Source organism: Marinobacter flavimaris, assembly GCF_002933295.1.
GTDB lineage: Bacteria > Pseudomonadota > Gammaproteobacteria > Pseudomonadales > Oleiphilaceae > Marinobacter > Marinobacter flavimaris.
In genome coordinates, this window is record NZ_PSSW01000012.1 from 55,547 (window position 1) to 108,465 (window position 52,919).

47 protein-coding genes and 1 tRNA gene (1 of these 48 cut by a window edge) are annotated in these 52,919 nt (G+C 58.5%); 31 read left to right on the forward strand and 17 right to left on the reverse strand.

Annotation, left to right across the window (positions count from 1 at the left end; translation table 11 throughout):
- Window positions 1-1,149: the 5' portion of a dihydroxy-acid dehydratase gene (gene ilvD / locus MDHKLMBL_RS18255; protein WP_008176452.1), read on the reverse strand. It extends 687 nt beyond the left edge of the window; 1,149 of the gene's 1,836 nt are visible here — the first part of the coding sequence; its start codon is at window positions 1,147-1,149; the stop codon falls past the left edge of the window.
- Between the two features lie 160 nt (window positions 1,150-1,309).
- Between ilvD and MDHKLMBL_RS18260 the strand changes: the two genes are divergently transcribed.
- Both MDHKLMBL_RS18260 and MDHKLMBL_RS18265 read left to right on the forward strand, forming a co-directional pair.
- Window positions 1,310-2,566 carry an HDOD domain-containing protein gene (locus tag MDHKLMBL_RS18260; RefSeq protein ID WP_008176449.1) on the forward strand — a complete coding sequence of 419 codons (1,257 nt, stop codon included), beginning with the start codon at window positions 1,310-1,312 and terminating at the stop codon, window positions 2,564-2,566.
- 52 nt (window positions 2,567-2,618) lie between these two features.
- Entirely contained in the window at window positions 2,619-3,197 is a 579-nt protein-coding gene (locus tag MDHKLMBL_RS18265) for an LON peptidase substrate-binding domain-containing protein (RefSeq protein ID WP_039882136.1), read from the forward strand.
- On the opposite strand, the gene MDHKLMBL_RS18270 is transcribed toward MDHKLMBL_RS18265, so the two are convergent.
- From MDHKLMBL_RS18270 to MDHKLMBL_RS18280, 3 genes are read right to left on the reverse strand one after another with little or no spacing between them, the layout of a single operon-like run.
- Window positions 3,194-4,651, reverse strand: coding sequence for a bifunctional DedA family/phosphatase PAP2 family protein (locus tag MDHKLMBL_RS18270; RefSeq protein ID WP_104271835.1), 1,458 nt, complete (start codon window positions 4,649-4,651; stop codon window positions 3,194-3,196). The two genes, MDHKLMBL_RS18265 and MDHKLMBL_RS18270, sit on opposite strands and share 4 nt — an antisense overlap.
- Complete coding sequence (locus tag MDHKLMBL_RS18275) at window positions 4,648-5,646, reverse strand: GGDEF domain-containing protein (RefSeq protein WP_008176443.1); 999 nt, start codon at window positions 5,644-5,646, stop codon at window positions 4,648-4,650. Before MDHKLMBL_RS18275 ends, MDHKLMBL_RS18270 begins: the two co-directional genes overlap by 4 nt.
- Window positions 5,643-6,659, reverse strand: a complete 1,017-nt coding sequence (locus tag MDHKLMBL_RS18280) for a GGDEF domain-containing protein (protein ID WP_014576126.1) — start codon at window positions 6,657-6,659, stop codon at window positions 5,643-5,645. The genes MDHKLMBL_RS18275 and MDHKLMBL_RS18280 overlap by 4 nt, the downstream gene beginning before the upstream one ends.
- Before the next feature lie 173 nt (window positions 6,660-6,832).
- Between MDHKLMBL_RS18280 and MDHKLMBL_RS18285 the strand changes: the two genes are divergently transcribed.
- The 10 genes from MDHKLMBL_RS18285 (at window position 6,833) to lipB (ending at window position 15,864) form a co-directional block, all read left to right on the forward strand.
- Window positions 6,833-8,089 (forward strand): glutamate-5-semialdehyde dehydrogenase, encoded by a 1,257-nt coding sequence (locus MDHKLMBL_RS18285; RefSeq protein WP_104271838.1) that lies wholly within the window; start codon window positions 6,833-6,835, stop codon window positions 8,087-8,089.
- Between the two features lie 5 nt (window positions 8,090-8,094).
- Entirely contained in the window at window positions 8,095-8,745 is a 651-nt protein-coding gene (gene nadD, locus MDHKLMBL_RS18290) for a nicotinate-nucleotide adenylyltransferase (protein WP_014576127.1), read from the forward strand.
- A gap of 70 nt (window positions 8,746-8,815) precedes the next feature.
- Window positions 8,816-9,166, forward strand: coding sequence for a ribosome silencing factor (gene rsfS, locus MDHKLMBL_RS18295; protein ID WP_008176434.1), 351 nt, complete (start codon window positions 8,816-8,818; stop codon window positions 9,164-9,166).
- 2 nt (window positions 9,167-9,168) lie between these two features.
- A complete protein-coding gene (rlmH, locus tag MDHKLMBL_RS18300; protein ID WP_008176432.1) occupies window positions 9,169-9,639 on the forward strand; it encodes a 23S rRNA (pseudouridine(1915)-N(3))-methyltransferase RlmH in 471 nt (156 codons plus the stop codon).
- A gap of 9 nt (window positions 9,640-9,648) precedes the next feature.
- Complete coding sequence (mrdA, locus tag MDHKLMBL_RS18305) at window positions 9,649-11,538, forward strand: penicillin-binding protein 2 (RefSeq protein ID WP_014576128.1); 1,890 nt, start codon at window positions 9,649-9,651, stop codon at window positions 11,536-11,538.
- On the forward strand, window positions 11,538-12,680 hold the full coding sequence (gene rodA, locus MDHKLMBL_RS18310; protein ID WP_008176427.1) for a rod shape-determining protein RodA: 1,143 nt from the start codon (window positions 11,538-11,540) through the stop codon (window positions 12,678-12,680). The genes mrdA and rodA overlap by 1 nt, the downstream gene beginning before the upstream one ends.
- Before the next feature lie 123 nt (window positions 12,681-12,803).
- Window positions 12,804-13,697, forward strand: a complete 894-nt coding sequence (locus tag MDHKLMBL_RS18315; RefSeq protein ID WP_104271841.1) for a septal ring lytic transglycosylase RlpA family protein — start codon at window positions 12,804-12,806, stop codon at window positions 13,695-13,697.
- Between the two features lie 56 nt (window positions 13,698-13,753).
- Window positions 13,754-14,920 (forward strand): D-alanyl-D-alanine carboxypeptidase family protein, encoded by a 1,167-nt coding sequence (locus MDHKLMBL_RS18320; protein WP_041644971.1) that lies wholly within the window; start codon window positions 13,754-13,756, stop codon window positions 14,918-14,920.
- Window positions 14,921-14,950: 30 nt separating this feature from the next.
- Window positions 14,951-15,220, forward strand: coding sequence for an HP0495 family protein (locus tag MDHKLMBL_RS18325; RefSeq protein WP_008176421.1), 270 nt, complete (start codon window positions 14,951-14,953; stop codon window positions 15,218-15,220).
- 5 nt (window positions 15,221-15,225) lie between these two features.
- Window positions 15,226-15,864, forward strand: coding sequence for a lipoyl(octanoyl) transferase LipB (lipB, locus tag MDHKLMBL_RS18330; RefSeq protein ID WP_014576131.1), 639 nt, complete (start codon window positions 15,226-15,228; stop codon window positions 15,862-15,864).
- A 1-nt stretch (window position 15,865) separates the two neighbouring features.
- Here lipB and MDHKLMBL_RS18335 read toward each other — a convergent pair whose 3' ends face one another.
- The gene (locus tag MDHKLMBL_RS18335; RefSeq protein WP_104271845.1) at window positions 15,866-16,957 is read right to left on the reverse strand and encodes a GGDEF domain-containing protein; all 1,092 of its coding nucleotides are present in this window, start codon (window positions 16,955-16,957) and stop codon (window positions 15,866-15,868) included.
- 252 nt (window positions 16,958-17,209) lie between these two features.
- Here MDHKLMBL_RS18335 and MDHKLMBL_RS18340 point away from each other — a divergent pair, with 252 nt between their 5' ends.
- Window positions 17,210-18,655 carry an ABC1 kinase family protein gene (locus MDHKLMBL_RS18340; RefSeq protein ID WP_104271848.1) on the forward strand — a complete coding sequence of 482 codons (1,446 nt, stop codon included), beginning with the start codon at window positions 17,210-17,212 and terminating at the stop codon, window positions 18,653-18,655.
- Here the strand turns inward: MDHKLMBL_RS18340 and MDHKLMBL_RS18345 are convergent.
- On the reverse strand, window positions 18,595-19,038 hold the full coding sequence (locus MDHKLMBL_RS18345; protein ID WP_041644973.1) for a YqaA family protein: 444 nt from the start codon (window positions 19,036-19,038) through the stop codon (window positions 18,595-18,597). The genes MDHKLMBL_RS18340 and MDHKLMBL_RS18345 overlap by 61 nt on opposite strands.
- Before the next feature lie 60 nt (window positions 19,039-19,098).
- Between MDHKLMBL_RS18345 and MDHKLMBL_RS18350 the strand changes: the two genes are divergently transcribed.
- Window positions 19,099-21,225, forward strand: a complete 2,127-nt coding sequence (locus tag MDHKLMBL_RS18350; RefSeq protein ID WP_104271853.1) for a methyl-accepting chemotaxis protein — start codon at window positions 19,099-19,101, stop codon at window positions 21,223-21,225.
- Between the two features lie 120 nt (window positions 21,226-21,345).
- Complete coding sequence (locus MDHKLMBL_RS18355) at window positions 21,346-21,600, forward strand: GrxA family glutaredoxin (RefSeq protein ID WP_104271856.1); 255 nt, start codon at window positions 21,346-21,348, stop codon at window positions 21,598-21,600.
- Window positions 21,601-21,688: 88 nt separating this feature from the next.
- On the opposite strand, the gene MDHKLMBL_RS18360 is transcribed toward MDHKLMBL_RS18355, so the two are convergent.
- The gene (locus MDHKLMBL_RS18360) at window positions 21,689-22,951 is read right to left on the reverse strand and encodes a 6-phosphofructokinase (protein WP_104271859.1); all 1,263 of its coding nucleotides are present in this window, start codon (window positions 22,949-22,951) and stop codon (window positions 21,689-21,691) included.
- A 155-nt stretch (window positions 22,952-23,106) separates the two neighbouring features.
- Between MDHKLMBL_RS18360 and mpl the strand changes: the two genes are divergently transcribed.
- From mpl to MDHKLMBL_RS18385, 5 genes are all read left to right on the forward strand, one after another.
- The gene (gene mpl, locus MDHKLMBL_RS18365) at window positions 23,107-24,501 is read left to right on the forward strand and encodes a UDP-N-acetylmuramate:L-alanyl-gamma-D-glutamyl-meso-diaminopimelate ligase (protein WP_104271861.1); all 1,395 of its coding nucleotides are present in this window, start codon (window positions 23,107-23,109) and stop codon (window positions 24,499-24,501) included.
- Window positions 24,502-24,547: 46 nt separating this feature from the next.
- On the forward strand, window positions 24,548-25,195 hold the full coding sequence (locus MDHKLMBL_RS18370; RefSeq protein WP_014576138.1) for a flavin prenyltransferase UbiX: 648 nt from the start codon (window positions 24,548-24,550) through the stop codon (window positions 25,193-25,195).
- A 122-nt stretch (window positions 25,196-25,317) separates the two neighbouring features.
- Window positions 25,318-26,457: an acyl-CoA dehydrogenase family protein gene (locus tag MDHKLMBL_RS18375; protein WP_008176400.1), complete on the forward strand. Its 1,140-nt coding sequence runs from the start codon at window positions 25,318-25,320 to the stop codon at window positions 26,455-26,457.
- 82 nt (window positions 26,458-26,539) lie between these two features.
- The gene (locus tag MDHKLMBL_RS18380) at window positions 26,540-28,282 is read left to right on the forward strand and encodes a protein adenylyltransferase SelO (RefSeq protein ID WP_104271864.1); all 1,743 of its coding nucleotides are present in this window, start codon (window positions 26,540-26,542) and stop codon (window positions 28,280-28,282) included.
- A 115-nt stretch (window positions 28,283-28,397) separates the two neighbouring features.
- Window positions 28,398-30,281, forward strand: a complete 1,884-nt coding sequence (locus MDHKLMBL_RS18385) for a hypothetical protein (RefSeq protein ID WP_104271866.1) — start codon at window positions 28,398-28,400, stop codon at window positions 30,279-30,281.
- 128 nt (window positions 30,282-30,409) lie between these two features.
- Here the strand turns inward: MDHKLMBL_RS18385 and MDHKLMBL_RS18390 are convergent.
- Window positions 30,410-30,496: transfer RNA gene (locus MDHKLMBL_RS18390), tRNA-Leu, on the reverse strand.
- Window positions 30,497-30,747: 251 nt separating this feature from the next.
- Here MDHKLMBL_RS18390 and rnr point away from each other — a divergent pair.
- The 8 genes from rnr (at window position 30,748) to alr (ending at window position 39,067) form a co-directional block, all read left to right on the forward strand.
- Window positions 30,748-33,324, forward strand: a complete 2,577-nt coding sequence (gene rnr / locus MDHKLMBL_RS18395; protein WP_104271869.1) for a ribonuclease R — start codon at window positions 30,748-30,750, stop codon at window positions 33,322-33,324.
- A gap of 15 nt (window positions 33,325-33,339) precedes the next feature.
- On the forward strand, window positions 33,340-34,077 hold the full coding sequence (gene rlmB / locus MDHKLMBL_RS18400) for a 23S rRNA (guanosine(2251)-2'-O)-methyltransferase RlmB (RefSeq protein WP_053114591.1): 738 nt from the start codon (window positions 33,340-33,342) through the stop codon (window positions 34,075-34,077).
- Between the two features lie 243 nt (window positions 34,078-34,320).
- On the forward strand, window positions 34,321-34,737 hold the full coding sequence (gene rpsF, locus MDHKLMBL_RS18405) for a 30S ribosomal protein S6 (RefSeq protein ID WP_008176389.1): 417 nt from the start codon (window positions 34,321-34,323) through the stop codon (window positions 34,735-34,737).
- Window positions 34,738-34,762: 25 nt separating this feature from the next.
- Window positions 34,763-34,993, forward strand: coding sequence for a 30S ribosomal protein S18 (gene rpsR / locus MDHKLMBL_RS18410; RefSeq protein ID WP_007154918.1), 231 nt, complete (start codon window positions 34,763-34,765; stop codon window positions 34,991-34,993).
- Window positions 34,994-35,019: 26 nt separating this feature from the next.
- Window positions 35,020-35,886 (forward strand): hypothetical protein, encoded by an 867-nt coding sequence (locus MDHKLMBL_RS18415; RefSeq protein WP_008176381.1) that lies wholly within the window; start codon window positions 35,020-35,022, stop codon window positions 35,884-35,886.
- A 20-nt stretch (window positions 35,887-35,906) separates the two neighbouring features.
- Entirely contained in the window at window positions 35,907-36,353 is a 447-nt protein-coding gene (rplI, locus tag MDHKLMBL_RS18420; RefSeq protein WP_008176379.1) for a 50S ribosomal protein L9, read from the forward strand.
- A gap of 231 nt (window positions 36,354-36,584) precedes the next feature.
- The gene (gene dnaB, locus MDHKLMBL_RS18425; protein WP_041644976.1) at window positions 36,585-37,991 is read left to right on the forward strand and encodes a replicative DNA helicase; all 1,407 of its coding nucleotides are present in this window, start codon (window positions 36,585-36,587) and stop codon (window positions 37,989-37,991) included.
- On the forward strand, window positions 37,991-39,067 hold the full coding sequence (gene alr / locus MDHKLMBL_RS18430; RefSeq protein ID WP_104271871.1) for an alanine racemase: 1,077 nt from the start codon (window positions 37,991-37,993) through the stop codon (window positions 39,065-39,067). The genes dnaB and alr overlap by 1 nt, the downstream gene beginning before the upstream one ends.
- 17 nt (window positions 39,068-39,084) lie before the next feature.
- On the opposite strand, the gene MDHKLMBL_RS18435 is transcribed toward alr, so the two are convergent.
- Window positions 39,085-39,441, reverse strand: coding sequence for a hypothetical protein (locus MDHKLMBL_RS18435; RefSeq protein ID WP_053114594.1), 357 nt, complete (start codon window positions 39,439-39,441; stop codon window positions 39,085-39,087).
- 149 nt (window positions 39,442-39,590) lie between these two features.
- Between MDHKLMBL_RS18435 and MDHKLMBL_RS18440 the strand changes: the two genes are divergently transcribed.
- Entirely contained in the window at window positions 39,591-40,469 is an 879-nt protein-coding gene (locus MDHKLMBL_RS18440; RefSeq protein WP_008176370.1) for an SDR family oxidoreductase, read from the forward strand.
- A 27-nt stretch (window positions 40,470-40,496) separates the two neighbouring features.
- Here MDHKLMBL_RS18440 and fnr read toward each other — a convergent pair whose 3' ends face one another.
- From fnr to ylqF, 3 genes are all read right to left on the reverse strand, one after another.
- Window positions 40,497-41,246, reverse strand: coding sequence for a fumarate/nitrate reduction transcriptional regulator Fnr (fnr, locus tag MDHKLMBL_RS18445; protein ID WP_104271873.1), 750 nt, complete (start codon window positions 41,244-41,246; stop codon window positions 40,497-40,499).
- Window positions 41,247-41,385: 139 nt separating this feature from the next.
- Window positions 41,386-42,594 (reverse strand): beta-ketoacyl-ACP synthase I, encoded by a 1,209-nt coding sequence (gene fabB, locus MDHKLMBL_RS18450; RefSeq protein WP_041644978.1) that lies wholly within the window; start codon window positions 42,592-42,594, stop codon window positions 41,386-41,388.
- A gap of 136 nt (window positions 42,595-42,730) precedes the next feature.
- The gene (ylqF, locus tag MDHKLMBL_RS18455) at window positions 42,731-43,669 is read right to left on the reverse strand and encodes a ribosome biogenesis GTPase YlqF (RefSeq protein WP_104271875.1); all 939 of its coding nucleotides are present in this window, start codon (window positions 43,667-43,669) and stop codon (window positions 42,731-42,733) included.
- Window positions 43,670-43,911: 242 nt separating this feature from the next.
- On the opposite strand from ylqF, the gene MDHKLMBL_RS18460 reads away from it, so the two are divergent.
- Window positions 43,912-44,376 (forward strand): Spy/CpxP family protein refolding chaperone, encoded by a 465-nt coding sequence (locus MDHKLMBL_RS18460; RefSeq protein WP_241956267.1) that lies wholly within the window; start codon window positions 43,912-43,914, stop codon window positions 44,374-44,376.
- Window positions 44,377-44,811: 435 nt separating this feature from the next.
- Here the strand turns inward: MDHKLMBL_RS18460 and MDHKLMBL_RS18465 are convergent, their stop codons facing one another.
- The 5 genes from MDHKLMBL_RS18465 to MDHKLMBL_RS18490 form a co-directional block, all read right to left on the reverse strand.
- Window positions 44,812-47,298 (reverse strand): efflux RND transporter permease subunit, encoded by a 2,487-nt coding sequence (locus MDHKLMBL_RS18465; RefSeq protein WP_104271880.1) that lies wholly within the window; start codon window positions 47,296-47,298, stop codon window positions 44,812-44,814.
- A 48-nt stretch (window positions 47,299-47,346) separates the two neighbouring features.
- Complete coding sequence (locus MDHKLMBL_RS21305; RefSeq protein WP_104271884.1) at window positions 47,347-48,567, reverse strand: methyl-accepting chemotaxis protein; 1,221 nt, start codon at window positions 48,565-48,567, stop codon at window positions 47,347-47,349.
- An 8-nt stretch (window positions 48,568-48,575) separates the two neighbouring features.
- Window positions 48,576-49,628, reverse strand: coding sequence for a lipoyl synthase (gene lipA / locus MDHKLMBL_RS18475; RefSeq protein WP_014576159.1), 1,053 nt, complete (start codon window positions 49,626-49,628; stop codon window positions 48,576-48,578).
- Between the two features lie 129 nt (window positions 49,629-49,757).
- Window positions 49,758-51,035, reverse strand: a complete 1,278-nt coding sequence (locus tag MDHKLMBL_RS18480; protein ID WP_008176355.1) for an O-acetylhomoserine aminocarboxypropyltransferase/cysteine synthase family protein — start codon at window positions 51,033-51,035, stop codon at window positions 49,758-49,760.
- A gap of 342 nt (window positions 51,036-51,377) precedes the next feature.
- A complete protein-coding gene (locus MDHKLMBL_RS18490) occupies window positions 51,378-51,812 on the reverse strand; it encodes a PACE efflux transporter (RefSeq protein WP_104271887.1) in 435 nt (144 codons plus the stop codon).
- Between the two features lie 274 nt (window positions 51,813-52,086).
- Between MDHKLMBL_RS18490 and MDHKLMBL_RS18495 the strand changes: the two genes are divergently transcribed.
- Window positions 52,087-52,818, forward strand: coding sequence for a transporter substrate-binding domain-containing protein (locus MDHKLMBL_RS18495; RefSeq protein ID WP_104271891.1), 732 nt, complete (start codon window positions 52,087-52,089; stop codon window positions 52,816-52,818).
- The last annotated feature ends 101 nt before the right edge of the window (window positions 52,819-52,919 follow it).

The window sequence follows — 52,919 nt, forward strand, 5'->3', positions numbered from 1 at the left end:
AATGCCGGCAGGGCCGGCTTTGTAGAATTCGACCACTTCGGTAGGCGGTGACCTCATGATATCCCAGGTCTCGAGCGCTTCTCGCATGGTCTTGCTGTGCACGGTGGGAAGGTCGGTATTGATCAGACCGCCTCGTTCCAGCTCGCCGAGAATGCCCATGATACCGCCGGCCCGGTGCACATCTTCCATGTGATATTTGGGTGAGTTCGGAGCTACTTTGCAGAGTTGCGGAACACGACGTGACAGCTGGTCGATCTCGTTCAGGGTGAACGGAACACCGCCTTCCTGGGCAGCCGCCAGCAAGTGGAGGATGGTGTTCGTTGAGCCGCCCATGGCGATGTCCATGACCATGGCGTTTTCAAAAGCCGCCATTGAAGCAATGCTCAATGGCAGTACGCTGGCGTCATCCTCCTCGTAATAGCGCCGCGCATTCTCCACAATCTGTCGGCCGGCTTTGAGGAACAGCTGCTCCCGGTCGGCGTGCGTTGCCAGGAGCGAACCGTTGCCCGGCAGCGCCAGACCGATGGCTTCGGTGAGGCAGTTCATGGAGTTGGCTGTGAACATGCCGGAGCAGGAGCCACAGGTCGGACAGGCGCTGCGCTCATACTCTTCCACCTGTTCGTCGGAGGCATTGGGATCTGCAGCAATGACCATGGCGTCCACCAGGTCGAGCTTGTGCTCCGACAGTTTGGTCTTGCCTGCTTCCATGGGTCCCCCGGACACGAAAATCGTGGGGATGTTGAGGCGCATGGCAGCCATCAGCATGCCCGGGGTGATCTTGTCGCAGTTGGAAATACACACAAGCGCATCGGCACAGTGGGCATTGACCATGTACTCTACGGAATCGGCGATGATCTCCCGGGATGGCAGGGAGTACAGCATGCCGTCATGGCCCATGGCGATGCCATCATCGACCGCGATGGTGTTGAATTCCTTGGCAACACCCCCGGCGGACTCGATTTCGCGGCACACCAATTGCCCGAGGTCCTTAAGGTGCACGTGGCCGGGCACGAACTGGGTGAAAGAGTTGGCAACCGCGATGATCGGTTTGCCGAAGTCGCCGTCTTTCATGCCGGTGGCGCGCCAGAGGGCACGGGCGCCGGCCATGTTGCGGCCTGCGGTGGATGTCCGCGAACGATACTGAGGCATGGGGTTCTTTTCTCTCTGTTGTTACCTGATGACGTTGATCAAAAAAACAGAGGATACCAGATTAGACTCCAGGCGCATGGTTGTTTTCAGAGCCTCTGTTTACAATAGTTAACACAGTTGCCAACTTATTTTCCGGTTTGATCCGACAAGGAGTATGCCTATGGCCGGCCAGGAAAGCCTGCCGCTTCGTCGCCTTAAAGAGTTCCAGCCTTTGAACCGGCTGACCGATGACCAGTTGGTTTTGCTTGCCAGCCGGGCCGAGCGTCGTACCCATGGGCCCGGGCAGAGGGTTCTGGAACGTGGTGTCCGTGACGGTCTCGATTTTTTCCTGGTGGCAGGAAAGATTGAGCTTGAGTCCGTGGATGGCCGAAAAACGATCATCGAAGCCGAAACAGAGAAAGCTCAAAACCCGATTGCCAGACTCCAGCCACGGATGTACGACGTTACAGCCGTCAAACCCTCGGAATTCCTGGTCGTCGAGCAGGACATCCTTAACCAGTTGCTGCGTTCGGCGCCTGTCGAACAGGTTGAGATGGATTCAGGTGAAGGCAATGGAGGGCTCGAGAGCGAGGAACATCACCTGCTGATGGAATTCCTGTCGGAGCTGAGATCGAACCAGGTGAAGCTTCCCAGTGTGCCGGATGTGGCCTGGAAGGTCCGGCGGGCGGTAGATCGCGAGGAGTCGACGGCGGATCAGGTGGCCCTTGCCGTATCGGCCGACCCGGCGATGGCGGCCAAGCTCGTTCGCGCCTGTAACAGCCCGCTTTATCGCGGATTCAGTGATGTCCGGAATGTCCGGGAAGCAGTGGTCCGTCTGGGCATGCGCACCACCCGCCAGCTGGTGACGGTGTTTTCCATGCGTGAGGTGTTCAAGACCCGTCAGGCGTCGCTTCAGAAAGAGATGGAAAAGCTTTGGCGTCACTCTCGTGAAGTGGCTGCCCTTTGCTGGGTCCTGGCGGATCACGCCACCAAACTGAATCCGGAGGAGGCGTTGCTGGCGGGTCTGCTCCATGATATCGGCGTGGTACCGATCCTGGTCCAGGCGGAACATCATGTGAATCTCTTTGCCGATGAGGCCAACCTCAGCCATGCAATCCGCGAACTCAGGGCGGATGTGGGTACGGCGGTTCTGGAGAACTGGTCGTTCCCGCCGGCGTTCGTTGAGGCGGTCCGTCATGCCGAGGACTGGGGCTATGAATGCCGAGAGACATCACCCCAATTGGTGGATGTGGTTATCGTGGCGCAATTGCATTCGATGATCGGTTCCAGCCAGAATGCCGAGCTTCCCCCGTTCGACCAGGTGCCAGCGTATCGGCGTCTGGGCGAGCTTGAACTCAATGCTTCTCGCAGTTTGCAGCTTCTGACGGAGGCCAGGGCCCGGGTCGACGAAGTTCAGCAATTGCTGTCCATCCGGTGATTGTCCGGGCTGTGTAAACTGTGGAGTCTGCTTTCCGGTGACTGTTGCACTTATGAATGTACCTTTGTTCCCCCTGAATTCCATCGTCCTGCCCAGGGGGAGGATTCCCTTGCAGCTGTTCGAGCCGCGCTACATCGACATGCTGACCCGTTGTCTCAAGGAGGATCGTGGGTTCGTTGTGGTGCTGTTGCAGGAAGGCGGAGAGGCCGGGCGCACCGCCGCCTTCTACGATATCGGCACCTATGTACGTATTATTGATTTCCAGCAGCTGGAAAACGGCCTTCTGGGGATTACCGTTGAAGGCGAATCCAAGGTCTCCGTGGTCCGCAGCTGGCAGCAGGAAGATGGCCTGAATGTGGGTGACGTCGAGTGCCTGATTGAAGAGGCAGAGAGTGAGGTGCCGGAGCGTTTCAGCGAGTTGCCCTCGGTTCTGAAGGCGTTGTTTCGTCATCCGGTCATCCGGGACCTGAACATGGACATTGACTATGGTGATGCCCGGGATGTTGGCTGGCGGCTCACGGAGCTTCTGCCCCTCGACAAACAGGAGAAGCAGAAGCTGGTGGAATTGCAGGACCCTCTGGAGCGGCTCACCCGGCTACAGGGGCTCCTGGAAGCGCTGGAAGAAGGCTAGGTGCCAGCAACCGGCCTGAAGTTCAGAACCGCCTGATCCCAGGACAGCAGGATGTAGGCTCCCGTAAGGATTAACCAAACCACCGCTGCACCAACGATGGTGATATCCGGCGCCAACGGAACCTTGTCATAGCGGCTGTAACTGGCCCGCACCGCACCGGTAACGGCCAAGGCAAGCAGCAGTCCTCCAATCACATCGGTGAACCAGTGCACCCCAAGGTAGAGCCGGCTCAAAGCCACGGGCACCAGTGGCAGCGAGAGCAGCACGTAGTATTGCCAACGTCTCCGATGCCTGCTTTCGCCGGCGACGAAACTTGCCAGCAGCGTCACCAGCAGGGTGATGCCCGCCGTGTGACCACTGGGAAAAGCGCTGGAATTCGGCGGGCCCATGACTTCATCCGGCCGGGGCACGCCCAGCAGCGCCTTCAGGCCCCAGACCAGAACCACCGTCACTGCGATAGCCGCCAGAACATGGATGGCCGCGGCGTAATAGCCCCGGAATAGCAGTGCCGCGCAGGCGAGCACTCCGGCGGTCATTAACACCGGCGCGTCACCCAGCAGGGTAATGGCAATGAAGGGACCGTCCAGCAGAGGTTGCCGGAGTTGCTCAAACCAGAGAAGGGTGGCCTGATCGAACCCATCCAGGAGGCTGGTGGCGGTAGCCAACTGCCCCCAGATCAGAAGTAGTGCGGAGGCACCCAGCGCCAGCATGAATGAGGCCAGCGGGAATTCGCCCTCCCGGGCCGGCCGTTGATTCGTGTACAAGCGCCAGAAACGGTTCGTAGCCTCGTACTGCGCCATCCACTGCTTCAGCCAGCGGTAGAAACGGCTGTCCTCCCCGAGCCCCAGCTGAAACCTCAACAGCACGAAATAGACCACCGTCAGGGCCGCGAGGCTGATGCCGATGACCGCGTAAAAATGCGCCGGAGGCCTGATATCACTGGCCAGGGCACTGCCCACCAGAAACCCCGGGAAGATGTAGACTGGCGCCCAGGCAACAGCGGAGCCGATGTTGAAAGCCAGAAAGCGTCGCCAGGACATCATCAGGGCCCCGGCCACGAGCGGGATGATCGGTCTGACCGGGCCGACGAAGCGGCCGATGATCACACTCTTGCCGCCGTGACGCTTGAAGAAGCGCTCCCCGGTACCGATGATTTTTGGATAGCGGCTCAGTGGCCAGGCGGTTGTCAGGCGCCCCTGCAGCAGTCGCCCCAGGCCAAAACTTGCCGTGTCGCCGGCGATGGCCCCAAGGCCCGCCCAAAGCAGTGCTTCCGCAAGCGGCATGCCGGTCTCCCCCGCCAATACGGCGACGGCAAACAGGATGGCGACACCCGGGACAATAATGCCGGCTATAGCGAGTGATTCGATGAAGGCAGTCGTAAACAGGGCTGTTGCCAGCCAGCCGGGATGCAGGCTGAGCCATGCCGACAGATCGTTCAGCCAGGCACTGCTCATGTTTCGATGGTTTCTCCCGGGCTGAACCAGACCGAATCCGTACCGCGTCTGCGAGCTTCTTCCATGGCCTGGTGGGCCCGGTCCCTGAGTGTGTCGGTACGGGTGTCGCCACTGCCGCGGGTGGTGCAGCCGAGGCTTACTGTGGCTTTGCCAACCACCGGCCAGTGGTGTTCGGCAATGGTGCGGCGAATCCGCTCGGCAATCACTCGCACGCCTTCTTCCGGGGTAAACGGCAGGATCAGGAAAAACTCCGAGTCTTTCAGTGTGTACAGGGTATCGCCGGCCCGAATCACGCCGAAGAGGTGCTCGGTCATATCCCTGAACAGGCCCTGAACCTGGTCCCTGCCGTGAAGGTCGGCCACTTCGTCGGCGTAATCAATGCTCAGATCGATGACGGACAGGCAATGCCCCGTGGCGATGGCACGGCTGATCTCTTTCTGAAGGGTTTCATCCAGAAAGCGGGCATTATGGGCGCCAGTCACCGGATCGGTAATGGCGAGGTCCTCTGCCGACTGGGCCATGTGGTCATAGTGCCAGATGTACAGGGCTGCAACCGCCAGAAGGATGAACAGGCCCCCCGTGATGGCAATGGCGTCAGCCGGTGCCTTTTCGAGGAACAGGATGATCGACATGGGTACCAGCAGCAGAAGCGATAGCCCGACGCCCTGACGCAGGGGCAGGATAAGTAGATTCAGCACAAGCAGGGGCATGGCCCAGTGGCTGATGCCCGGGGCATCCATGGTCAGCAGCGCTGCCAGCATGCCACTGTTCAGGCCGGAGAGGATGACCAGGTGCCCGGGGGCCGACAGCTGGTGCCGGCGGCAAATGATGGTGTAAACGGCACCCGCGAGGGTCAAAACCGCCATCCCTGAGGCCAGGTAAAAGAGTTCGTAGAAACCATAGCGGAGGTTCTGCATCGCCAGGGTGAAAATGAACAGGCAGGCGATGCCGTAGCCAAAGGCATGTGTCCAGGTTCTCAGTCGGGTCTCTGTCATGCCACTGGCCCCTCTGCCCGAGGCTGGCTTGGTTGTGCCGGCTGCGACCATGAACTGTAGGCCTGGCTTCGGTTGCCTCCCTGCTGCTGGGCCCGGCGCAGGGCATTCGCAGCACTCTGCTGCAGACTGTTGGCATCGTCACCGATATTCAGGCCGGCGATCCCGGTGCTGACGGTCAGGTTCATGCCGTGGGATTCCAGAAGCGTTGCCAGGCCCTTGCGGATCGTCTCGGCGCGGGCGATTGCGTCGCTGGTGGAAATGCCCGGCAGGATCACCAGAAACTGCAGGTCCGCTACCCGGTAGTAGGTGTCGAAATCACGGATCTGGGAATGCAGGTAGCGACCAATGCGGGGAAGAATCGAGCGGATGTCCTCATCCGGTTCGTCATCGCTCAAATGGGTGTCCAGCCCGATCATGATAATCGACATATCGGTGCCCTCCCGCTCACTGCGCTGGATTTCCTTGTGCAGGTCGGCAGACAGGTATTCCCGGCTGGCTGCCTGGGTCAGCTCGTCGGTACGGCGCAACGGCGCGAGTTGACGGGTCTTGTAATCCCGCAGGAAGACCAGCAACGCCGAAAGCAGCAGGGTAAGAAGAAAGGCGCTGATCATCTGGTGGCGGTCGGCAAGGCCCACCGCCCATTGTGTCGCGATCATTGCCAGTACAGCGATGATCAGTGTTACCACGGCTGCGGCCGCTGGCGGAACCAGGGCGAAAGCAACCAGAGGCAGCGCGTAAAGCCAGTGGCTCAGGATCCATGGGCCGGTCCAGAAACTGGCCAGCAGTATCAGCAGAAGCACGACAAAGAACGCCTGCTGGATTCTCGGCCAGGGCTGGTGGACCCGGTTGGGGTGGAACGTCTTTCCGGCAATGACAATACCTGCCGCGGCAGCCGCGGCTGCGGCAACCATGGGTTCGCCCAGCACGGCGCAAAGGGTCGCAATGGCGATCAGGGCCACGAAGCCCGCTCGCGACAACTTGCTCAACAGGAATTTTTCGGCCATCTGGGCCATGGTGTCCTTCCTTTTCCCGAACTCCCTTGAAAAACCGTCCCCGGGGAACCTTTATAGGTCCGAGTATGGCATATCGCAGCGGTATAATATCTGTTTGGGATGCGTACTTGAAACGGGAAAGGTAAAGTTAGGCCCTGATTCCCGATTCCGCTTGAAAACAGAAAGGTATTTGAATGGATATTGCAGCGTACATGGCTGAGGTTGGGCAGCAGGCCCGTGCAGCGGCAACCGGAGTGGCTCGTTCGACCACCGCCGTGCGTAATAAGGCGCTCCTGGCGACGGCCGAGGCCCTGGATGCAGCCCGGGAAGAGCTGGCCCTCGCCAATGGCAAGGATCTGCAGATGGGCCGGGAAAATGGCCTGGATGCGGCGATGCTTGACCGGCTGGAGCTGACACCCCAGCGAATCGATACCATGATTGAGGGCCTGCGCCAGGTGGCCTCCCTGCCAGACCCGATCGGTGCCATCACCGACATGAACTACCGGCCCTCCGGTATCCAGGTGGGCAAGATGCGTGTTCCGTTAGGCGTCATCGGTATTATTTACGAGTCCCGTCCCAACGTGACGGTCGAGGCTGCGAGTCTGTGCCTCAAGTCGGGCAATGCGACCATTCTCCGGGGCGGCTCAGAGTCCATTCATTCCAACCAGGCCATTGCCCGCTGTCTTTCCGTGGGGCTCACGAAAGCGGGACTGCCCGAGAATGCGGTGCAGGTGATCAAGACAACGGACCGCGCTGCGGTCGGAGAGTTGATCACCATGCCGGGCTACGTTGATGTGATTGTGCCCAGGGGCGGCAAGGGTCTGATCGAGCGCATCAGCCGCGATGCCCGGGTGCCTGTCATCAAGCACCTTGATGGCGTCTGCCATGTCTACATCGATAGCCATGCCGATCCGGAAAAGGCGCTGAAGGTGGCGATCAACGCCAAAACCCACCGGTACGGAACCTGCAACACCATGGAAACCCTGTTGGTGGATGCAGAAATCGCCGAGGATATCCTGCCTCTGCTGGCCCAGGCTTTTGTTGAAAAAGGCGTGGAATTGCGGGGCTGCGAGCGGACACGGGCCATCGTCGAAGGCGTGGTAGAAGCTACCGAGGCAGACTGGGAAGCCGAATATCTGGCTCCGGTCCTGGCAGTGCGTGTGGTTGACGGCCTGGAAGGCGCCATTGCCCATATCAACCGCTACAGCTCCCAGCATACCGACAGCATCATTACTGAGAACTACACGCGGGCACGGCGCTTCATCACGGAGGTGGATTCCAGTTCGGTGATGGTCAATGCCTCCACGCGCTTCGCCGATGGGTTCGAGTATGGTCTGGGGGCCGAAATCGGCATCTCCACTGACAAGATCCACGCCCGGGGACCGGTGGGGCTGGAAGGCCTCACATCCCAGAAATACGTGGTCTTCGGTGACGGGCACATCCGGACCTGATGCCCATGCATGTCATTTATGGGGGGACCTTCGACCCGGTGCATCATGGCCATCTCAGGCTTGCGCTGGAAATCAGCGATCGTCTTGGCGTGGATTACGTCAGCCTGGTGCCCTGTCATATTCCGCCGCACCGGGGGCAAACCGGGGCGTCTTCCAGTCAGCGCCTGGAGTTGTTGAGGCTGGCAGTGGCCGGTGAGCCCCAGTTGCGGATTGACGACCGTGAGCTCTCACGGGAAGGAGCGTCCTACACCGCCGATACCCTTCGCCAACTCCGGGCCGAGCTTGGCCCGGATGAACCCCTGGTGATGGTGGTTGGCACGGACGCATTTGCTGGCTTCGATCGCTGGCGGGAATGGCAGCAGATTCCGGGTCTGGCGCATGTGGTTGTGGTCCGTCGGCCGGGCCCGGCATTGGACCCATCCTCCGAACCGGCCCGATTACTGGCAGAGCGTGGTGTGGAAAGCCCGGAGGCCCTGCATGACAGCCCCTGCGGCTGCGTTCTCGAGCTGGATCCACCCTTGCTGGATGTTTCCGCGACCGGTATTCGGGAGCGTATCGGTGACGGCCGTTCGCCACGCTATCTGGTGCCTGACTCGGTCTGGACAGAAATTCGCCGCCAGGGGCTCTATGGAGCATGCCCTGACGGGAACTTTTAGTGCTACAATCGCGTCTGAATATGACATTTCGGGCGGCCATACCGGCAAACGCCCGTCCAACAGGGTGATTATGCAGGCAGAGCAACTGAAAGATCTGGTAATTAATGCGCTTGAAGATGTGAAAGCACAGGACATCAGCGTAATCGATGTCCGTGACCGCACCAGTGTCACCGACTTCATGGTTCTGGCATCCGGAACGTCCAACCGACATGTAAAATCCCTGGCAGACTCCGTCGTGGTCGAAGCGAAGGAGAAGGGCGTGCGCGCGAGCAATGTTGAAGGTGCCGGCGTCAGCGACTGGATTCTCGTGGATCTGGGCGATGTGGTTGTTCACGTTATGATGCCTGCCACACGAGAATTTTACGATCTGGAGCGCTTCTGGCGTGATGCTCCGGATCTTGGTGTTGCGGGCAGCGAATAATCATGCGGTTACGCCTGATCTGTGTGGGGCAGAAAATGCCCGACTGGGTCAGTACCGGATTCGGAGATTACGCCCGCCGCATGCCGCCGGAGCTACCCGTGGAACTGGTTGAAATCCCCGTCGCCCATCGGGGCAAGAATCCCGATATCCCCAGGCTGATGCAGCGAGAAAGTGACGCCATTCTGGCGGCCACCGGCGCGAAAGACCGGGTCATCGCGCTGGAGGTTGGTGGGCGGCCGTGGTCGACCGAAAAGCTTGCGGCGCAGCTGGAGAACTGGCAACAGGATGGCCGGGACGTCAGCTTTCTGGTGGGCGGCCCGGATGGCCTCGCCGACGATTGCCGCAAACGGGCCGACCAGCAATGGTCGCTGTCGCCCCTGACCCTGCCTCATCCCCTGGTGCGTATTGTTCTGGCAGAGCAGCTCTACCGGGCCTGGTCGATCACCCGCAATCACCCGTATCACCGGGCCTAGGGGGACGTTATGCCATGGGGTGAGTTCAAGGATACGGCAGCGGAACGCCGGCTGTTCCAGCGGCGGAGCCTGGTCATGCTGGTGCTTGTCATGCTCGCTATCGGTGGCCTGATTGCCCGGATGTACCAGCTTCAGGTCGTGGAACATGAGATATACACCACGCTCTCAGACAAGAATCGCGTCCAGGTCCAGTCCGTGCCTCCTCCCCGGGGGCTGGTATACGACCGCAATAACACCCTGCTGGCGGAGAACCGCCCCGTTTTCAGTGTGACGCTTGTGCCCGAGCGGGTACAGGGCATGGACGATACCCTGGCGCAGCTTGACGCGATCCTGGAGATCTCTGAGGAAGACCGCGAACGGTTTCAGCGTCGGCTTCAGGAGCCCCGCCGACCCTTCCAGGAAATCCCCCTTCGCTATGACCTGAATGAGCAGGAGATGGCACGCCTCGCCGTGCATCGCCACGAGCTACCGGGCGTCGAGGTCAAGGCTGAGCTGGTACGGTATTACCCCCACAGTGAGCTGACGGCCCATGCCCTGGGATTTGTCGGGCGTATCAATCGGGATGAGTTGCAGAGGATCGATCCGGTCAACTACGCAGGCACCAACTACATCGGCAAGTCGGGCATTGAGCGGTTCTACGAGGAAATCCTCCACGGCCAGGTCGGCTACCAGCATGTAGAAACCAATGCCCGTGGCCGGACTCTCAGGGTTCTGGAACGTGAGAACCCGGTTCCCGGGGAGGATCTGCAGCTGCATCTGGATCTCAGGCTGCAACAGCGTGCCCACGAGCTTCTTGATGGTCGTCGGGGCGCCATCATTGCCATAGAACCGGATACCGGCGGCATTCTCGCGCTGGCCAGCGTGCCGGGGTTTGATGCCAACAAATTCGTCACCGGTATCAGCGTCAACGATTATCGGGAATTGAGCGACAGCAAAGACAAGCCCCTGTTTAATCGTGCCTTGCGCGGTCAGTACCCGCCAGGCTCAACCCTCAAGCCCATGCTTGCGGTCGCCGCCCTCGACAGTGGCGCGACCACCCGGGATTACACCATCTGGGATCCGGGGCATTTCCGACTGAATCAGGGTGGCCGGGTCTGGCGCGACTGGAAGCGGACGGGGCACGGCTGGGTTGATCTCAAGGACGCTGTGGCCGAATCCTGTGACGTCTACTTCTACGAGGCGGCGGTCGAAATGGGCGTGGATACCATGCACAGCTACCTGTCTCATTTTGGCTTCGGGGAAGACGCGACGCTTGATGTCTCCGGGGCCCTGAGCGGCTTGCTTCCTTCCAGAGACTGGAAAAGGGCAGTGCGCAATGAACCCTGGTATCCGGGAGATTCCGTGAACCTGGGTATCGGCCAGGGCTTCATGTTGGCAACACCGTTGCAACTGGCGACAGCGACCGCCCTAATCGCCAATCGAGGCGAGTGGGTCGAGCCGAGGTTACTGAAAGATATCAAGGGGGATCGCCCGGTCGAGGAGTTCCTACCCGCCGAAACCCACGAGCCGCTCAAGTTGAAGAACCCGGACGACTGGGAGTATGTGGTGGAAACCATGGTTGAAGTCATGCACGGAGCGAAGGGCACTGCCCGGGGTGCTGGCCGTGGTGCCCCCTACAAGATGGCAGGCAAGACAGGAACTGCCCAGGTCTTCAGTCTGGCCGAGGATGAAGAATACGATGAGGAAGAAATCCGCGAGCGGCTTCGGGATCATGCGCTTTTCGTGGGTTTTGCGCCGGTAGATAACCCGAAAATTGCCGTCGCCGTTATTGTCGAGAACGGCGGCAGCGGCAGTGGCACCGCGGCACCGGTCGCGCGGGCGCTGTTTGACTCCTGGTTGCTGGATTATGGCCAGGGGGATAGCGCATTGGTCAGTGGTGTCGGCGAGGTGGCTGACTGATGGCGTTCAAGGCGTTACTGGATTCAACCGCAAGCAACCCTCTTGGCCGGCACCGGAGCATCTGGACAGCGCTGCATCTGGATCCAATCCTGTTGCTGCTGTTACTCCTGCTGGTTTCCGGCGGGCTGTTCGTACTCTACAGCGGTGCCGACCGGAACCTTGAGGTCGTCAAGGCCCAGGGCATCCGGCTGGGCGTGGCGTTTGTCGTGATGCTGGTATTTGCCCAGCTGGATCCCTCGGTGTTTCGCCGTTGGGCGCCGTGGCTCTACGGCGCCGGTATTGTGGCTCTGATTGCGGTTCTGCTGGTGGGCGTTGGTGCCAAGGGTGCGCAACGATGGCTGGCGATTCCGGGACTACCGCGTTTCCAGCCATCGGAATTGATGAAGCTGGTGGTTCCCATGATGGCGGCCTGGTATCTGTCCAGGCATTTCCTGCCGCCCAGATTCCGGCATGTGACCGTCGGGCTGGCGATCGTTCTGGTGCCCATGGTCATGATCATGCAGCAGCCGGACCTGGGGACCTCGCTGCTGGTCGGCATGGCCGGTATCTTCGTGGTGTTTTTTGCGGGCATCAGCTGGAAACTGATCACGGCGTTCGTTGCCATGGTGTCCGTTTCGGCCCCGCTGATGTGGTTCTTCGTCATGAGGGAATACCAGAAACAGCGTGTGCTGACGCTTCTGGACCCTCAGAGTGACCCCCTTGGCGCCGGCTGGAACATCATCCAGTCCAAGACCGCCATCGGTTCCGGTGGCGTGGATGGCAAGGGCTGGCTTCAGGGAACCCAGTCGCACCTGGAGTTTCTGCCAGAGAGCCATACCGACTTCATCGTCGCAGTGCTGGCTGAAGAGTTCGGGTTCGTGGGCATGCTGATCCTGATGACGGTGTATTTCCTGATCATACTGCGGTGTCTGTATATTGCCGCGACGGCCCAGGATTCATTCAGCCGCCTTCTCGCGGGTGCGCTCACCATGACGTTCTTCATCTACATCTTCGTAAATGTCGGGATGGTAAGTGGACTTTTGCCAATCGTTGGTGTGCCATTGCCCCTGATCAGCTACGGTGGGACATCGGGGGTCACCCTGATGGCAGCCTTTGGTGTTTTGATGTCGATTCATACCCATCGGCGAATGATTGGCGCCTGATTCGGTCAATCAAACCATGGCCACAGGGTAATGGTGATTCCGTCGGAGAACCCGTTACAATGAAGGCTGGACCATCGGGAACCTGATACCGGTGGCCAGTGTAGTCAAGAGGAATTCCGGACAGTGAACTGCAAGCCCTCATTCTCCTTCCTGCTGTCGGTGGTTGTGTCGCTGATACTCGGCGGCTGCGCGTCGGCCCCGGAAACGGACCATTCGTCCCGCTATACCCTGGCAACCGACAGGGCCCCTTCGGGTAACTTCGATGTGTCCGGTCTTGACGATGCGGTTCCGGTTTACGAGGCCCCCAGGAGGGCGGGCAATAAATCGCCCTACCAGGTCTGGGGCAAGCAATACCACGTGCTCGACAGCAACGACGGTTATGTCGCCCGGGGTACGGCGAGCTGGTACGGCGAGAAATTTCATGGCCACAAGACCTCCAACGGCGAAACCTTTAACATGTACACCATGTCCGCCGCGCACAAATCCCTGCGGATCCCCGGCTATGCACGTGTAACGAACCTTGATAACGGTCGCTCGGTGATTGTCCGTGTCAACGACCGCGGTCCCTTTCACAGCGACAGGATCATCGACCTGTCATACGCCGCTGCCAAGAAGCTGGGGTACCAGGCCAGGGGCACGGCCCGTGTGGAGGTGGCTGCTATCACCGTCAGGCCGGATGGCGCCATGTTCATTGCCGGCGAGCCTTATTCCCCGGGAGATCCGGCCGGATACGCTGAAAGCCGGGTGGAGGCAAGCGGTGACATGGCCATGACCAACCGGTCATTGTTTGTGCAGCTGGGGTCCTTCAGCAGCCGGGATCCGGCTGAAAAACTGCTCAGCCAGGTGAGGGCGGTGCTGGAGAACCCGATGCGCGTTCGGGCAGTGGATACCTCCGCGGGGCGCTTCCATCGGGTTCAGGTGGGCCCCTTCAATGACGAAGACAGCGCCAGGCGTACCCAAAGCCTGCTGGAAGCCCGTGGTTTCGATCAGTCCATCCTGCTGACCGATACGCACTGAATAAGCCGAACACGACATATTTAAAAAAATACACTTAACGACGAATGAATGGACCCATGGCCTTAAACTCTGCTTTTCGAACTCTCTCCGTTGTCCTTGTGCTGATGCTTGCCCTGACAGGCAAGGCAATGTCCCAGTCGGTGCTGATTCCGTCGCCGCCGCAGATTGCCGGCAGCTCCTACGTGTTGATGGATCCCAAGAGCGGACGGATCATCATGGAGGAGAATAGCCACGAGCGTTTGCCTCCGGCCAGTCTGACCAAAATGATGACGGCCTATATTGTCGAGCGTGAGCTTGATGAGGGCCGCATTGCCATGTCCGACATGGTTCCCATCAGCGTCAATGCCTGGAAGACCGAAGGTTCGCGCACCTTCGTTCGGGAAGGCACCCAGGTTTCGGTCGAAGATCTGCTCAGGGGGGTCATCATTCAGTCGGGCAACGACGCCTCTGTTGCCCTGGCGGAATTCGTTGCAGGCAGTGAAGGAGCCTTCGTTGACATCATGAACCAGCAGGCCCAGCTGCTGGGAATGAAAGACACCAATTTTGTGAACGCGACCGGCCTGCCCTCGCCGGAGCATTTCTCAACAGCGTATGACCTGGCGATGCTGGCCCGCGCGATCATCAACGATTACCCGGAGAACTATCCGCTCTACGCTGAAAAACATTTCACCTACAACAACATTCGCCAGCCGAACCGGAACAGTCTGCTCTGGCGCGATGACAGTGTCGACGGCCTGAAAACAGGCCATACCGAGGAGGCGGGTTATTGCCTTGTTGCCTCTGCCAAACGCAACGACACCCGTTTTATTGCCGTGGTTATGGGCACTAACAGTTCAGAAGCACGGGCCCAGGAAATCCAGAAAATGCTGAACTACGGCTTCCGCTACTATGAGAGCGAACGCCTGTTCCGGTCGGGCCAGGAGCTCATCGAAGCCCGTGTCTGGGGCGGTCAGGCTGATCAGCTCTCCGTTGGCATGACCGAGGATGTCTACGTGACCATTCCACGGGGTTCACGAAACGATCTGGAATCGACGGTCGACCTTGATTCTGTGATCAAGGCACCCATTAAAGTTGGGGACGAGCTGGGACGGGTCAAGGTCTCCTATAACGGCGAGGTACTGGTTGATCAGCCGGTGTTGGCCCTGACCGAGGTTCCCGAAGGTGGCTTTTTCAAACGCATCTGGGACGCCATCAAGCTCTTTTTCGTTCAGTTATTTCAGTAGGGTGATGTTGATCCCGGGGAGTAAAACGGCATGAGTGAGCCGAAAGCACCAAAAATTGAGTTTCCTTGCGACTATGTGATCAAGGTGATTGGCAATGCGGCCCCGGATTTCACCGAGTTTGTGGTCGAGGTTGTGGAGCAGCATGCCCCCGGAATCAGCGAGACCGACATCACCGTTAACGACAGCAGCAAAGGCCGGTTTTCCTCGGTTCAACTGAAGATTGTGGCCACGGGTGAAGCGCAACTGAAGGCCCTGTTCGAAGATCTCAAGGCCAGTGGCCGCGTACACATGGTGCTCTGAGCCTGATGCCTGACCTGATTGTCCGATCCCTGGGTGAGCAGCCCTATCTGGAAACCTGGGAGGCCATGAAAGCCTTCACCGCTGACCGCGATGACAGTGTGGCGGATGAACTCTGGTGTTTGCAGCATCCGCGGGTTTATACCCAGGGCCAGGCGGGGAAGGCCGAACATATTCTTGCCCCGGGCGACATCCCGGTGATCCCGGTGGATCGGGGCGGGCAGGTGACCTACCACGGTCCCGGCCAGCTCGTGATTTACCTGATGATCAATCTGACTCGCAAAAAACTTGGTGTACGTTCTCTGGTGGACGAGATCGAACAGGCCATCGTCCGCACGCTCGCAGAATTGGGCGTTGAGGCCGCTCCGAGACCGGACGCCCCGGGCGTTTACGTGGGCGACGCCAAGATTGCCTCGCTCGGACTGAGGGTTCGCCGGGGTTGTTCCTTTCATGGCCTGGCGCTGAATGTGGATATGGACATGGAGCCTTTTCAGCGCATAAACCCCTGCGGCTATGCCGGAATGGCCATGTGTCAGGTTCGCGACTTTGTTCCCGGTGTGACACTGGCTGACGTGCAGCAGCGGTTGTCGCAGCAGCTGGTCAGTGGCCTGGCCCACCACGATGTCGATTTCCGCGAGGGCTGGTAGCTCAGGCCGCGGCTTCATTCTCGTAACCGCATGCGCGGTTACGTCCCTCGGATTTCGCCCGATACAGGGCTTCGTCTGACCGCTGCAGAAGGCGATCGATGGATTCCGAGCCACGGATCGACGCCACCCCCACACTGATGGTTGCCTGAATCGGGCCCTCCTCCGTGCTTACGGATCTGGCGGCAAAAGCTTCACGGATCCGGTTTGCGGATGCCAGCGCCTCCCCGGTATTGGTTTCGGGCAGCAGAACCAGGTACTCCTCACCGCCCCATCGGGCCAGCGTATCAACTTTGCGGCATTGTTCCCGAAGGGTCCTGGCCACCAGAATGATCAATTCGTCACCCACATGGTGCCCATAGTTGTCGTTAACGCTCTTGAACAGGTCAATGTCCATCAGCAGCACCGAAAAGGGCCGGGCGTTGCGAAGATAGCGCTGATACTCGATGTCCAGTTGCTCAAGCGCTTCGCGGCGATTGGCCAGGCCGGTCAGGGCATCGTGCTTGGCGGCATACTCGAATTCCGCGGCCAGCTTCAGCAACCCCAGCTTGCTGCGTCGACGGCTCTGGTCAAGGATGTAACAGGTGACCATTTCAAAACCCAGCACCGCTATCATGGTGATTCTGAAACTGGTGCTGTGCGGCGGCTCGAACAGGAAATTCCCCAGTGGGCTGAACAGGAAGATGACGGCGGCGAACCCGCCACAGCAGGCGAGCACCCCAACCCGGGATTCGCTGATGTAGAAAATGATGGGCGGGTAGGCAAACAACCAGATAATGGCGGAACCGTCCTCTACCGCGTTGATAGCCAGGTAGGTGAACAGCACCGTAATCAGGGTTATGAAGCCGCGACGCTGCAGGGTCTTGTTACCGAAGAGCAGGTAGCTCACAGAGTTGACGGCAAGAAGAACGGCAAAGCCAACCAGAAGTGGCGGCGTGATCGGGTCGTTCTGCAGGCTGGAGCGCCAGGCAAAGAAACAGAGCAGGGGCACGGCAACAGCGGTCAGCCAGTTGATCAGGATCGGGACAGGAATCTCGCCCTTGACCCGGAACTGCGACAGCTCCGTATCCGGCGTTTTTCTTGCTGTTTGCGGCATTTTCAGATCTTGTTGTTGTGATAGTCGTTGTTGGACCTTACGTATCTAGAAATATTAGACCGGTTTCCCGGCGGAAACTGTGTCGAAACGTAAACGATCCGGTTGTGCAGATGTAAACCGGCAACGGGGCTGGCGCATTGGCCCCGTGGCCGCGGCAGGCCGGTCGACTCGGTTAGGTCAGCTCCCCTGACTATCCGTATAATGGTGTAAGCCGCCAAACGTGGTGAAATTCTCTGATCCGAACAGGTCACTATGTCTTCCAGACGTTCAGGAAATTCGGTTTCCCGCATCAAGACAGGCAGTTTCGAGCGCAGGCTGAGTCTGACCCGTGCCGGGTTGTTTGCCGGTACCCGTATGGCCTCACACATGGCAACCAACTGGTTCAGCACTCGGGAAAACCGGGAAAAACGTCACCGCGCCATGCTTTCGAGCCAGGCCCGGTTCCTGGTGGATGAACTGGGCAAGTTAAAGGGCAGCGTGGTCAAGATTGGCCAGGTTATGGCTCTGTACGGCGAGCATTTTTTGCCCGAGGAAGTCACCGAAGCGCTCCACACCCTGGAAGATCAGACCACTTCTCTGGAATGGCCGGCTATCGAACGTGTGCTGAAAGACGAGCTGGGCGCGGAGCGTCTGGCGCAACTGGATGTAGAGCCCGAGCCTATTGGCGCTGCGTCGCTGGGGCAGGTCCACCGGGCCTGGCGCCGCAGTGACGGCCTGGAGCTGGTGCTGAAGGTGCAATACCCGGGCGTTGCTGACGCGGTAGACAGCGACCTGAATGCTGTCGCCCAGTTGCTGCGAGTGGCCAGGCTGGTCAGTTTTGGCCCCGAGTTCAATGACTGGCTGGAGGAAGTCCGGCAGATGATGCATCGCGAGGTGGACTATCGCCTTGAGGCGAAGACCACCGAGAAATTCCGCAACATGCTGGCATCGGATCCGAGGTTCATTGTGCCCAGGGTCCTGCCGGAGTTTTCAACCGAGCACGTTATTTGTTCAACCTACGAACACGGGCATTCGGTCAGTTCCCAGTCGGTCAGGGACCTCCCGCTGGAACGTCGCAGTGCCCTTGGCAAGGCCGCCCTGGAGCTGTTTTTCCGGGAGTTGTTCATCTGGGGCGAAATTCAGACCGATCCCAATTTCGGCAACTACCGCATCCGGATTGCCGGGGAGGAAGGGGATGACCCGGGGTACGACCGTATCGTCCTCCTCGATTTCGGCGCCGTGCAGTCCTACTCGGACGAGTTTCTCAAACCGGTCATCCAGATGATCAGGGCATCCTACGAGAACGATCTCGATGCGGTAATCGATGGTGGCGTGAAACTGCGTTTCATGAGCACCGAATGGCCGGAGGAGGTACTGGAGAAGTTTGGCCAGGTCTGCATGTCGGTGCTTGAACCGCTCTCCAGCGACAAGGATTCCTGGCCAGACTATGCAGTAAACAGCCATGGCCAGTATCGTTGGAAACAGAGTGAACTGCCGTCCCGGGTGGCGCGTCAGGCGGCCCGGTCGGCGATTAGTCGCTATTTCCGGGTGCCTCCGAAGGAGTTCGTGTTCCTTAACCGTAAACTGATCGGGGTCTACACATTCGTTGCGGTTCTGAATTCCGAATTTAACGGCGAGCCGCTGCTTCGGAAATACCTCTACGGTGAAGGTGACGATGCACCGGACGCCTCCGCGACGAGCCAGAGCACAAAGGCGTAGCGGGCCCCCTTGCCAATTCCTACCAGTATCACAAAATTGAGCCACGGCACGCGCATGATCCCGCCAACCAGGGTCAGCGCGTCGCCGCCCAGAGGCAGCCAGCCCATCAGCAGAGACCATTGGCCATAACGGTTAAAGCGGTTCCTCGCCTTGTGCAATTGCATCTCGCTGATCGGAAACCAGCGTTTATGCTTAAAGCGATCTACCTGCCGGCCGATAACTCCATTAACGACCGAGCCCAGCGTGTTACCCAGTGTTGCCCAGAACCACAGCCACCACCAGGAGTAACCCTGTGTTATCAGCGTGCCCAGCAGAACTTCCGAGTAAGCGGGCAGCAGCGTGGCAGCGGCGAACGCGGTCAGAAATAGCGTCAGGTAGGCCACCGGCCCCTCCGTGCTCTAAAATAGATTGAACCTCCAACTCCCCGCAGGTCCGCCTTCACCATGAAACAGTTATCGCTCCGCTTCAAGCTCTACGCCCTCGTTGTGTCCCTGCTTCTGATAATGGGTATCAGTATCGTGGTGACTGCCCAGCTGTCTCTCGGCGCGATGGAGAAGCGGATGACGGTTGAAACTCGGGATACGGTGCAGGGTATCGTGATGGACCAGCTCGGCGCTACCGCAGGCAAGTATGGTGAGCTGGTCAGTGGTCAGTTTGCTACCGCCTTTCGGACCCCGGAAGTGGTGAGCAATGTTATTACCCGCAACATTCAGTCCGACAGCTCAGGTCGTATCAGCCGGTCGGCCCTCCAGGAAACCATTGGAGCGGTGCTTGAGGAACAGGATAGCCTGAGTTCGATCTATGCCCAGTTCGAGCCAGACGGTTATGACGGCCAGGATCGCTATTTTACAGGCGGTGTCGAAGAACACAGCAGCGACGAAGGAACCCTGGAAATTTACTATTACCGTGATCCGGACGGCAACGTTGTATTTAGCCGAACGGAGGATCCTTCCGTGAAATACCTCGATGGCAGAAACGAATATGGAATCCGGGAAGCCGAATGGTATCTCTGTTCAAGGGACACCAAAGCACCCTGCATTATGGAGCCGTATGAGTACGAAATCAGTGAGGGCTATTCGGAGCTAATGACCAGTCTGGTGGTACCCATCGTGGACGGTGACACCTTTGCGGGTGTCACCGGTGTGGATATCAACCTCTCGACACTTCAGAAAACCATTGGTGGCGTCAGTCAGGAGCTTTTCGATGGCAAGTCCCGGGTCACGCTGATCAGCGAGCAGGGTCTTATCGCGGCATCCAGTCATTATGAGGCTCATCTTGGTCGGCCCCTCCAGGAAGCTTTGCCGGAGCATGGCGATACCTTCTCAGGACTGCATCAGGGTGGGGGGACCTTCGATGACGGCCAGACCCTGGCCGTGGCCTATCCCGTCGAAATCAGTCTGCCCGATGCCGAGTGGTCGTTGTTGATTGAACTGCCAAGAGATGCCGCGCTTGCCAGCGTTTCCGAAATCACGGGCCTGCTGTCAGACGAAGTGGCCGCGACCGCGACCCGCCAGACCCTGGTAGGCATCGGTGTCGTGGTTCTTGCTGTTGTCGCCCTCGTTCTCCTGGTCCGCTCGGTGACCCGCCCGCTGGATGAGATCCGGGATCGCATGAAGAACCTGGCCAGTGCCGAAGGGGACCTTACCCGTGAGCTGGAAATCGACACCCACGCCGAGCTGATCGAGCTGGCTGGCGGATTCAATGCCTTCCTGGCGAGGCTGAGAGAGATGATCAACGACCTGAAGGATGTAAACGCCAAGGTCCGCGAACAGGCCAGGGATGTCGGAAGTATTGCGGTTGAGACCGATGAGCAGACCGGCAGGCAACATCAGGACATCGACAGCGTGGTGACCGCCATGAATGAAATGTCTGTCGCTGCCGGTGAGGTCGCGGGATTTGCGGGCGAGGCGGCGGACAACGCCCGGATGGCCCAGGACGGCATCCGCTTTACCCAGGACACCTTGTCGTCCGCAGTCAACGGTGTGAGCGCGGTGGCCAATGATATGGGCGAGGCCAGCACTGCGATCGGCCAGGTGGCCAATCGCAGTGAGGACATCAACCGGATCCTGGATGTCATCCGTGGCGTCGCAGAACAGACCAACCTGCTGGCGCTTAACGCCGCCATCGAGGCGGCAAGGGCCGGTGAGCAGGGGCGCGGCTTTGCCGTTGTCGCCGATGAGGTCCGAACCCTTGCCTCCCGGACGCGGGAATCCACCGATGAAATCAGCACCATGATCGACGGTCTCAAGCAGGATGTGAACGGGGCGGTTTCGGTGATCCAGAGCGGTGTTGATCGCGCCACCTCGGCGGTGGATGGCACCCAGGAGGCGGCCCATTCTCTGGCCACGGTTGTCGAGCGGATCGGAACCATTGTCGAACACGTGACCCAGGTGGCTACCGCAGCGGAAGAGCAAAGCTCGGTAAGCGAGGAAATCAATCGCAACCTCACTCATATCGGTGACGCCGCCAACGATCTCCGGGAACTTGCTGGTCGCGTCAAAGGCAGTGGCCAGGCCCTGGACAATGAAGTGCAGGTTCTGGAGCGGGAGCTCGGTCGCCTGAGGACATGATGGGCGGCTACTATGGTGGCGATTCAAAGCATCAATTTTAAATTAGCGTGCGCCGTGCCATCATTCAGCCATAGGATTTCAGTCCCGAAACATACAGTCAGAGACTTTAGGGAGGTGTTTATGGAGCAGGTCACGATTTATGGCCGCTCGAGTTGTGGTTTCTGCGTGCAGGCAAAGCGCCTGTGTGAGGCCAAGAACATTCCCTACGTCTGGGTAGATATGATCGAGAAGGGCATGAGCAAGCAGGATATCGCGGACAAGATTGGCCGGCCGGTTTATACCGTGCCGCAGATTCTGGTGGGCAACCGGTACGTGGGTGGGTTTGATCAGTTCTACGCCTATATGCGCGACCAGCAGTCGGAGCTGGCCCGCTAGCCATCTGCGTGTAGTGTCTGAACAATGAAAAAGCCTGACAGAGCTACTCTGTCAGGCTTTTTTGCTTTCCGGTACGCTGTTCGTTCGTTTACAGCTGGAACTCGGTCTTCAGTTTCTTCTCGGTCAGTGTGTTCTGGAGTTTGGCAACACGCGGCAGGCCGTTATCGAATGGCGGGAAACTCTCACCGGCAATCAGAGGTTCCAGGTAGTCCCGGCAGTCCTGGGTGATACCAAAGCCATCGTCGGTGATGAAGTGGATCGGCATCTTTTTCTCCTGGTTTGCCACTTCGCTCAGCGGGGCCTCACCGATCTTCCAGACGTAAGGTTTGCCCTGTTCGCGGACGATCGTGGGCATCAGAGCCTGCTTGCCGTCGAGTGCCATTTCCACGGCGGCCTTGCCAACCGCATAGGCCTGCTCCACGTCGGTGGCGGAGGCAATGTGGCGGGCACTGCGCTGAAGGTAGTCGGCAACGGCCCAGTGGTATTTATGGCCCAGGGCCTGCTTGACCATATTGGCCAGAGCCGGAGCAACACCGCCCAGCTGGGTGTGGCCAAACGCGTCCTTGGCTCCGGCGTCCGCCAGGAAGCGACCATCTTCGTACTGGGCACCTTCGGAGGCCACCACTACACAGTAGCCATATTCATTCACACAATGATCCACGCGCTCAAGGAAGGCGTCGCGATTAAAAGGGATTTCCGGGAACAGGATGACGTGGGGCGGTTCGCCCTCGCCCTGTCCGGCCAGACCGCCGGATGCGGCAATCCAGCCGGCGTGGCGACCCATGACTTCCAGGATAAACACCTTGGTGGACGTTTCGCACATGGACTTGATGTCCAGGCTGGCTTCCAGGGTGGACGTGGCAATGTATTTGGCAACCGACCCGAAGCCCGGGCAGCAGTCGGTGAACGGCAGATCGTTGTCCACGGTCTTGGGCACGCCGATGCAGGTAATGGGGTAGCCCATCTTGTCGGCGATCTGGGAAACCTTGTAGGCGGTGTCCTGTGAATCCCCACCGCCGTTGTAGAAGAAGTAGCCAATGTCGTGGGCCCGGAACACCTCGATCAGGCGTTCGTACTCGCGCCGGTTCTCGGAAATGTTCTTGAGCTTGTGACGGCAGGAGCCGAAGGCGCCGCCCGGGGTGTGAATCAGTGCCTGGATGGCATCGTCGCTTTCGAGGCTGGTATCAATCAGTTCTTCCTTCAGCGCCCCGATAATGCCGTTGCGTCCGGCAAATACTTTGCCGATTTTGTCCGGATGCTTGCGGGCGGTCTGGATGACGCCACAGGCACTGGCATTGATGACGGCGGTGACACCGCCGGACTGAGCGTAGAATGCATTTTTGATGGCCATCTCGGGCTGGAGCCTCCTGCTGGTTCGACAATGGCGCAGATGATACGCCAATCGACGGCAATTTTCATGAGCAGGATTGCGGATAGCGTGGCTCTTGACGGGGTGGGGCGGATACGGGAGGCTTGTCGGGTTTCAACTCAGAGGGCAGTTGCCGAATGCACATTCATATCCTCGGAATCTGTGGCACTTTCATGGGCAGCCTGGCCGTTCTGGCCCGGGAACTCGGCCATACGGTGACAGGCTCCGATCAGGGTGTTTATCCACCCATGAGCACCCAGCTGGAGGCTCAGGGTATCAGTCTGATGGAAGGGTATAGCCCGGATCACCTGGAGCCGAAACCGGACCTGGTGCTCATCGGTAACGCCATGTCCCGCGGCAATCCGGAAGTCGAAGCGGTGCTCAACCGCAATATCGACTACATGTCCGGGCCCGAGTGGCTGAGCCGCGAGGTGCTCAGGCACCGTTGGGTCATGGCGGTAGCCGGTACCCACGGCAAGACCACAACCACGTCCATGCTGCTCTGGATCCTGGATCAGGCCGGGTTTGAACCAGGATACCTGGTTGGCGGTGTTCCCCGGGACTTTCCCGTGTCGGCGCGTCTGGGCAACAGCGACTTTTTTGTAATCGAAGCAGACGAGTACGACAGCGCCTTTTTCGACAAGCGCTCCAAGTTCATCCATTACCGCCCCCATACCCTGATCCTGAATAATCTGGAATTTGATCACGCCGATATCTTCGAAAACGTCGAGGCCATCGAGCGGCAGTTCCATCATCTGGTCCGGACGGTCCCTTCCCAGGGCCTGATTATCCGTCCCGCGGTGGATGGCCACCTGGATAATGCCCTGGCACTGGGCTGTTGGAGCCCGGTCCAGGACACCGCGATTGGCAGTGAGACCCCGCGCATGTCGGACTGGCGGGCCGAGCTGCTGTCGGAGGATGGCAGCCGGTTTCTGGTGATTCACCACGAACAGCCGGTGGCAACGCTGAAGTGGGATCAGACCGGTCTTCATAACGTCCGCAATGCTCTTTCTGCCATTGCTGCCGCACGTCACGTGGGCGTCACCCCAGACCATGCGGTGGCCGCCCTGTGCCGGTTCTCCGGCGTCAAACGGCGGATGGAGTTGCTGGCGGACATAGACGGGGTGCGCGTATACGACGACTTTGCCCACCATCCCACGGCTATTGCCACCACACTTGAGGGCTTGCGCAACCAAGTGGGTGATGAACCTATCCTGGCATTGATCGAGCCTCGTTCGAACACCATGAAGCAGGGCGTCCACCAGCAGACACTGCTGCCCAGCGCGGAAATCGCGGACCGGGTTCTGTGGGCGAACCTGAATGACATGGAGTGGCTGCCCGAACTGATTGCCGGTTGGCAGGCGCTTAATGCCGGCTCCGATCGACACCGGGTGGAGGCTACAGTGGAAGATTTGCTGGCGCGCACCCTGGAAGATCTTCCCAGCCCCTGCCACATTGTGATCATGAGCAACGGCGGCTTTGGTGGTATTCACGGTAAACTTATTGCCGAGCTTGAGCGTATCCGTGGCTGATCCGGCGCAACCGGCGACTCCCCCTGACTGACAAGTGGCGATATTCATGACCAACGACCATAACCGGCCAACGACCGTTAACCTGGCCTTCACTGGCGCGTCCGGTGCCCAGTATGGCCTGCGCCTGTTGCAGTGCCTGGTCTCAGCAGGCTGCCGGGTGAATGTGATGGTCAGCCGGGCTGCGCAGGTGGTGATCGCCACGGAAACCGATCTGAAACTGCCGGGAACGCCGCCGGCGATGCAGGAAACATTGTCTGCCTACTCGGGCGCTGAACCGGGGCAGGTTCTGGTGTTTGGTCGGGAAGACTGGTTTGCACCGCCGGCTTCCGGCTCCGGGGAGAAAGCGCCACTGGTGGTCTGCCCCTGTAGTACCGGAACGCTCTCGGCCCTGGCGACCGGTGCCAGTAACAACCTGATTGAGCGGGCCGGAGATGTTGCGCTGAAAGAGCGTCGTACGCTCATTCTGGTCCCCAGGGAGGCACCTTTCTCCGAGGTGCATCTGGAGAATATGCTGAAACTGACCCGGATGGGTGCTGTCATCATGCCGGCGAGTCCCGGCTTCTACCACAAGCCCCAGTCGCTTGAGGATCTGGTGGATTTTATTGTTGCCCGGATCCTTGATCATCTGAACCTGCCGCAGGACCTGATGCCCCGATGGGGCGAAGCCCGGGCCGAGGACAAGCGCAAGGGCTGAGGCTGTTCTAAGCGATGGTTTTGGCCAGCCCGATTGATGCTTTTCATCATTGAGCAAACCGGGCTCCGGGCAGAGACTTGGTGAACGACAATCACAACACAGGTTATTCACCGAGGTTCACCATGATTCCACGCACTCTCTTCGACGCCGACCTTGAAGGCTTTCGCGATTCTGTCCGCAAGTTCCTGGAGCAGGAGGCAACGCCTTACCATGATCAGTGGGAGAAGGACGGCCAGGTTAGCCGCGAGCTCTGGCAGAAAGCTGGTGAGCTGGGCTTCCTTTGCCCATGCCTGCCGGAAGAGTTTGGCGGTGTCGGCGCGGATTTCCGGTACAGCGCGGTGTTGATCGAAGAGGTAGCCAGGGCCGGCTTGACGGGCATAGGCTGGGGCCTGCACTCTGACATTGTTGCACCTTACGTGCTCAACTACGGCTCCGACGAGCTGAAAAATCATTATCTGCCCAAACTGGCCAGCGGCGAAATGATTGGTGCCATTGCCATGACGGAGCCGGGTGCCGGCTCGGACCTGCAGGGCGTGAAAACGACGGCGGTGAAAAACGGCGATCATTACGTGCTGAATGGTTCCAAGACCTTCATCACTAACGGCCAGCTTGCTGACGTGGTTATTGTTGTTGCCAAGACCGATCCCAAGGAAGGCGCCAAAGGCATCAGCCTGTTCATGGTGGAAACCGCGTGGGAAGGTTTCGAGAAAGGCCAGAACCTGAACAAGGTGGGTATGAAGGCCCAGGACACCTCCGAGCTGTTCTTCCAGGATGTGAAAGTACCTGAGAAGAATCTGATCGGCCCGGGCGAAGGCCAGGGCTTTTTCCAGCTGATGCAGGAGCTGGCAGCCGAGCGCCTTCAGGTGGCCCTCGGTGCTGTTGCCGCAGCCGAAGCCGCCTGGCAGTGGACCCTGGATTACGTCAAGGAGCGCAACGCCTTCGGAAAGCCGGTGATTGCGTTTCAGAATACCCGCTTCAAGATGGCGGAAATGAAGGCGGAAATTACCGCTGCCCGGGTGTTCACCGATCGGTGCCTGGAGCTGCATCTGGACAAGAAGCTCGACATCCCCACCGCGGCGATGCTGAAGCAGCTCACCACAGACCTGCAGTGCAAAGTGATGGATGAGTGTGTTCAACTTCACGGCGGCTACGGCTACATGTGGGAATACCCGATCGCACGGGCCTGGGCGGACTCAAGGGTGCAGCGGATCTACGCCGGCACCAATGAAATCATGAAGGAAATCGTTGCCCGTTCATTCTGAACCCTCGCTACGGGAGCTGGTCATAAGGGCAAGTGAGGGCAGTGCTAACACTGCCCGTTTCCTTTGATCAGGAGAGGCACAGATGAACAAGCCGTTGTCGCGAGAACCCCGTTTCGAAGTGACCAACCTCGAAGAACTTGCACCGATGGCCGATTATTCGCTGATGGATCATCTTACCCCTGATCCTGACGCCACGTCTGATGGTGTTGACCATCGGCCAAGGCAGGTCTTTTCGGGACATTATGTGCCGGTCAGGCCCACGGCCATCGAAACCCCTGAATACGTTGCCCACAGTGAGGATTTGTTCCGCGAACTGGGCTTTGCCGACAGCCTGGCCCAGTCCGACGACTTCATCCGGATGTTCTCCGGCGACCTCTCGCTTGTACCGGAGCCGATGCGAAAACTGGGCTGGGCCTCTGGCTACGCGCTTTCCATCTACGGCAACGAATACACCCAACAGTGCCCGTTTCAGACCGGCAACGGCTACGGAGACGGTCGTGCCATTTCGGTACTCGAAGCCGTTTTCAGCGGTCGGCGCTGGGAAATGCAGCTCAAGGGTGGCGGGCAGACCCCGTATTGTCGCGGTGGCGATGGCCGCGCCGTTCTGCGTTCCAGCGTTCGTGAATTCCTGGCGCAAGAGCACATGCACGCCCTGGGTGTGCCAACCTCGCGATCACTGAGTCTCTATGTCTCGAAAACAGAGCGGGTGCGACGTCCCTGGTACTCCGAGGGCTCCCATTCCCGGGACCCCGACCAGCTCGTTTCTGAGCCGGTTGCCATTTCCACCCGTGTTGCGCCTTCCTTCATCCGGGTTGGCCAGCTTGAACTCTTTGGTCGCAGGGCCAGAAAACAAGAGCACCCTCGAGCGATCGAAGAGCTCGAACAGCTGGTGCTGCACCTGATTGATCGGGAGTACAGCTGGGTCATTGACCAGACGGTCGCAACTCCCACAAAAGTCGTCATGCTTGCACAGGCGTTCCGCGGCCGCCTTGCCTCGCTGGTCGCAAACTGGATCCGAGTCGGCTATTGCCAGGGCAATTTCAACAGCGACAACTGCGCCGCTGGCGGCTTCACACTGGACTACGGGCCTTTCGGCTTCTGCGAAGTGTTTGAGCCGTTTTATCAACCGTGGACCGGTGGCGGACAACACTTTGCCTTCCTTAATCAACCGGCGGCCGCTGAGCAGAACTTCAAGAGTTTCTGCTCGGCCCTCCGTCCACTGCTCAATGGCCATGAAGAGGAACTGGCTCAGCTCGATGAGATTCAGAAGGGTTTTTCGGAGGTGATGCAGGCGGAAATGGAACGGATGTGGTCAGCGAAACTGGGGCTGAAAGGTTTTGACGCCGAACTCTTCCGGGAGCTGGTGATGCTGATGACCCGCACCCCGGTGGATTACACCATCTTCTTTCGTGAGCTGTCCTCGGTACCCGACGATATTGAGCCACTAAAGCAGAGCTTTTACAGGTCACTGGATGAAGCGGGAGGGGCTGATTCGGAAGGGCTGCTCAAGCGGTGGTCCGAATGGCTTGCCAAGTGGAAATGCCAGATTGGAATCGACGGAGCGGGCAACGGTTCCCGGCTCCGCGAGGAGCTCTCCCGGGACATGAAACTCGTGAACCCAAAATACACCATGCGCGAGTGGTTCGTAGTTCCGGCTTATCAGCAAGCTGCTGACGGTGATTATCTGCCACTGAGGGAACTGCAAAAAGTATTGAATCAACCCTATGACGAGCAATCGGATGGGGTTGAGCATCGCTACAACCGTCTGAAGCCTTTCGAGCTGTTCGATCTCGGCGGGTTTTCCCATTACAGCTGTTCGTCGTGACGAGTGTCCCGTCTGGTTACCAAACTTTACAAATTGCCAAACCTATCAAGGTCTCCGATCACCACATCCCCTAAAGTAGCGGCACAACCTCTAACAAGGATAAACGGTTGCCGCGATGAAACGCCTGATAGGTTTCTCTGTGTCTGTTCTCTCCCTCGCTCTGGCCGGTTGCGGCGAGGAATCCGATGAACTGCCCGTGGACGGGCGGGATTTTGATGGTGTGGAGTACAGTGAGCCGGCGCCCTATACCGGCAAGGTTATCGACGGATACCTGAACAACGCCCGGGTCTGGCTGGATATGGATGGCGACAGCCAGTTTACGCCGGGGCCCCTGGTCATCGAACTGGATAACGGGGCAGAAGTCACCCTTGCCTCGGGTGAGCCCACGGCAATGAGCGGTACCGGTGGCCGTTTCACAATCGACATCTCGGAGTTGGTTCTACCCCCTTCCGTGGGCCCGGACCTGGATCCCAGGGACTATCCGTTACATGCAGTCGCCCTGCCGGGTAAAACCTTCGAGGAAACGCGCAACGGCGAGGTGCCGGTGGCCAGCGCCTATCTGATGTCGGCGCCTCCCGGTGTCCGCAATATCACGCCACTGACAACACTGGCCCGTTACCGGGGCGTTGTCGGGCTGGGTTCGTTCCTGGAAACGCCATCTGGCGTTGCTGCCAGCCTGGCGGACCTGAATCTGGTGCGGGATTACATTCTCGCCCAGGACGACCGCTCACACGCCTACGCCAGGGCATTGGCAAGATTCATGGCCAGTCAGATCCCCGAGGCCTACAACGACCTGCTGGCAGCAGAGAACAGTGACGGCACGGAGCGATTCCTGAGCAGGGAAGCGGCGTTTCTGCTGGGCGTCTCTCTGATTCAGAATGCCGCGGACGTTATTGCGGTGGTCGATACTGCTGCTCAGGGTGACTTTGCCAATGTCGATGCCGACGCCCTGACCCTGCCCGAAGTGGATGTGGAGTTGAGCGATCCTGTGCTGCTCACCGGCCAGAAGGTATACGCCGAGCCTTCCAGCCAGGACACCCTGCCTGCCAATCGTTCAGGCCTGCAGATCTCCGCCGAGCTGGCCTTCGATTACAGTGAGAGCGGGCGTCTGCTATCCGTCTCGGCGAATGGCTGTCTGTCACCGTCCATGCCGGAGTTGGCGCGCCTGATTGGTGTAAATGGTTATATGGCGAACCTGCACACCCAGTGGCTACCCTCTGCCGCACTGTCGGAGCAGAGCCGCTTGAATTTCGATGAAGACGGAACGGATGAACGTCTGATTTTCGACTGGGACAACCGCCGTGCCTATTTCGAAACCAGTACCACCTGCCATCAGTATCGCGGGATTTCAGCAGGCTCGACTGAACTCGGCGGTAACGCCGAGGTAACCTACAGCTGGACAAAGGACAGTGGTGAGCTGGCCGAGCTGGTTGCAGAGTATGGCACCGGCAAGACCCGCACGCTGGTTCCGGACATGGCGAATTCGTCTTCTGTCTTTCCGGGTTATCGGCTTTCAGAGCAGGGCAGTGAGGTGGAGGCCGTTACGTTTGCGGTCGGCATCAGTAACTGTACCCCGCAAGAGGATGCCGTGGGCGCGAATCAGGTTGTCACTGGCGTTCAGCCTTACCAGTTTTCGGGCTACGACCCTCAGCCCGAGGGTTTTACCGATACCGTCCTGGAATTCGACCGCAGGGAGTTTTCCGGCCCGGAGCAACCGGATCTTCGACTGCTGCGATACGGATTCCTTGATCCCGATCGTCTTGGGCTAGACAGGGTAACCGGGGATGGCAGTTTCGAGTGGGTGATGAATTACCCGACAGCAGGCGGGCCGGGCTTCGTTGCTGAACAACCGAATCTTATTCGTGATGCCTACCTGACACGATACAATGCGAGCGGTGACTGTGGCCGCGAGTTCGAGGGCATTCCCAGCTCCGCGTATGCGCGAGTGGAGTATAGCTACCAGCGTTTGTCTGAGTATCTGGTTGAACTGCTGGAATAGGCAAAATTGAACCGGATTCTTTTCTGGCTGCAGGGAGCGCGTGCAAGGGAGTTAAAAGAGTTGGCTGTGATTCAAAGGGATTTAACATGTGGCCGGTTGGCCAATTTACCACTTCCTGAGGGAGGAAATGGTGCCGAGGAGAGGACTTGAACCTCCACGGGGTTGCCCCCACTAGCACCTGAAGCTAGCGTGTCTACCAATTTCACCACCTCGGCAGGTGATTTGCAGAACCTTAGCTTGTTGAAAACTAAACGTTTCTGCCAACGTTGAGGTGTGTGCCTCAACCGATGGCGCGTACTTTAATAATTCCGGCCTGGGCTGTCAAACATTTTTTCGCAAAAAGAATGGCAGGTATTTATGCCTATTCCGGGCAGGTTGATAGGCAGGACCTCCATCCCAACGTTATACTCGTTGCAAACGAATCTATACTGTGCCGCGTTGGTGCAGCCTCAGGACAAGGATCCGAATGGTTTCCAGGAAGAAAAACGACCGGGATCCTCACGCCAGCCGTGAGGCCCAAAAATACGATAATCCTATTCAAAGCCGGGAATTTATCCTCTCGCATCTCACGGATCGCGGGGCTCCCGCAACACATGAAACATTGTGTTCCGAGCTTGGTCAGTCTTCGGAAGAGGGTATTGAAGCCCTTCGGCGGCGTTTGATCGCCATGTGCCGGGATGGACAACTGATCTGCAATCGCCGTGGCGCCTACCTGCCCATTGAAGAAGCGGATCTGGTTACCGGTCGCGTGATCGGACACAAGGATGGCTTCGGGTTTCTGGTGCCGGACGATGGCGGTTCCGACCTGTTCCTTACAGCCCGCCAGATGCGTCAGGTGTTTCACGGTGACCGGGTGGCTGCCCGGGTAGATCGGGTGGATGACCGCGGTCGACGTGAGGGTGTGATTGTCGAGGTTATTGAATACCGGACCAGCCAGACAGTAGGGCGTTTTTTCCAGGAGAGTGGTATCAGCTTCGTGGTTCCGGAAAATGCGCGGATCAACCATGAGGTACTCATTCCCCAGGAAAATTGCGGCAACGCCCGTCATGGCCAATACGTGGTGGTGGATATTGTTCGTCAGCCTACCGTACGCACCCAGCCATTGGGCAAGGTTGTTGAGGTGCTGGGAGAGCATATGGCGCCGGGAATGGAGATTGACGTTGCCATTCGTTCCTACGACATTCCCCATAGCTGGCCGCCCGCCGTGGGTGAGCAAACAGCCGCAATTCCGGAAGAAGTCACTGAAAAAGACAAGGTCAATCGGAAGGATATCCGCAATCTCAGGCTGGTAACGATCGACGACGAGACGGCACGGGATTTTGATGATGCCGTGTATTGCGAGCCAAGGGCCCGTGGTGGCTATCGTCTGTTGGTTGCGATTGCCGATGTTTCCCACTACGTCCGTCCAGGTACACCATTGGACGAAGAGGCGGTAAACCGCAGTACGTCGGTTTATTTCCCGGATCACGTTGTGCCAATGCTGCCGGAAAAGCTGTCCAACGGCCTGTGTTCGCTGAACCCGGGGGTCGACCGCCTCTGCATGGTGGCCGATATGACCATCAGCGCCGCGGGCAATATCAGCAGCTACAGTTTTTATCAAGCGGTCATGTTCAGTCATGCTCGGCTTACCTATAACAAGGTAAGCACCATGCTGGAGCACCCGGACACCGAACAGGGCTACAAGCTGTGTGAGCAATACGCCAACGTGCTCCCGCAGTTGCACAATCTTTATGGCCTCTACCAGTTGTTGCGCAAGGCCCGTACCGATCGTGGTGCAATTGACTTCGAAACCACCGAAACCAAGATTGTGTTTGACGCCGACCGGAAGATAGAAGAGATCGTTCCGGTGCAGCGCAACGACGCCCACAAGATCATCGAGGAGTGCATGCTGTGTGCGAACGTTGCCACAGCGCGATTCCTAAAAAAACACAAACTGCCGGCACTCTACCGGGTCCATGATGGCCCGTCAGAAGAGCGACTTAATGCAGTGCGGCTGTTCCTGGGTGAGCTGGGTCTGCAATTGGGTGGTGGCGATAGCCCCACGTCTGCGGACTATCAGGAGCTGCTGAACAGTATCAAGGACCGCTCGGATGCCAATGTGATACAGACGGTTATGCTGCGTTCGCTCAGCCAGGCCGTCTACAGTCCGGAAGAGGGTGGCCATTTTGGCCTTGGCTATGCAGGCTATGCCCACTTTACGTCGCCGATCCGGCGTTATCCGGACCTCATTAATCACCGGGCCATCAAGTCGGTTATTCACGGCGGGCAGCCTTCCAAGGATGTGGTTCCGCCACCGAAGCCGGATCCCGAGCTTGCCGAATATCCTTACGATATGGCCCGGATGGAGCAGTTGGGTGAGCACACCTCGATGGCAGAGCGCCGTGCCGATGATGCCACCCGTGACGTCATGGCCTGGCTGAAGTGTGAGTACCTCAGTGATCATGTCGGTGAGGAGTACGACGGTGTCATTGCGTCCGTTGTGCCCTTCGGTTTCTTTGTGGAGCTTTCTGGCGTCTACATAGAGGGGCTGGTGCATGTGTCGACGCTCAGCGGTGACTTCTTCCATCACGATTCAGCCAAGCATCGCCTCATCGGTGAGCGCACGGCAATGAGCTTCCGGCTTGGTGATGAGGTCCGTGTGAAAGTCGTTCGGGTTGGAATGGAAGATCGCAAGATCGACCTGGAGCTGATCAGCGAGCCCGTGCATCGACAGGCAGATCGCGACGCGCTCAAGGTTCCAGATAAAGGCGAGCGAGGAAAGGGCAAGCGCGGCCCCGGCAAAGGTGGCAAGCCGCCCGGCAGAGCCAAGCCTGGCCAGAAGGGTGCATCATCCGGCGAGCCTGGCCTGAAGCGCCCGAGGAAACGCCCGGCGTCGGCGTCATCGAAGAAAAAGGGGCCTGAGGCCTTCGATGATAATGAAACGCCATCTGCCAGAGATGAGCTGGTTGCAAAGGCTGCGAAACTTGCCCTGAAAAAAGGCAAGAAGGGCAGTGGCGCTGGCAAAGACGACAAGAAAGCCAAGCCGCGAAAATCAGGCAAGTAACAGGAATCAGAACCAGTGTCCGGAGAGTTTGTGTTTGGCTGGCACGCGGTTGAGGCTGTCCTCAAGCGCGAGCCTGAGCGTCTTCAGCAGGTCTGGATCCAGACCGGCCGGCAGGATAAGCGGGTCAAGAGCATTACCGATACCCTGGACAGCCTTGGGGTGAAATGGAAGGTCGTGCACCGGAAGGAGCTTGATGAGCGGGTGTCCGGTGTACATCAGGGTGTTGTGGCGGCTGTCAGTGAAAGCCGGGAATGGACCGAAGATGATCTGCTGGCCCAGTTGGCCGCCAGTGACAAACCGCCGTTCCTGCTGGTACTTGATGGCGTAACCGATCCTCACAATCTTGGTGCCTGTATGCGCACCGCCGATGCTGTTGGTGTTCAGGCGGTTATCGTGCCCAAGGACAAGTCTGCGTCACTGACGCCGGTTGCCCGAAAGGTCGCCTGTGGGGCTGCCGAGACGGTGCCCTTTGTGCGGGTCACCAACCTTGCCCGCTTTCTGCGCAGTTTGCAGGATCAGGGTGTCTGGCTGATTGGCACCGCCGGTGAGGCGGACGCCACCCTTTACCAGGCTGATTTCAAGGGGCCGGTAGCGCTGGTGATGGGCGCCGAAGGCAAGGGTATGCGCCGGCTCACCCGCGAGCACTGCGATCAGCTGATCAATATTCCCATGCTCGGCCACGTAGACAGCCTCAACGTCTCTGTGGCTACGGGTGTTTGCCTATACGAAGCACTGCGCCAGCGGCTTGGTTAACCCTTGCACACAGGGCCTTCCCCGCCTAGAATATGTGACCCCTTTTTTAAGGGGTGGTTTTGTATTGCCTGATTGCAGGCAACCGGGCCAAGCTTTTGATCAAGCCTTTCTTGTAAAGCCTTATTGATAAAGCAAAAAGAAACCGGCAGCAGCAGCTGTCAACTCCTTGCTTTCATGTTTGTCGGTCGCGGGTTCAACGCCGTGCCGGTAAAAAGGAAGCTGTTTAAACCGTAGGGAGAACTCATGCGTCACTACGAAATCGTTTTTATGGTACATCCGGATCAGAGCGAGCAGGTGCCCGCGATGATCGAGCGTTATACCGGCGTCATCACTGAAGATGGCGGCAAGGTACATCGCCTGGAAGATTGGGGCCGTCGTCACCTGGCATACCCGATCAACAAGATTCACAAGGCTCACTACGTACTGATGAACGTTGAATGTTCACAGGCCGCGATGGACGAGCTGACTCACAACTTCCGTTTCAACGATGCAATCATCCGCGACATGATCCTGCGCCGTGATGGTGCGGATACAGACCTGTCCCCGATGAAAGCTTCCGAGTCCCGTGAAGACCGTCGTGGCGGCGATGATCGCCCGCGTCGTTCAGCCGAATCTGACGAGCCACGTCAGCGTGCTGAAACCCAGGACGAAGAAGAGTAATTAACCGGAGTTGAGGAGTTAAGTTATGGCTCGTTTTTTCAGACGTCGTAAGTTCTGCCGCTTCACGGCAGAGGGTGTTAAGGAGATCGATTACAAAGATCTGGACACCCTGAAAGGCTACATCACTGAAACCGGCAAAATCGTGCCCAGCCGCATCACCGGCACCAAAGCACGTTATCAGCGTCAGCTGGCTACCGCTATCAAGCGTGCCCGCTACCTGGCACTGCTGCCGTACTCGGACAGCCACGATAACTAAGTAACAGAAACACAGGACTTGGGACCATGCGTGCACTTGCACAGTATGTAATGCGCGGTCCCTTCCAGGCCGGCGGGGTAGCAGCAGTCACGACTGCAGTGCCCTTGTTGTTCTGGATTGGCGCAGCCGTTGTCGGCCTGGTTATTCTCAGGCTTGGCATCAGCCAGGGGCTCAATATCGGGCTCTGGGCATTACTTCCGGCGCTTGGCTGGAGCATTTTCGGGCAGGACCCGACCGCTCTGGCTGTATTGCTCCAGGTGATGCTCATGGCGTCGCTGATCAGAACCACGCAGTCCTGGGAAAAAGCCCTGCTTGCGGGAAGTTTTCTCGCAATCGTCACAGGCCTGATGTTGCCTGTGGTCTACCCGGGCTTGCTGGATGATCTGGTCCAGGCCGGGGTGAGCTTTTACCAACAGTACAATGCCGAAATCGCGCAGAGTCTCGGCGATGACCTCGACAGGGTTATCCGCGACACGATGAACGCGAGTATGGCCGGCACCTACCTGGCAACGGGTGTGGGCATGACCATGCTGGCGCGGTCCTGGCAGGCGGGGCTTTATAACCCCGGTGGGTTCCGCAAGGAATTCCATAGCCTGCGGCTGTCGGCGCCGATTGCGGTGTTGTGTGCAGTGACCATGGTGGTTGGTCCGATCCTCGGGCTGAATTCCATGTTGCTTGCCTGGGCTGCGGGAACACCGCTGTTCCTGGCCAGCCTGGCACTGGTACACGGCGTTGTTGGTTTGAAAAAGCTCAGTGGGAACTGGTTGGCGATGTTTTATGTAGCGCTGATCCTTTTGGGCCCAAGCCTGATGATTCTGTTAGTGGTTCTGGCTTTTGTGGATAGCTGGCTGGATATCCGGAGGCGTATAAGCCCTGCCGGGCCGGCTGAATAAAGCACGAAGAGGTTAACGAGATGGAAGTTATTCTGCTCGAGAAAGTTGCAAACCTTGGCTCCCTGGGTGACAAGGTAAAGGTTAAGGCCGGTTACGGTCGTAATTTCCTGCTTCCTTATGGCAAGGCTGTACCTGCCACTGAAGCAAACCTGAAGGCGTTCGAAGAGCGTCGTGCCGAGCTTGAGAAAGCAGCTGCTGAGAAGCTGTCTGCTGCCCAGGCCCGCGCCGAGGCCCTCGAGGGTGCCGCTTTCACCATCAGCTCCAAGGCCGGTGAAGAAGGCAAGCTGTTCGGTTCTATCGGTGTGCGCGACATCGCTGACGCGATCACTGCCGGTGGTACCGAAGTAGAGAAGAGCGAAGTTCGTCTGCCGGAAGGCCCGATCCGGGTGACTGGCGAGTACGAGATTGAGCTTCAGCTGCACTCCGACGTTGAAGTAAGCGTCAAGCTGGCGGTTGTTGCCGAGTAAGCCGTTTTCTCTGGAAACGGTGCTGGGGTTGCCCCGGCTCTGGTAATACGCTGGTGGCCCCACTGCCTCTTTAGAGGCTGGTGCCGGCCAACCTGACAGGCCCGAACCGCATCTCGCGGCTTTCGGGCCTGTTGCTTTCTGGTATGCTGTTAAGACCCTGTAACCCCCTCCCATTGCTTCGGCAGGTCGCTTAAACTGTCGTGGTTATGATGTGCAACTGAAGATGTGTTCATGGCCAAGCCCAATCTGAAGCCCGCGAGTACCGATCTCGAAACCAGCCGGATCAAGGTTCCCCCTCATTCTGTCGAAGCAGAGCAGGCAGTCCTGGGCGGCCTGATGCTGGACAATCGCCGGTTTGACGAGATCTCCGAGGTGATTTCGGCCGCCGATTTTTACCGACAGGACCACCGGCTGATCTTTGGCGCTGTGGAGCGCCTTGCCAGTGAGAGTGAGCCGCTGGATGTGGTCACCCTCGCCGAATTCCTGGAGCGGGCCGGTGATATCGAAGATGCCGGTGGTTTGTCCTATCTGGCGGAATTGGCCGAGAAAACCCCGGGTGCAGCCAACATCCGTGCCTACGCCGATATCGTCCGGGAACGCTCCATTCTGCGCCAGCTGGTGGAGGTGTCCGGCAAGATTTCCGATTCGGCCTTTAATCCACTCGGGCGAAACAGCAATGAGATTCTGGATGAGGCTGAGCGCAGCGTTTTCCAGATTGCCGAAGCGCGGGTCAAGGAGGGTTCCGGGCCGCAGGCCATCAACCCCATTCTGGCCAAGACCCTGAGCCGGATTGAGGAACTGTTTGAGTCAGGTGAGCAGACCACCGGCCTGACCACCGGTTTCAAGGATCTGGATGAGCAGACCTCGGGCATGCAGCCTTCGGACCTGATCATCGTGGCGGGTCGCCCCTCCATGGGTAAGACGACCTTTGCGATGAATATTGTCGAGAATGCCCTGATCAGCACCGGCACGCCGGTTCTGGTGTTCAGTATGGAGATGCCGGCGGATGCCCTTGCCATGCGTATGCTCTCGTCGCTCGGGCGCATTGACCAGACCAAGGTTCGCGGCGGCAAGCTGGAAGAAGACGACTGGCCCCGGCTGACCTCGGCGGTGAGCCTTCTGAAAGACAAGCCGCTTTATATCGACGATACGCCGGGCCTGAGCCCTACCGAGATGCGTTCCCGGGCGCGCCGTATTGCCCGGGAAAACGACGGCAAGATTGGCCTGATCATGGTCGACTACCTGCAGCTTATGCGGGTGCCCGGCAACACCGAGGGTCGGACCGCTGAGATCTCGGAAATTTCCCGGTCACTGAAGGGTATCGCCAAAGAGTTGAGTTGCCCGGTGGTGGCCCTGTCCCAGCTTAACCGGAGCCTTGAGCAGCGGCCCAACAAGCGCCCGGTGAACTCGGATTTGCGGGAATCCGGCGCCATCGAGCAGGACGCCGACGTCATCATGTTTGTGTACCGGGATGAAGTCTACAACGAGGACACCCCGGACAAGGGCATTGCCGAGATCATTATTGGTAAGCAGCGGAACGGCCCCATTGGCACCATCCGACTTGCGTTTATCGGCAAGTACACGAAATTCGAAGATCTGGCCCACGGCGATTATAGCGACTACGGCGGGGAGTATTGATGCCCCGCAGTACGATTGCCCGCATTGATCTGGACGCCTTGCGCCGGAACTTCCAGACTGCCCAGCGGCGGGCAGGCGGGGCCAGGGTGATGGCCGTGGTGAAAGCCGATGGCTATGGCCACGGCATCGGGCCGGTGGCTTCGGCGTTGGAAAGCCTGGCGCCGAAATACGCAGTGGCTTGCCTGGAAGAAGCGCGTGCCATTCGGGAAACAGGTCTGATACAGCCGGTTGTCCTGCTTCAGGGCGTCCATGCTGAAGCGGATATCGCTGAATGCGCCCGGAGTGGCTTTGAGCCGGTGTTCCACAGTTTCCAGCAACTGGCGTGGCTGGAGCGTCTGGATACATGGCCCGCTTTCTGGCTGAAAGTGAACAGCGGTATGAACCGTCTCGGCTTTCATCCGGACGAGCTGGCCGGGGTGATGAGCCGGTTACAGGCCATGAGCGCTGATACAGAGATCCTGGGGTTCGTCACGCATTTTGCGTGCGCCGACGATCCCGACAGCGCAATGACGGCGCAGCAGACTGCGGTGTTTGAAAAGGCCACGTCTTCGTTCCCGGATTTAATGAAGAGCGTTGCCAATTCGGCCGCCCATTTTCGACCGGGCCAGCCGATGTTTGACTGGAGCCGCCCCGGAATCATGTTGTATGGCGGCTCACCAATGGTGGGCACGACCGGTCCCGAGCTTGGCCTCGAGCCGGTTATGTCGCTTGAGGCGCCGTTGATCAGCACCCGGATGGTGCCGGCGGGCGAGTCTGTTGGCTATGGGGCCAGCTGGGTCGCCGATCGGGACACCCGGATGGGCATGGTCGCGATCGGTTACGGTGATGGCTACCCCCGGCATGCCGGCACCAATACGCCTGCGGCGATCAACGGCCAGCGGATCAGACTGATTGGCCGGGTATCCATGGACATGCTGGCGGTGGACCTCACCAATGCACCCGATGCGAAGGAGGGTGACAGCGTTGAACTCTGGGGTCGCACCGTGGGGGTCGATGAGGTAGCCGCCCGTGCCGGCACTATCTCCTACGAGTTGATGACCGGCATCACCGGGCGGGTACCGCGGCAATACCGGTAGCGTTGTGGAGCGCTTTTTCAGCCCGGTTCCGGTTCGTGAATGATTTCCTCGATAAAGTCGAGAATGGCAGCGAGGCTGCGGTCGTCCAGCTTTTTGAGCACCTTGTGCACGACCATCTTGCTGCCTTTAAGCATGCTGCTGATGCCCATTTTGGCCATGCCCATCATCATGCTGCTGGCATGCAGGCGGCGAAGCGGCTCCAGGAAAAAGAAGTCCAGACCTTCTTCGGTCATGTCCACAATCAGGTTGAAGAGTTTGTCGATGGCTTCCTTGTCGGCCTTGCCGCGTTCGCGCAGTTCGCCGACGGTATACAGGGCCCGGGTTCGCAACTCATCAGGGATCGGCGCCACAATGTGGCTCTGTTGTTTCAGCATGACAGTTCCTGTTGTTGTATGCTCTTGAAAGAAATAGCAAAGCATTAAATTCAGACTGCATCAGTGTAGGCGCCGGAATCCAGAAGCCATTGGCCAGACCGGTTCCGAAATAACGTCACATCAGTGATATCGGGAGGCATTGAATCCTCGTGCATGTACTTGTTGTTCACGATTACGGCCCTTTGGGGAAGGTTTTGCTGGAGCGCTTGCGGGCAACGCACCTGCACGTCAGCCCTTTGCTTGTCAGCGATCCCTCCAACGCCGATCTTGATGCACTGGAGAACTGGATTCCCGAAGATACCGACCTGATCGTAAATGCACTCTGGATGGCCGATCCGGAGGTCGCCGAGAATGATCCTGAGGGGGTCCATATGGCGGCATTCTCGCTACCGGTGGCGATGGCCGAGTTTGCGCGTGATCGTGGTATGGCGCTGCTCCAGCTGTCCTCCTGCTACGTGTTCGATGGCCGGAAGCAAAGCGGGTACATCACTTCCAATCCGGGGCAGCCGGTGAATGAGCTGGGTAACTGGCAATGGGAGTGCGAGCAGGCCCTGCGGACCCTGTTGCCTCGGCATATTATCCTGCGGACCGGCTGGAGCCTGGCACGGTTCATCCGGAAGGTGCAGGCCAGTACGGCTGCCGGTGAAATACTGTCACTGCCCGGACGATGCCGGGGGCAACCCGTGTCGGTCCGTGATCTGGCCCGGGTAATCGAGGCGGTGGTTCTGCAACTTGATTGCGGGGCCGAGGTCTGGGGCACCTATCAGTACGCCGGTGCCGAGGAAATCAATCTGTACGAGCTGGGCCTGGCGATTGCCGGGCTGCCCGGCATTCCCGAAGGGATCCGGGTGGTGGACGAGGTGCCCGAGTGGGGCCATCTTGAGCCGGTCAATACCACGCTGATCTGCACCAAGATCCGCAATACCTTCGGCATCAAGCAGATGCCCTGGCGCTCTGGCCTGGTGGATGAGCTGACGATGCTGAAAAAGAATAACGGGAGGGAAGTGGAGAGTGAGCCCGCCGGTTGATGACAACGGCGGGCAAAACGTTATTTCTCAGCTATTGCACTGGCGGGAGAATTCCCGGCTGACCATTTGCAGGGCTTCGATATCCAGAAGTTCGACTTCCCGGCCCCGGGCCTTGATGATGCCCTGATTCTGAAAGCGCGTGAATACCCGGCTTACCGTTTCAACGGCGAGGCCCAGGAAGTTTGCGATGTCGTTCCGTGCCATGGGCAGACTGAAGTTGGTCGGCGACATACGGCGGCGCTGGAATCGGCTGGACAGCGACAAGAGCAGTGCAGCAATGCGCTCTTCAGCGGTGTTCTTGCTCAGCAGCATGGCCAGTTGATGGCTGTTCTGGATCTCCTGGCTCATCAGGTGATACATGTGGTGCTGCAACTCGGGCAGTTTGCCGGTCAGCTCCTCCAGTTTCTCCATCGGGAACTCACACACGCTGGTCCGTTCCAGAGCCTTGGCGGTGCACGCATAATGTTCACTGCCAATGCTGTCCAGGCCTACCAGCTCTCCGGGCATGAAAAAGCCCGTCACCTGTTCCTCGCCATTCTCGGTAATGATCGACGTCTTTATGGAGCCGCTTTTTACCGCAAAACAGGAGCGGTAGGGCGTGCTCTGGTCGAAGATGTGTTCACCACGGTTGAAGATCCGCCCCTGCTGGACAATGTCTTCCAGCCGGTCGAGGTCATTCTCTTCAATTGCCAGGGGCAGGCACAGGTTGCTCAGACTGCACTGGTGGCAGGACGCCTTGAGGGGAGATGCCTGACGAAACGGAATTGCTTGAGCCATACGTGATAATCCGTCCGATTTGATCCATGTCAACTATGTACCTTAATACGGATGGCCGTCTTTGCCAATAATCAAGCTGGATGATCTTAGAATATATTTTTAAAAAATAAGGGCCCGCAGGCCCTTATGCATCGCGGTTTCAGAGCTTCTCGAATACCAGGGACGCGTTGGTTCCGCCGAATCCGAAACTGTTGGACATCACGGTGTTCAGCGAGGCTTCCCGACCTTCAGGGCCTACAATAGGAATATCGCTGATTTTCTCGTCCGGATTGTTCAGGTTCTTGGTGCCGGCAATGAACCCGTTCTGCAGCATCAGCAGCGAGTAGATGGCCTCCTGAACACCGGCAGCGCCGAGCGAATGACCAGAGAGTGATTTGGTTGAGGAAATGGCCGGGATGTCGGAACCGAAAGTGGCCCGCACCGCGCCCATCTCGGCAACGTCGCCAACCGGGGTGCTGGTGCCGTGGGCATTGATGTAGTCAATCTTGCCCCGGATGGTAGCCATCGCCTGCTTCATACAGCGCTGGGCACCTTCGCCGGAAGGCGCGACCATGTCATAGCCGTCCGAGGTGGCGCCGTAGCCGGTCAGCTCGGCAATGATGTTGGCGCCGCGTTTCTTCGCGTGTTCCAGTTCTTCCAGCACCATCATGCCGCCACCGCCGGCAATCACGAAACCGTCACGGCCGGCATCGAAGGGGCGGGAAGCCGTTTCGGGGGCATCGTTGTATTTGGTGGACAGCGCTCCCATGGCATCGAACATCATGGTCAGGCTCCAGTCCTCTTCTTCACCGCCGCCGGCGAACACGATGTCCTGCTTGCCAGCCTGGATCTGTTCCATCGCGTGACCGATGCAGTGGGCGCTGGTGGCACAGGCCGAGGACATGGAGTAGTTCACGCCACGGATCTTGTAGGCGGTGGCGAGGCAGGCGGACACCGTGCTGGTCATGATGCGGGGGACCATATAGGGCCCGATGCGCTTCACGCCTTTCTCGCGCATGATGTCGGTGGCTTCCACCTGGCTTGAGCAGGAAGCGCCGCCGGAGCCGGCGATCAGGCCGGTGCGGTCGTTGGAGATCAGGTCTTCGGTCAGCCCCGCCTGGGCGATGGCCTGCTCCATGGACAGAAAACTGTACATGGCGGATGGGCCCATGAACCGGCGGATTTTGCGGTCGATAACGGATGTGTCCACATCCACCGAGCCTGCAATCTGGCTCCGGAAGCCCATTTCCTTATAGGTTTCGTTGAAGCGGATGCCTGATTTTCCATTCTTCAGGCTCTGGGTGACCTCGTCCAGTGAGTTTCCGAGGCAGGACACAATGCCCATGCCGGTGACGACGACGCGTCTCATAAGTTCCTCCTTACCGACCGGCCGAAATGGCCGACCTTGCGATCAATAACGTTATTTAACAGTCTAGGCGCTTTGGCCCGGATACGATATTTGACCTTGGTAAGGGGAGAAGGCCGGAGATGGCGCCATAGAGTGTTTAGCGCTTGCCGCTTCGACCCTTTCTGGCCCCCTTCTTTGATCCGCTGGCCTCCTCGCGAGCGGCTTTGTCAGCCGCGGCTGCCTCGGCTTCCCGGGCTTCGCGCTCGACCATCTCAGGGGTTTCCAGCGAGATGCGTCCCAGAGTTCCGGCCCGGAATTCGTTGATCAACACCTCCGACACCTTGTGCAGATCCGGGATGCCACCGCGGCCGAAGAATCTTCGCTTCTCGGCAATGCCGTCCATCAGCGCCAGGGCATCTTTCGGTAGTTCCGCGAAGCCGTAGCGGGTCCTGACCAAGTCCGGGTAGGCTTCCAGCAGGTACTCGGCCTCGAACATGGCCACATCCTCAAAGTCCAGAACCGCGCTTCGAATCGCCCCGGTAACCGCCAGACGGTAACCGCAGGCTTCGGGGGACAGCTTAGGCCAGAGAAAGCCGGGGGTGTCGTAGAGCAGAATATTGTTGGGCAGCTTGATAGCCTGCTGGGCCCTGGTTACTGCCGGTTCGTTCCCGGTTTTGGCCGCAGGTCGTCCCGCCAGTGTGTTGATCAGGGTGGACTTGCCGACGTTCGGAATGCCCAGGATCATCACTCGCAATGCGCTCTTCTGGCGATCGTGACCGGGCGTCATCTCTTCCGCCAGCTTCAGGATGGACAGTGCCTCATTGCGCTGGTTGTGGGTAAGCGTGATGGCGCGAACCCCACGTTCTTTCTCGAGCCAGGCTAACCACTGCTCGGTAATTTCTGGATCCGCCAGGTCGCGCTTGTTCAATACCTTGATCAGTGGCGTATCACCACGAAGGGCCGGCACGAGCGGGTTTTCGCTACTGAAAGGAATACGCGCGTCAACCACTTCGATGATGAGATCCATCTGCGGCATGACTTTTTTGATCTCCTTGCGGGCCTTGTGCATATGCCCTGGAAACCAGTTAATGGCCATCTTGTCTGCTCCGGATGTGGTTAAACGGCGCCATTATGAAGGGGAATGACCAAACTTTCACATTTGTTTGAATCCGCGTGTGTGGCGGCTTTTGGCGCGGGATGCTGAGAAGTATGTACAAAAAGAGGGCTGATCGGGGTGAAAAACCGTATCCGTATGTTTTAGGGTGTAGTCCCTGAACGATGAAACCAATGTATGTCGGTGGTATTCAGATTGTGGCCACCCTGTTAACGGAGACATTTATGAAGCTCGTAAAACTGTTTGGTACTGCCCTGGTAGCCCTCAGCCTGTCGGTCCCGGCTATGGCCCAGCAATCCGGTGGCCAGCCGGATCAGGTAGATCAACTGGCACAGATGGTGGGGCTGACCGAAGATCAGCAAACTGAAATCCGTGCCATCATCGACGAGATGCAGGGCGAAATCGGAGAACTCCGTCAGGAAGCCCGTGCGCTGCAGCAGCAGATGCAAGGTGAGATCAAATCAGACTTTGATGAAGCCGCTATTCGCGAGCAGGCCAAAGAGCTGGGCGAAGTGACCGGCGAGATTGCCGCTCTGTCCACGCTGATGCAGGCGAAGGTCGACAGCGTTTTTACCCAGGAGCAGCGCGACGAGTTGGACAAGCGTATGCAGCAGATGCAACAGCAAATGCAGCAGCGTCGTCAGATGCAACAACAGATGCAACAGGGGCAAGGCCAGGGCATGCAGTGATTCTGCTTTCCCTCTGACACTGTTGGAGAAGGGCCGCATCCTTGGGTGTGGCCCTTTTTTTGTGTCCTTAGCCTGCTGGTTTTGGGGGAGGAACAGGGGTGTGGCGCCCTCCCAAAAACCGCTACGAGCACATCCATGTGCGCTTGGCTGTGGCCATCCTTGGCCACAGACATTTTTGGGAGGGCGCCACACCCCTGTTCTTCGAACGATTCAGTCATCGCTCACTGCTCAACTGCTTGTCGGGGATATTGGGTGCGGAGTGTCTTCCTATAACTCCTATTTCAGAAGCTTGGCAGGTGTAGGCCTTTGCCAGAATGTCGGCGGCCAAGGATGGCCGACGTCAAGCGCACATGGATGTGCTCGTAGCGGTTCTGGCAAAGGCCTACACCTGCCGAGCCACCCCCAAACCTAGAAGGCTAGGAGCCCAGCCCAAACCTACACCCCCGAGCCAAAGGGCTTAACGAGAACAATGAGCCGAGGAAGCAGCGTAAGCGCCCCAACCAGAGCCATGAACATGGCAAACCCCGTGAACAACCCGAAGTAGATGGTCGGGATGAAGTTGGACAGCACCAGTATCGAGAACCCGGAGATGATGGTCAGCGAGGTGAAGAACATGGCCTGGCCGATGCTCCGGTGGCAGCGGTGCATGGTGGCGATGTAGTTGCCGTCTTTCTGGAACTCGGTTTTGAAGCGGTGGATGTAGTGGATGGTGTCGTCCACGGCGATGCCGACGGTAATGGCCGCCACGGTGATGGTCATCATATCCAGGGGAATGCCCAGCCAGCCCATCAGGCCGAGCACTGAGCCGGCGGCGATGAGGTTCGGGGCGATGCCGATAAGGGCCAGTTTCAGGGAGCGGAACAGGATCAGGAACATCACCATGATGGCGGCGAAGACCACGCCGATGGTCTTGATCTGGGAATCGAACAGGCTTTGCAGCATGTTGTTGTACATCACCGTCATGCCGGCAAAGAGTACCTGATCTTTCGAGTACCCCAGTTCCGTTGTCAGATGTTCATGGATGCGGTTCAAGAGCTCCTGTCGACGCAGTTCCGGCATGGTTTCCAGGATCCGGATGCTGAATCGGGCCTGGTCGTGCTCCTCGGAAATGTAAGGCGTCAGCAGGGTATCCTGCAGGTCGTCGGGAACGGCAGCGGGCACAAACGCCAGTTCCAGGGCGTCCAGAGGCTCGCCCTGGTTGATTTGGGCGAGGATATCCAGCGTGGTATTGATCGAGAGCACCTTGCCGGTCTCCGGTAGTCCGTCCAGGTAGTCGTGAACCGCCTCCAGTTGTTCCATTTTCTGGTAGGTGTACCAGGTATCGCGGTATTCCTCTCCGGCACCGCAGTCTTCCACGAACGGGTCGCAGTCACTGGCAAACGGGTCGCCGTCGCTCGCGCCTGCCGGTGGCGGATCGTCGGTGATAACCACGTCCAGGGGCGTGGTACCGCCCAGGCGGTTGTCGATGGTGATCATGCCCTGATGGATTTCGGTGGACGATTTGAAATAGTCGATAAAGCTGTTTTCCACCGTCAGCTTGTTCAGGCCGACTACGCAGAGCACCGCAATCAGGACGGAGCCGACCAACACTGTCTTGCCGAAGTGTTCCGTGAACCGCGCAAAGGCATCGGTGAAGGGAACCCTGTCAGAGGTAACCCGGCTGTCCAGTGGTGGTGGCAACAGAGTGAGCAGGGCCGGGAAAACTATAAAGGTGATGAGAAAAGCCACGGTCAGGCCCAGGGTCATCATCCAGCCGAAATCGATGACCGGGCGAATGCCACTGAAGGTGAGGGACCCGAAGGCGACAATGGTAGTGATGGCCATATAGAAGCAGGGCTTGATCATCGCCATTACGGTGTTGCGCAGGGTGTCTCTGGCGCTGGCCTCGGGCTCGTCGTGCTGGAATTCCCGGTAGCGCACGATCAGGTGGATGGTGAGCGACAGGGTCATGATCAGCAGCAGGGAAATAAAGTTGGATGAGATAACCGTCACCGGCCACTGGGCCCAGCCCAGGAAGCCGACCATCAGCCAGACGGTAAAGCTGCAGCACAACAGCGGCACCAGAACCCAGCGCCATTGCCGGAAAATGATGGCCAAAGTGAGCAGCAGAAAAGCCAGGACGCCAAGCCCGAAGGTCGACAGGTCGTTTTCGATGAAGCGGATCATGTCCGCCACAATCATGGGCACCCCGCCCAGGTGGATGTCCGCGCCGTCGCGGTAGGTGTCGAGAATGGAGCGAACCGTGCGGATGGTGGCATCGCGCTCGACCTCGAGGGTTTCGGTAAAGTCGATGAAATCCTGTTTTACCCGTTCCAGTTCGGCCAACTCGGCCTCGGAGGCTTCGCCGGCATCGGCCTTGTCTCTCAGATCGTTGCGTTTTCTCAGCAGTTCAAAATAGCGATCCGGCGTGGGCAGGTTGACCTGTATGGCAGTGGTTCGCCCGTCTTCGCTGATCAGCAGGTTGGGGTAGAGCGGATTGTTCAATAGCGCCTGGCGGGCTGTGTCCGGCGTTACATCGTGGTCGTCCAGGGTCTTGATCTCGCTGTCCACGGTATCCAGCGTCAGATCCGGGCTGTGGAGCAGGGGTACGTTCAGGATGCTGTTGGTGGAGCCTACGGCTTCCAGGCCTTGCAGTTCATCCCGCAACGCGCCCAGTCTGGCCAGCCCATCTTCGGAGAACAGTTCACCTTCTGGGGTATAGGTGACGATCAGGAAATCGTCCGAGGTGGTAAAGCGACGGTTTACCTGGCGGTATTGTTCGAGGGAACGGTCGTTTTCCAGTACCAGCGATTCGGCGGAAGCATCCAGGCGGAATTCGCCGAATTTGATAGCGGCGATGGCTAGAAGGAGGCCAAAAGCCGCAAGGATAATAACGGGATGCGGAAAAATTAGGCGGTCATACAGGGCGCGAAGACGATTCATGAACAACTACTCTGCCAGTTCAAACGAGTGCAGAGTGTGCCATAAACCTCAGTGAACCGTGACCTTTGACGAGGCTTCTTCCAGGGAATCGATCAGCTTTTTCAGGCGGCGGCTCATATCCGCGCTCTCGGCAAGCTGGGTCACCATGTTCTGGGTGGTCTCGCGAATGCCCTGGACGTTAGCCAGCACATCGTCGGTGCCGGCGGTCTGGTCTGCCGAGACGTTGGCGATTTCCTGGTTGGTATGATCGATCCGGCTGACCACCTCGTTGATGGCTTCCAGGGAACGGCGGCCTTCCTCGGATTCCTCGACGCAGCGGGTGGCATCCTCAGAACTTCCGGTCATCTGATTTACGGCGGTGTTGATGGCGCTTAGAAGCCGATCGATCGTGCCCTGAATCTGATCGGTGGAGTCCTGGACCCGTTGGGCCAGTTTACGGACTTCATCAGCCACGACGGCAAACCCTCGGCCCTGTTCGCCAGCTCTGGCCGCCTCGATGGCCGCGTTCAGGGCCAGCAAATTGGTCTGCTCGGCAATGCCCCGGATTTCGGTGATGGCGTGGCTGATTTCATGGCTGTTTTCGGCCAGGGCTTCGACGCTGCTGGCGGAATTGCGCACCACATCGGCAAGCTTGCGGATGCTGTCGGCGCTCTGTCCGACACGGGTGCTGCCGTCGCGAGCGGCATCGCTCGCCTCGTGGGAGAGAGTCTTGGCTATTCCGGCCTGTTCGGCGATGCCGGTGAAGCTCTGCAGCATGGTTTCGATGACTTCCGCGGACCGGTCGGCGCCCTGTTGTTGGCGACCGAGGTCATCCCGACGGGCTTCGGCGGCCGCGGTCAGTTCCTCGACTTCCCGGTGTAGTCGTTCGATGGCTTCCTTCATGCTACGGACCACGCCCACGGTACGGTCCTGCATGGCGTTGAAGGCGCTGGCCATCTCGCCGATTTCGTCGGTGGAATCCACCACCGCCCGCTGGCTAAGATTGCCCGAAGCCTGAACGTCGACCATGGTGTTTTTCAGGCGATTCACGTGGCGTTCGATAAACGAGATCAGCAGCTGGGACCCGGCCATCTCGAGCACCATGAGTATTGCCACAACCAGCGCGAATCCGGGTGCCGTATCAGCGAAGACCTCGTTGAACGACCGGCCGGTCTGCCCGGCAATCGTGTTCATGGCATAGAGAACGAGCAAGCAGAGAACTGCAAAAACGACAATGTTCAGCAACCAGAATTTGTACTTCAGCCGGGCATTTCGCAGCAGTGTCAGCATGTATGTTCTCAGTCGATGGCCTTCACCGGAATCTGCATGGCATTGGAGGCTTGGGGAACCTCGGGCACGGCGAGACCCAGATTGTTTTTATCGAAGACTTTGTCAGCCCGGTAGCTGGAGCGGACCATGGGGCCGGATGGCACTTCCATGAAGCCCTTCTCCAGGCCGATTTCCCGGTAACGGTTGAACTCTTCGGGGGTGACGTAGCGTTCTACCGGCAAGTGGTTCGGAGTAGGCCGCAGGTACTGGCCCAGAGTCAGGATATCCACACCGATGGCGCGCAGATCGTCCATGGTTTCCAGGATTTCCTCTTCGGTTTCGCCCAGCCCCAGCATCAGGCTGGTCTTGGTAAGCACGTCCGGACGGTGCTTCTTGGCGTGCTCCAGGACCCGGAGGGTTTTTTCATACCCGGCACGCGGATCACGAACCCGACTGGTCAGCCGCTTGACGGTTTCCACGTTCTGGGCAAAGACATCCAGCCCGGAATCCACCACCTTCTCAACGTCCGCCATCACCGCATCAAAATCCGGCGTCAGCGCCTCAACGGCGACTTCCGGCGTGCGCTGTTTGATGGCAGAGACACAAGCGGCATAGTGGGCAGCGCCGCCGTCGTCCAGGTCGTCACGGTCTACCGAGGTAAGCACGATATAACGAAGGCCCATCAGCTCTACGGACTTGGCCGTGTTCTCCGGCTCTTCATGATCGAGCCAGCCTTTCGGGTTGCCGGTGTCCACCGCGCAGAATTTGCAGGCCCGGGTACACACAGACCCCATCACCATGATGGTGGCCGTGCCGGCGGTCCAGCACTCACCGATATTGGGGCAATGAGATTCCTGGCAAACGGTGCTCAACCGGTGCTCACTGACGTTCTTGCGCACCGCCTCATAGCGCTCGCCCCCGGGCATGCGTGCCCGTAGCCATTTTGGCTTCGGCTCTCGCTTTTCCGCTGTTGTGGCTTCCTGCTTCGATGACCGCTTGACGCCATCCTTGATGGCCGAGAAGCCATGCTCGTTGCGGAATTTGGAACCACTGGTAATGCGGGTTTTTGCGCTTTCGCTCATTGCAACCGGACTCTCGATTCGGGCATGGGGAACACTAAAGAGTAATGGCCTGGCGGGGGAGTTACAAGACAGATAGGGGCAATCACGAGGGTGCCGGGCACGACATTGGTCGTACCCGGTTGACCGCTATCAGGCCTGGGCTTTGTCCAGGGCCTGGGTAATGTCGGCAATGATGTCGTCGACATGCTCGATACCGATGGACAGCCGCACCAGATCCTCGCTCACACCGGCGCTCTTCAGCTCTTCCGGGTTGAGCTGGCGGTGGGTGGTGGTCGCCGGGTGGCAGGCCAGGGACTTGGCGTCACCGATGTTCACCAGACGCAGGATCAATTCCAGGGCATCGATGAACTTTGCCCCGGCTTCCCGGCCACCCTTGATGCCGAAGCTCAGGATGCCGGACGCTTTCCCGCCGGAAATCTTCTCGCAGGTCGCCTTGTACGGGCTGTTGGCCAGGGTCGCGTAGTTGACCCATTCAACAGACGGGTGCTCCTGCAGGAAGTTCGCGACTTTCTCGGCGTTCTCGCAATGACGTTCCATGCGCAGCGCCAGGGTTTCCAGACCCTGCATGATCAGGAACGCATTGAACGGAGCAAGGGCGGCACCGGTGTTGCGCAGCGGAACCACTCGGCAGCGGCCGATGAAGGCAGCAGGGCCCAGGGCGTCTGTGTAGACCACGCCGTGGTAGGACGGATCCGGTTCGTTCAGCATCGGGAACTTGTCAGCACTGGCTTTCCAGTCGAACTTTCCGGAATCCACGACAACGCCTGCGACGGTGGTGCCGTGGCCACCGATGTACTTGGTGAGCGAGTGAATCACGATATCGGCGCCGTGCTCGATCGGGCGGCACAGGAACGGCGTGGCAACCGTGTTGTCCACCATCAGCGGGATGCCGTGTTTGTGCGCAATTTCGGCCCAGCGCTGGATATCGACCACGTTGCCCGCCGGGTTGCCGATGGACTCGCAGAACAGGGCGCGGGTGTTCTCATCAATAGCCTTTTCCACGGCATCGAAATCGTCATGGCGAACCATCTTGCACTCAATGCCCTGGTTCGGCAGCGAGTGCGCGAACAGGTTGTAGGTGCCGCCGTAAAGCTGACTGGTGCTGACAATGTTGTTGCCCACCTTGCAGATGGTCTGCAGCGCATAGGTGATGGCCGCCATGCCAGAGGCCACGGCCAGGGCGCCAACACCGCCTTCCAGTTCTGCCATCCGCTCTTCGAGAACCGCGTTGGTCGGGTTCATGATACGGGTGTAGATGTTGCCCTGAACCTTCAGGTCGAACAGATCGGCACCGTGCTGGGTGTCATCGAAGGTGTAGGACGTGGTCTGGTAAATCGGCGTGGTCGCCGCCCGGGTCGTGGGATCGCTCTTGAAGCCTGCATGCAGGGCGAGGGTTTCCGGTTTCATGTTGACGGTCCTTGCTGGTGTGTTGTTCTTTATGGGTTTCAGCCCGTGAGTATGCCACAGAGTTTGTCTTTAGAGGATCGTCCCGCTCCCTCCTTGCAGACCTGAGATAGTCACTGATGGATGGGTAGAAGAATATCCCCAGGCAGACCCAGAAAACACTGATCGACAGGATGGCCGCCTTCACGCTCGCGCCGGCGAACCCAAGGGCAATGGGAACCAGAACAACGGCCAGGAACACGGTGAGCGCGTGGCGGGATTTCATAATGCGATACAGCCTTAAAACGCATTCGGGTGAAGCCTCTATTCTATCCGACTACTGCCCCCGGGATTGTCAAAGTTTGTTTAAGTGGCGTTGGATTTCTTGGCATCCGTGTCAGGAAATATGGTGTCGTAACTCCAGGTGAATACGAACGCATACACCAGATAGAAGACTACGAACGCGATATCCACGATCAGCGCCTCAAGAAGACCGATGCCCATCCACCAGGCAATAATCGGCAGGAAAATCAGCATCAGACCCAGCTCGAAACTCACCGCGTGCAGGAAACGAACCCGCAGGGATTTCTGGGTTGAGCCCGTGAAGTGCTTCAGGCCGTGATCGAATCCCAGGTTAAACAGGTAGTTCCAGATTGTCGCGATGGTGGCGCCAACCACACCCAGAACGCCAGTTCTGCCCATATCGAAACCGAACGTAACGGCAGCGAGGGGAACGGACAGCAGGAGGCCGATCACTTCGAAGGAGATGGCCTGGCGAACTCTATCTTTGGTTGATCTCATGGCTAGTACTCTACGAAAGCCTTCAGCTCTGCGTTCACTGTCCGGACGTGTAAGTGAATGCGGGCGGTGTATAGAAGTTCCAAATGAGGAACTGTCAAAGTCGGTTCAAGTGGGGCAGAAGAAGAAAAAGTGACCAAAAAATGGGCAATTTTGTGGCGCGATCACTATTATTGTGCGTATCAGCAGTAAGGCTACCAAAAGAATGGCGGCCTCTTTGATACGCAATGCAATCGAAAAGCACCTAACGGACTCGCGTGCTTTGGAGGTGAGAATCATGGATTGGCCCACTTCACCCAAGCTCCTCCTGCTGGTTTGGCTATCGCAGTTGTCTCTATCGGTACTTGCTGACTCAAGGCCCCCCCATGTAATTGGGGTTTTCGAAGGTATCGATCGGGAAATAGCTGTTGAAAATGGCGAGCTGGTAGGGCGATTTGCGCCCTATTATCAATGTGTTTTCAGCCGGGTAGAGAGCGATTTCCAATTTGTTGAAATGCCGTTGGCTCAAATGCTTTACCGCTTGGAGAAAGGTGGTATTTTCGCTGGTCTGCCGATGGTGCAGACGGCCGAGCGGGATGAATACGCCGATTTTGGCGGCCTATTGTTCCAGACGGAGTATGTCTATCTTTTGCTCCACGATTTGCCACCCCTCGATAGTCTCAGTGGCCTTAGGTTCGCTTTTGTCCGGCAGTTTGTCGGAGATAAGCTCCTGAGAGGTGCTGACCCAGTCGTAATCCCCGTTTCTGACTGGAGCCAGGCCGTCGAGATGCTCAAGCGCGGTCGTGTTGATGTCGTTGTTCTACCCTGGGTGCTCATCGATTTTTATATGAAGGGGTTCGACCAACCCTACTATGATCGGACTGCCGCCTGGGTAGACCTTTCGATGTACATTTCACATCGCGCGGAAGATGGTGGTTTGACGGAAAATCTCAGAAAGGCAATCAGAAAATGCCGGTTTATTGCGGAGCAAAACCAGGGCAGCTGGGAGTGCGTATTCCGGCGAACGTGACCGGTCATTCCGGGGATCGTGACCGATTTGCACACGGCCATCACGCTGGAGTGAGTTTTGTACTCTGAGCGGTCACGATGGGTCAACCGATTCCGGTTTTT

Coding starts and splice junctions, on each gene's coding strand:
- MDHKLMBL_RS18260 (WP_008176449.1), top strand. CDS start 1,310: ATGGCCGGCCAGGAAAGCCTGCCGCTTCGTCGCCTTAAAGAGTTCCAG.
- MDHKLMBL_RS18265 (WP_039882136.1), top strand. CDS start 2,619: ATGAATGTACCTTTGTTCCCCCTGAATTCCATCGTCCTGCCCAGGGGG.
- MDHKLMBL_RS18270 (WP_104271835.1), bottom strand. CDS start 4,651: ATGAGCAGTGCCTGGCTGAACGATCTGTCGGCATGGCTCAGCCTGCAT.
- MDHKLMBL_RS18275 (WP_008176443.1), bottom strand. CDS start 5,646: ATGACAGAGACCCGACTGAGAACCTGGACACATGCCTTTGGCTACGGC.
- MDHKLMBL_RS18280 (WP_014576126.1), bottom strand. CDS start 6,659: ATGGCCCAGATGGCCGAAAAATTCCTGTTGAGCAAGTTGTCGCGAGCG.
- MDHKLMBL_RS18285 (WP_104271838.1), top strand. CDS start 6,833: ATGGATATTGCAGCGTACATGGCTGAGGTTGGGCAGCAGGCCCGTGCA.
- nadD (WP_014576127.1), top strand. CDS start 8,095: ATGCATGTCATTTATGGGGGGACCTTCGACCCGGTGCATCATGGCCAT.
- rsfS (WP_008176434.1), top strand. CDS start 8,816: ATGCAGGCAGAGCAACTGAAAGATCTGGTAATTAATGCGCTTGAAGAT.
- rlmH (WP_008176432.1), top strand. CDS start 9,169: ATGCGGTTACGCCTGATCTGTGTGGGGCAGAAAATGCCCGACTGGGTC.
- mrdA (WP_014576128.1), top strand. CDS start 9,649: ATGCCATGGGGTGAGTTCAAGGATACGGCAGCGGAACGCCGGCTGTTC.
- rodA (WP_008176427.1), top strand. CDS start 11,538: ATGGCGTTCAAGGCGTTACTGGATTCAACCGCAAGCAACCCTCTTGGC.
- MDHKLMBL_RS18320 (WP_041644971.1), top strand. CDS start 13,754: ATGGCCTTAAACTCTGCTTTTCGAACTCTCTCCGTTGTCCTTGTGCTG.
- MDHKLMBL_RS18325 (WP_008176421.1), top strand. CDS start 14,951: ATGAGTGAGCCGAAAGCACCAAAAATTGAGTTTCCTTGCGACTATGTG.
- lipB (WP_014576131.1), top strand. CDS start 15,226: ATGCCTGACCTGATTGTCCGATCCCTGGGTGAGCAGCCCTATCTGGAA.
- MDHKLMBL_RS18335 (WP_104271845.1), bottom strand. CDS start 16,957: ATGCCGCAAACAGCAAGAAAAACGCCGGATACGGAGCTGTCGCAGTTC.
- MDHKLMBL_RS18340 (WP_104271848.1), top strand. CDS start 17,210: ATGTCTTCCAGACGTTCAGGAAATTCGGTTTCCCGCATCAAGACAGGC.
- MDHKLMBL_RS18350 (WP_104271853.1), top strand. CDS start 19,099: ATGAAACAGTTATCGCTCCGCTTCAAGCTCTACGCCCTCGTTGTGTCC.
- MDHKLMBL_RS18355 (WP_104271856.1), top strand. CDS start 21,346: ATGGAGCAGGTCACGATTTATGGCCGCTCGAGTTGTGGTTTCTGCGTG.
- MDHKLMBL_RS18360 (WP_104271859.1), bottom strand. CDS start 22,951: ATGGCCATCAAAAATGCATTCTACGCTCAGTCCGGCGGTGTCACCGCC.
- mpl (WP_104271861.1), top strand. CDS start 23,107: ATGCACATTCATATCCTCGGAATCTGTGGCACTTTCATGGGCAGCCTG.
- MDHKLMBL_RS18370 (WP_014576138.1), top strand. CDS start 24,548: ATGACCAACGACCATAACCGGCCAACGACCGTTAACCTGGCCTTCACT.
- MDHKLMBL_RS18375 (WP_008176400.1), top strand. CDS start 25,318: ATGATTCCACGCACTCTCTTCGACGCCGACCTTGAAGGCTTTCGCGAT.
- MDHKLMBL_RS18380 (WP_104271864.1), top strand. CDS start 26,540: ATGAACAAGCCGTTGTCGCGAGAACCCCGTTTCGAAGTGACCAACCTC.
- MDHKLMBL_RS18385 (WP_104271866.1), top strand. CDS start 28,398: ATGAAACGCCTGATAGGTTTCTCTGTGTCTGTTCTCTCCCTCGCTCTG.
- rnr (WP_104271869.1), top strand. CDS start 30,748: ATGGTTTCCAGGAAGAAAAACGACCGGGATCCTCACGCCAGCCGTGAG.
- rpsF (WP_008176389.1), top strand. CDS start 34,321: ATGCGTCACTACGAAATCGTTTTTATGGTACATCCGGATCAGAGCGAG.
- rpsR (WP_007154918.1), top strand. CDS start 34,763: ATGGCTCGTTTTTTCAGACGTCGTAAGTTCTGCCGCTTCACGGCAGAG.
- MDHKLMBL_RS18415 (WP_008176381.1), top strand. CDS start 35,020: ATGCGTGCACTTGCACAGTATGTAATGCGCGGTCCCTTCCAGGCCGGC.
- rplI (WP_008176379.1), top strand. CDS start 35,907: ATGGAAGTTATTCTGCTCGAGAAAGTTGCAAACCTTGGCTCCCTGGGT.
- dnaB (WP_041644976.1), top strand. CDS start 36,585: ATGGCCAAGCCCAATCTGAAGCCCGCGAGTACCGATCTCGAAACCAGC.
- alr (WP_104271871.1), top strand. CDS start 37,991: ATGCCCCGCAGTACGATTGCCCGCATTGATCTGGACGCCTTGCGCCGG.
- MDHKLMBL_RS18435 (WP_053114594.1), bottom strand. CDS start 39,441: ATGCTGAAACAACAGAGCCACATTGTGGCGCCGATCCCTGATGAGTTG.
- fnr (WP_104271873.1), bottom strand. CDS start 41,246: ATGGCTCAAGCAATTCCGTTTCGTCAGGCATCTCCCCTCAAGGCGTCC.
- fabB (WP_041644978.1), bottom strand. CDS start 42,594: ATGAGACGCGTCGTCGTCACCGGCATGGGCATTGTGTCCTGCCTCGGA.
- ylqF (WP_104271875.1), bottom strand. CDS start 43,669: ATGGCCATTAACTGGTTTCCAGGGCATATGCACAAGGCCCGCAAGGAG.
- MDHKLMBL_RS18460 (WP_241956267.1), top strand. CDS start 43,912: ATGAAGCTCGTAAAACTGTTTGGTACTGCCCTGGTAGCCCTCAGCCTG.
- MDHKLMBL_RS18465 (WP_104271880.1), bottom strand. CDS start 47,298: ATGAATCGTCTTCGCGCCCTGTATGACCGCCTAATTTTTCCGCATCCC.
- MDHKLMBL_RS21305 (WP_104271884.1), bottom strand. CDS start 48,567: ATGCTGACACTGCTGCGAAATGCCCGGCTGAAGTACAAATTCTGGTTG.
- lipA (WP_014576159.1), bottom strand. CDS start 49,628: ATGAGCGAAAGCGCAAAAACCCGCATTACCAGTGGTTCCAAATTCCGC.
- MDHKLMBL_RS18480 (WP_008176355.1), bottom strand. CDS start 51,035: ATGAAACCGGAAACCCTCGCCCTGCATGCAGGCTTCAAGAGCGATCCC.
- MDHKLMBL_RS18490 (WP_104271887.1), bottom strand. CDS start 51,812: ATGAGATCAACCAAAGATAGAGTTCGCCAGGCCATCTCCTTCGAAGTG.
- MDHKLMBL_RS18495 (WP_104271891.1), top strand. CDS start 52,087: ATGGATTGGCCCACTTCACCCAAGCTCCTCCTGCTGGTTTGGCTATCG.